This window comes from Chryseobacterium caseinilyticum (assembly GCF_014837145.1).
In the GTDB taxonomy this organism is placed as follows: domain Bacteria; phylum Bacteroidota; class Bacteroidia; order Flavobacteriales; family Weeksellaceae; genus Chryseobacterium; species Chryseobacterium caseinilyticum.
Window position 1 is genome coordinate 634,388 of the sequence record NZ_JACYFS010000001.1, and the last position, 57,671, is coordinate 692,058.

Annotated in this window: 51 protein-coding genes (2 of these 51 running past the window's edge); 25 read left to right on the top strand and 26 right to left on the bottom strand. The window is 36.9% G+C overall.

What is annotated here, in order from left to right; translation table 11 throughout:
* Together galE and IC610_RS03040 are read left to right on the top strand one after the other, a co-directional pair.
* A protein-coding gene (gene galE / locus IC610_RS03035; protein ID WP_191735177.1) for a UDP-glucose 4-epimerase GalE crosses the window boundary here: on the top strand, nt 1-1,004 show its 3' portion. It extends 19 nt beyond the left edge of the window; the window shows 1,004 of its 1,023 coding nt (coding positions 20-1,023); the start codon falls outside the window, past its left edge; the stop codon is at nt 1,002-1,004.
* A 28-nt stretch (nt 1,005-1,032) separates the two neighbouring features.
* Nucleotides 1,033-1,488: an adenylyltransferase/cytidyltransferase family protein gene (locus IC610_RS03040; protein WP_191735178.1), complete on the top strand. Its 456-nt coding sequence runs from the start codon at nt 1,033-1,035 to the stop codon at nt 1,486-1,488.
* A gap of 78 nt (nt 1,489-1,566) precedes the next feature.
* Here the strand turns inward: IC610_RS03040 and IC610_RS03045 are convergent, their stop codons facing one another.
* From IC610_RS03045 to pnuC, 5 genes are all read right to left on the bottom strand, one after another.
* Nucleotides 1,567-4,080, bottom strand: coding sequence for a TonB-dependent receptor (locus IC610_RS03045; RefSeq protein ID WP_191735179.1), 2,514 nt, complete (start codon nt 4,078-4,080; stop codon nt 1,567-1,569).
* Nucleotides 4,081-4,251: 171 nt separating this feature from the next.
* The gene (gene mltG, locus IC610_RS03050) at nt 4,252-5,277 is read right to left on the bottom strand and encodes an endolytic transglycosylase MltG (RefSeq protein WP_191735180.1); all 1,026 of its coding nucleotides are present in this window, start codon (nt 5,275-5,277) and stop codon (nt 4,252-4,254) included.
* 35 nt (nt 5,278-5,312) lie between these two features.
* Nucleotides 5,313-6,080 carry a diaminopimelate epimerase gene (gene dapF, locus IC610_RS03055; RefSeq protein ID WP_191735181.1) on the bottom strand — a complete coding sequence of 256 codons (768 nt, stop codon included), beginning with the start codon at nt 6,078-6,080 and terminating at the stop codon, nt 5,313-5,315.
* Nucleotides 6,081-6,173: 93 nt separating this feature from the next.
* Nucleotides 6,174-6,785 carry a hypothetical protein gene (locus IC610_RS03060; protein WP_191735182.1) on the bottom strand — a complete coding sequence of 204 codons (612 nt, stop codon included), beginning with the start codon at nt 6,783-6,785 and terminating at the stop codon, nt 6,174-6,176.
* Between the two features lie 12 nt (nt 6,786-6,797).
* Nucleotides 6,798-7,457, bottom strand: coding sequence for a nicotinamide riboside transporter PnuC (gene pnuC / locus IC610_RS03065; RefSeq protein ID WP_191736191.1), 660 nt, complete (start codon nt 7,455-7,457; stop codon nt 6,798-6,800).
* 166 nt (nt 7,458-7,623) lie between these two features.
* Here pnuC and IC610_RS03070 point away from each other — a divergent pair, with 166 nt between their 5' ends.
* The 4 genes from IC610_RS03070 to hemN all read left to right on the top strand — a co-directional run bounded on the left by IC610_RS03070 (nt 7,624) and on the right by hemN (nt 12,820).
* Nucleotides 7,624-9,267 carry an APC family permease gene (locus IC610_RS03070; RefSeq protein WP_191735183.1) on the top strand — a complete coding sequence of 548 codons (1,644 nt, stop codon included), beginning with the start codon at nt 7,624-7,626 and terminating at the stop codon, nt 9,265-9,267.
* Nucleotides 9,268-9,318: 51 nt separating this feature from the next.
* The gene (locus tag IC610_RS03075; protein ID WP_191735184.1) at nt 9,319-10,338 is read left to right on the top strand and encodes a WD40/YVTN/BNR-like repeat-containing protein; all 1,020 of its coding nucleotides are present in this window, start codon (nt 9,319-9,321) and stop codon (nt 10,336-10,338) included.
* Between the two features lie 129 nt (nt 10,339-10,467).
* A complete protein-coding gene (locus IC610_RS03080) occupies nt 10,468-11,361 on the top strand; it encodes a sialate O-acetylesterase (protein WP_194698880.1) in 894 nt (297 codons plus the stop codon).
* Between the two features lie 100 nt (nt 11,362-11,461).
* Nucleotides 11,462-12,820, top strand: a complete 1,359-nt coding sequence (gene hemN / locus IC610_RS03085; RefSeq protein WP_191735185.1) for an oxygen-independent coproporphyrinogen III oxidase — start codon at nt 11,462-11,464, stop codon at nt 12,818-12,820.
* Nucleotides 12,821-12,861: 41 nt separating this feature from the next.
* Here hemN and IC610_RS03090 read toward each other — a convergent pair whose 3' ends face one another.
* Complete coding sequence (locus tag IC610_RS03090) at nt 12,862-14,226, bottom strand: PQQ-dependent sugar dehydrogenase (protein WP_191735186.1); 1,365 nt, start codon at nt 14,224-14,226, stop codon at nt 12,862-12,864.
* A gap of 207 nt (nt 14,227-14,433) precedes the next feature.
* Between IC610_RS03090 and secD the strand changes: the two genes are divergently transcribed.
* The 6 genes from secD to IC610_RS03120 all read left to right on the top strand — a co-directional run bounded on the left by secD (nt 14,434) and on the right by IC610_RS03120 (nt 21,100).
* A complete protein-coding gene (gene secD / locus IC610_RS03095) occupies nt 14,434-17,328 on the top strand; it encodes a protein translocase subunit SecD (RefSeq protein WP_191735187.1) in 2,895 nt (964 codons plus the stop codon).
* Between the two features lie 277 nt (nt 17,329-17,605).
* A complete protein-coding gene (locus IC610_RS03100; RefSeq protein ID WP_191735188.1) occupies nt 17,606-18,823 on the top strand; it encodes a TCR/Tet family MFS transporter in 1,218 nt (405 codons plus the stop codon).
* A 61-nt stretch (nt 18,824-18,884) separates the two neighbouring features.
* Entirely contained in the window at nt 18,885-19,226 is a 342-nt protein-coding gene (locus tag IC610_RS03105; RefSeq protein WP_191735189.1) for a Sec-independent protein translocase subunit TatA/TatB, read from the top strand.
* Nucleotides 19,226-19,792, top strand: a complete 567-nt coding sequence (locus IC610_RS03110; protein WP_191735190.1) for a phosphatase PAP2 family protein — start codon at nt 19,226-19,228, stop codon at nt 19,790-19,792. The genes IC610_RS03105 and IC610_RS03110 overlap by 1 nt, the downstream gene beginning before the upstream one ends.
* Nucleotides 19,789-20,610, top strand: a complete 822-nt coding sequence (locus IC610_RS03115; RefSeq protein WP_191735191.1) for a tetratricopeptide repeat protein — start codon at nt 19,789-19,791, stop codon at nt 20,608-20,610. Before IC610_RS03110 ends, IC610_RS03115 begins: the two co-directional genes overlap by 4 nt.
* Nucleotides 20,611-20,644: 34 nt before the next feature.
* Complete coding sequence (locus tag IC610_RS03120) at nt 20,645-21,100, top strand: tRNA (cytidine(34)-2'-O)-methyltransferase (protein ID WP_191735192.1); 456 nt, start codon at nt 20,645-20,647, stop codon at nt 21,098-21,100.
* Between the two features lies 1 nt (nt 21,101).
* On the opposite strand, the gene IC610_RS03125 is transcribed toward IC610_RS03120, so the two are convergent.
* Nucleotides 21,102-21,575, bottom strand: a complete 474-nt coding sequence (locus IC610_RS03125) for a 23S rRNA (pseudouridine(1915)-N(3))-methyltransferase RlmH (protein WP_191735193.1) — start codon at nt 21,573-21,575, stop codon at nt 21,102-21,104.
* Between the two features lie 161 nt (nt 21,576-21,736).
* Here IC610_RS03125 and IC610_RS03130 point away from each other — a divergent pair, with 161 nt between their 5' ends.
* Together IC610_RS03130 and IC610_RS03135 are read left to right on the top strand one after the other, a co-directional pair.
* The gene (locus IC610_RS03130) at nt 21,737-22,774 is read left to right on the top strand and encodes a YihY/virulence factor BrkB family protein (protein ID WP_191735194.1); all 1,038 of its coding nucleotides are present in this window, start codon (nt 21,737-21,739) and stop codon (nt 22,772-22,774) included.
* On the top strand, nt 22,755-23,132 hold the full coding sequence (locus IC610_RS03135) for a hypothetical protein (RefSeq protein WP_191735195.1): 378 nt from the start codon (nt 22,755-22,757) through the stop codon (nt 23,130-23,132). Before IC610_RS03130 ends, IC610_RS03135 begins: the two co-directional genes overlap by 20 nt.
* Here IC610_RS03135 and nhaA read toward each other — a convergent pair.
* The 15 genes from nhaA to IC610_RS03210 all read right to left on the bottom strand — a co-directional run bounded on the left by nhaA (nt 23,129) and on the right by IC610_RS03210 (nt 41,014).
* Nucleotides 23,129-24,307: a Na+/H+ antiporter NhaA gene (gene nhaA / locus IC610_RS03140; protein ID WP_191735196.1), complete on the bottom strand. Its 1,179-nt coding sequence runs from the start codon at nt 24,305-24,307 to the stop codon at nt 23,129-23,131. The two genes, IC610_RS03135 and nhaA, sit on opposite strands and share 4 nt — an antisense overlap.
* Nucleotides 24,308-24,310: 3 nt before the next feature.
* Complete coding sequence (locus IC610_RS03145) at nt 24,311-26,515, bottom strand: RelA/SpoT family protein (RefSeq protein WP_056080175.1); 2,205 nt, start codon at nt 26,513-26,515, stop codon at nt 24,311-24,313.
* A gap of 126 nt (nt 26,516-26,641) precedes the next feature.
* Nucleotides 26,642-27,007 carry a hypothetical protein gene (locus IC610_RS03150; RefSeq protein WP_191735197.1) on the bottom strand — a complete coding sequence of 122 codons (366 nt, stop codon included), beginning with the start codon at nt 27,005-27,007 and terminating at the stop codon, nt 26,642-26,644.
* A 117-nt stretch (nt 27,008-27,124) separates the two neighbouring features.
* Entirely contained in the window at nt 27,125-28,075 is a 951-nt protein-coding gene (locus IC610_RS03155) for a hypothetical protein (RefSeq protein WP_191735198.1), read from the bottom strand.
* Between the two features lie 65 nt (nt 28,076-28,140).
* Entirely contained in the window at nt 28,141-30,048 is a 1,908-nt protein-coding gene (gene acs, locus IC610_RS03160; RefSeq protein ID WP_191735199.1) for an acetate--CoA ligase, read from the bottom strand.
* A 170-nt stretch (nt 30,049-30,218) separates the two neighbouring features.
* The gene (locus tag IC610_RS03165) at nt 30,219-30,674 is read right to left on the bottom strand and encodes a GNAT family N-acetyltransferase (RefSeq protein ID WP_191735200.1); all 456 of its coding nucleotides are present in this window, start codon (nt 30,672-30,674) and stop codon (nt 30,219-30,221) included.
* 11 nt (nt 30,675-30,685) lie between these two features.
* Nucleotides 30,686-32,575: an AMP-binding protein gene (locus tag IC610_RS03170; RefSeq protein ID WP_191735201.1), complete on the bottom strand. Its 1,890-nt coding sequence runs from the start codon at nt 32,573-32,575 to the stop codon at nt 30,686-30,688.
* An 87-nt stretch (nt 32,576-32,662) separates the two neighbouring features.
* Complete coding sequence (locus IC610_RS03175; protein ID WP_191735202.1) at nt 32,663-33,028, bottom strand: response regulator transcription factor; 366 nt, start codon at nt 33,026-33,028, stop codon at nt 32,663-32,665.
* A 137-nt stretch (nt 33,029-33,165) separates the two neighbouring features.
* Complete coding sequence (gene tnpA, locus IC610_RS03180; protein WP_191735203.1) at nt 33,166-33,609, bottom strand: IS200/IS605 family transposase; 444 nt, start codon at nt 33,607-33,609, stop codon at nt 33,166-33,168.
* A gap of 285 nt (nt 33,610-33,894) precedes the next feature.
* A complete protein-coding gene (locus tag IC610_RS03185; RefSeq protein ID WP_191736194.1) occupies nt 33,895-36,615 on the bottom strand; it encodes an ATP-binding protein in 2,721 nt (906 codons plus the stop codon).
* Nucleotides 36,608-36,802: a hypothetical protein gene (locus tag IC610_RS03190; protein WP_047442934.1), complete on the bottom strand. Its 195-nt coding sequence runs from the start codon at nt 36,800-36,802 to the stop codon at nt 36,608-36,610. Before IC610_RS03190 ends, IC610_RS03185 begins: the two co-directional genes overlap by 8 nt.
* A 270-nt stretch (nt 36,803-37,072) precedes the next feature.
* Entirely contained in the window at nt 37,073-37,297 is a 225-nt protein-coding gene (locus IC610_RS03195) for a DUF6814 family protein (protein WP_056080148.1), read from the bottom strand.
* 44 nt (nt 37,298-37,341) lie between these two features.
* A complete protein-coding gene (locus IC610_RS03200) occupies nt 37,342-38,922 on the bottom strand; it encodes an MFS transporter (protein WP_191735204.1) in 1,581 nt (526 codons plus the stop codon).
* 48 nt (nt 38,923-38,970) lie between these two features.
* On the bottom strand, nt 38,971-40,350 hold the full coding sequence (locus IC610_RS03205) for a porin (RefSeq protein WP_191735205.1): 1,380 nt from the start codon (nt 40,348-40,350) through the stop codon (nt 38,971-38,973).
* 247 nt (nt 40,351-40,597) lie between these two features.
* A complete protein-coding gene (locus IC610_RS03210; RefSeq protein WP_191735206.1) occupies nt 40,598-41,014 on the bottom strand; it encodes an IS1/IS1595 family N-terminal zinc-binding domain-containing protein in 417 nt (138 codons plus the stop codon).
* A gap of 158 nt (nt 41,015-41,172) precedes the next feature.
* Here IC610_RS03210 and IC610_RS03215 point away from each other — a divergent pair, with 158 nt between their 5' ends.
* The 8 genes from IC610_RS03215 (at nt 41,173) to argH (ending at nt 50,251) form a co-directional block, all read left to right on the top strand.
* On the top strand, nt 41,173-41,772 hold the full coding sequence (locus tag IC610_RS03215) for a GNAT family N-acetyltransferase (RefSeq protein WP_191735207.1): 600 nt from the start codon (nt 41,173-41,175) through the stop codon (nt 41,770-41,772).
* On the top strand, nt 41,744-42,937 hold the full coding sequence (gene argG / locus IC610_RS03220; RefSeq protein ID WP_191735208.1) for an argininosuccinate synthase: 1,194 nt from the start codon (nt 41,744-41,746) through the stop codon (nt 42,935-42,937). The genes IC610_RS03215 and argG overlap by 29 nt, the downstream gene beginning before the upstream one ends.
* Before the next feature lie 126 nt (nt 42,938-43,063).
* The gene (argC, locus tag IC610_RS03225; protein ID WP_191735209.1) at nt 43,064-44,038 is read left to right on the top strand and encodes an N-acetyl-gamma-glutamyl-phosphate reductase; all 975 of its coding nucleotides are present in this window, start codon (nt 43,064-43,066) and stop codon (nt 44,036-44,038) included.
* Nucleotides 44,039-44,374: 336 nt separating this feature from the next.
* On the top strand, nt 44,375-45,514 hold the full coding sequence (locus IC610_RS03230) for an aspartate aminotransferase family protein (RefSeq protein WP_191735210.1): 1,140 nt from the start codon (nt 44,375-44,377) through the stop codon (nt 45,512-45,514).
* Nucleotides 45,515-45,701: 187 nt separating this feature from the next.
* Nucleotides 45,702-46,661 carry a Rossmann-fold NAD(P)-binding domain-containing protein gene (locus IC610_RS03235; RefSeq protein ID WP_191735211.1) on the top strand — a complete coding sequence of 320 codons (960 nt, stop codon included), beginning with the start codon at nt 45,702-45,704 and terminating at the stop codon, nt 46,659-46,661.
* 124 nt (nt 46,662-46,785) lie between these two features.
* The gene (argB, locus tag IC610_RS03240) at nt 46,786-47,580 is read left to right on the top strand and encodes an acetylglutamate kinase (RefSeq protein WP_191735212.1); all 795 of its coding nucleotides are present in this window, start codon (nt 46,786-46,788) and stop codon (nt 47,578-47,580) included.
* Nucleotides 47,555-48,637 carry a M20 family metallo-hydrolase gene (locus tag IC610_RS03245; RefSeq protein WP_191735213.1) on the top strand — a complete coding sequence of 361 codons (1,083 nt, stop codon included), beginning with the start codon at nt 47,555-47,557 and terminating at the stop codon, nt 48,635-48,637. The genes argB and IC610_RS03245 overlap by 26 nt, the downstream gene beginning before the upstream one ends.
* A gap of 309 nt (nt 48,638-48,946) precedes the next feature.
* Nucleotides 48,947-50,251 (top strand): argininosuccinate lyase, encoded by a 1,305-nt coding sequence (gene argH / locus IC610_RS03250; protein ID WP_191735214.1) that lies wholly within the window; start codon nt 48,947-48,949, stop codon nt 50,249-50,251.
* A 148-nt stretch (nt 50,252-50,399) separates the two neighbouring features.
* Here the strand turns inward: argH and IC610_RS03255 are convergent, their stop codons facing one another.
* On the bottom strand, nt 50,400-50,861 hold the full coding sequence (locus IC610_RS03255) for an Lrp/AsnC family transcriptional regulator (RefSeq protein ID WP_047442942.1): 462 nt from the start codon (nt 50,859-50,861) through the stop codon (nt 50,400-50,402).
* A gap of 242 nt (nt 50,862-51,103) precedes the next feature.
* Here IC610_RS03255 and IC610_RS03260 point away from each other — a divergent pair, with 242 nt between their 5' ends.
* The 3 genes from IC610_RS03260 to carB all read left to right on the top strand — a co-directional run bounded on the left by IC610_RS03260 (nt 51,104) and on the right by carB (nt 56,732).
* Nucleotides 51,104-51,994 carry an aspartate carbamoyltransferase catalytic subunit gene (locus IC610_RS03260; RefSeq protein ID WP_191735215.1) on the top strand — a complete coding sequence of 297 codons (891 nt, stop codon included), beginning with the start codon at nt 51,104-51,106 and terminating at the stop codon, nt 51,992-51,994.
* A 224-nt stretch (nt 51,995-52,218) separates the two neighbouring features.
* The gene (locus tag IC610_RS03265; RefSeq protein WP_191735216.1) at nt 52,219-53,292 is read left to right on the top strand and encodes a carbamoyl phosphate synthase small subunit; all 1,074 of its coding nucleotides are present in this window, start codon (nt 52,219-52,221) and stop codon (nt 53,290-53,292) included.
* Nucleotides 53,293-53,552: 260 nt separating this feature from the next.
* Complete coding sequence (gene carB / locus IC610_RS03270) at nt 53,553-56,732, top strand: carbamoyl-phosphate synthase large subunit (RefSeq protein WP_191735217.1); 3,180 nt, start codon at nt 53,553-53,555, stop codon at nt 56,730-56,732.
* Between the two features lie 50 nt (nt 56,733-56,782).
* Here carB and IC610_RS03275 read toward each other — a convergent pair whose 3' ends face one another.
* From IC610_RS03275 to IC610_RS03285, 3 genes are all read right to left on the bottom strand, one after another.
* Complete coding sequence (locus tag IC610_RS03275) at nt 56,783-57,076, bottom strand: type II toxin-antitoxin system RelE/ParE family toxin (RefSeq protein WP_191735218.1); 294 nt, start codon at nt 57,074-57,076, stop codon at nt 56,783-56,785.
* On the bottom strand, nt 57,066-57,320 hold the full coding sequence (locus IC610_RS03280; RefSeq protein ID WP_191735219.1) for a hypothetical protein: 255 nt from the start codon (nt 57,318-57,320) through the stop codon (nt 57,066-57,068). Before IC610_RS03280 ends, IC610_RS03275 begins: the two co-directional genes overlap by 11 nt.
* A 130-nt stretch (nt 57,321-57,450) precedes the next feature.
* Nucleotides 57,451-57,671, bottom strand: the 3' end of a protein-coding gene (locus IC610_RS03285) for an L-fucose dehydrogenase (RefSeq protein WP_191735220.1). Its footprint extends 562 nt past the window's final position; only the last 221 of its 783 coding nucleotides appear in the window; its start codon lies off the right edge, out of view; it ends in the stop codon at nt 57,451-57,453.

The window sequence follows — 57,671 nt, forward strand, 5'->3', positions numbered from 1 at the left end:
GAGGTCTCGGATACATCGGTTCTCACACCGTTGTAGAACTGATCAATAATAATTACGAAGTCATTATCGTAGATGACCTTTCTCATTCTGAAAAATTTATTCTTCATAATATTGAAGAAATCACGGGCAAAAGACCCATTTTTTATCCTTTTGATTTAAAAAGAAAAGAACTCCTGAATCAGGTTTTTGATGCTCACAGTATCGAAGGATGTATCAATTTTGCTGCATTTAAAGCAGTAGGAGAGAGCCAGGTAAAACCGATTGATTATTATGAGAACAATCTTTTTTCTTTAATCAATATTCTTCAGGAATTTAAAGAAAGAAATATTTCTAACTTTATTTTCAGTTCGTCATGTACGGTTTACGGGCAGGCAGACGAAATGCCAATCAACGAAGACACTCCGCTGAAAATGCCTGAAAGTGTTTACGGAAAAACAAAACAGATGGGTGAGGAAATTCTTGCTGATTTTGCGAAAGGCTACAATAAAAAAATATCGCTTCTGAGATATTTTAATCCAATTGGTGCCCACGACAGCGCTTTATTAGGAGAATTACCAATAGGAATCCCAAATAATCTTGTACCTTACGTGATGCAGACCGCAGCCGGAGTAAGAGAAAAGCTGAGCGTCTGGGGCGATGATTATCCTACTTCAGACGGTACTGCAGTGCGGGATTATATTCACATTACAGATTTGGCAAAAGCGCACGTTGCAGCCTTGAAAAAATTGATGAATAATCAATCTGCTGATTCAGTTATTGATATTTTTAATTTAGGAACTGGCAGAGGATCTTCCGTTTTAGAGCTAGTAAAAGCCTTTGAAACTGCCAACAATGTTGAAGTTCCTTATCAAATCTGCGAGAGAAGAGAAGGTGATATTACAATTGCTTATGCCAACGCAGATAAAGCAGAAAAAGAACTCAGCTGGAAAGCCGAAACTTCTTTGGAACAGTCTTTGAAAACTGTTTGGGAATGGCAGAAATATTTACAATCAAGATCAAATTAATATAAACTAAAATATTTATTGAATACATATGAAAACCGAAAGAATAGGCATTACATTTTCCTCATTTGATTTACTTCACGCAGGACATATCAAGATGCTGGAAGAAGCGAAAACTGTATGCGACTACCTTATTGTTGGGCTTCAGATTGACCCATCGCACGACAGACCGAACAAAAACAAACCTACGCAGACAATTGTAGAAAGGTATATTCAACTCAAAGGCGTTAGTGCTGTGGACGAGATTATTCCTTATTATACAGAAGAAGATTTGGAAGATATTTTGAAATCTTTTGTAATTGATGTAAGAATCATTGGCGACGACTATGCCGACAGAGATTTTACAGGTAAGCAATATTGCAATGATAACGGAATTGAAATTTTCTACAACAAAAGAGATCACAGATTTTCAACGAGTGATTTAAGAAAAAGAATCTACGAAGCTGAAAAAGCCAAAGCGTTAAAAAACGAATTTGAAACAAAATAATCTTCAGATTTCAAACAAAAAAAGAGTTCAGTAACTTGTGTTACTGAACTCTTTTTTATTATTGTCAAAAACCAATTTTTACATTGGTCCCTGCTGGTCATCACCCTGAGCATTGGAGTTGATGTCTTTTTTACGTTTAGGCTGATCAACTTTTTCGTTACCTTGTTTGAATCTATATGTAAGAGAAAGCGCAAACTGCCTTGGCTGCCACTGCATGTAAGAATCTCTTGTGAAATCCGATCCGTATGTTGTAGACTGCATAGCTCTTGTATTGAAAATATCCTGGATATTGAATGAAATGGTTCCGTCACCTTTCCATATTGTTTTTGAGGCTCCGAAATTCAGAGCATACATATCTTTTCTGTCAACACTCTGCGTTTTCTGTCCGCCTCTGTAGAATCCCTGAAACTGGAAACTTAACGTTTTATCTATTTTTACAGTAGATGTAAGCCTTGCTCGTACTGCAAAACCATTACCTTCAAAAGACTGTGCTTTAGTCATAATTGAAGGATCAAAATAATTACCTTTTGTATTATAACCAAATAAATCAACATTTCCCAAGAATTTCAACCATTTTGTGGCATCCCAGTTAAAGTTTAAATCTAAACCAAATCTGTCATCGCTACCAATATTTACAGGTTTTGTATGAAAAACCGTTGTTGGAACTCCATTGATCGGCTCTTGCTTGCTGTAGGTAATCATCTTTACATCATCAGTCTGATGTCTGAAATATAATGTAGGATTGATGGTAAATTTACTTTTCGAGATACTGTAACCCAATTCGTAAGAATCTACATACGAAGGATTTAAATCGATATTTCCGTCAAAGATATTTTGATTATCACTGTAGCTCGGATTTGGAATCAAAAAGAATGATCTTGGTCTGTCAATTCTTCGTGAATAATTAAGTAAAAACTGGTTATCTTTCGAAATCTCGTAGCTTAAAAATACACTTGGGAAAAGATTGTTGTAATTTTTTACAGTCGTCTTACCGTTGTTTGCTAAATTCAGATAATCGATATCAATTCTCGAATTTTCATTTCTTACACCCAACTGATATCCTAATTTGCCAATCTTACTTTTAAATTGCAAATAACCAGCATTAAACATCTCCTCATATTTTGCTGTGTAAGTATAATCATCAAGATATAGCATAAAAGGTAGAGAAGAAGTTCTTTGGGTCACCAAATTCTGATAATTGTTTGCATTGATATCAATTCTGTACCCCGCTTCCAATTTAGAATTTTCACCTATTGGTAGTTCATAATCAGCTTTACCAATTAGAGTCTTATTTCTTGTTTTCTGTCCAATAATGTTCTGCAAATCGAAGTTACTATTTTGCGTCTGAAAAATATCGCTGTCGTTGTTCGATCTGTTACTTTGTAAACTTAAAGACAAAGCCAAATTCTGACCCTTGTCATCAAATTTATGATCTAAACCAAAATCCCCTTGAAAAGCTAAATTATTATTTGTTCCGTTGCTCGTTCTGTTACGCGTTGTAATTGCATTATCAAACCCATAATTTACATAATCAATATTACCAATGTTGGTACCATCAAAAGTTCTTACCGTACCTGATGCATTGATTGAAGTTTTTTCGGTAAGATCAACTGCCAAACCTCCGGTTGCGTTATAATTATCGTTTTTACTTTTTGAAATTGATTCATTATGGGTTTCTCTGAAATCTCCGGTTGTAAGATATGCGTTGTTTCTTTGAGTATTCTTAGACTCTCTGTAACCACCGCCACCATTCAGAAACCATGTGAAATTTCCTTTTCTCCAGCTTAGATTGGTGTTCAGGTTTGTCTGAGGAAGATATCCCAAAGTTCCGATAACGCTTCCGTTGAAACCGGTTTTTTTGGATTTCTTTAAAATAATATTTAAAATACCGGCCGTTCCGCTGGCTTCAAATTTTGAAGAAGGATTGGTAATCACTTCAATTCTTTCAATCTGATCTGCAGGAATACTCTGTAAAGCATTTGCACCATCATCAATTCCGAGAAGGGCAGAAGGTTTTCCGTTAATTAAAAAACGGACGTTGGAGCTTCCTCTCATCGAAACTGTACCGTCTGTATCTACGGAAACCGATGGTACATTGGATAAAACATCCTGTAAACTTCCCCCTTTGCTCACTATATCCTGAGAAGGATCGTAAGTTCTTTTGTCAAGTTCAACTTTATAAGGTTTTGTAGTTGCTGTTATCACAACTCCCTGAATGTCCTGTGTTTTTGCGTTGGTAGATGTTGCTTCAGGCTCGATAGAAAGAGCGCCCACATTTCCTGCTGTAGCAATCTGTTTGTTGAAGGTACCTTTCTTATAATCTATTGCCTCGATGGTAATGTCATAATTACCGGGCGTAATATCCATTACGTATTGTCCTTTTTCGTCGGTTAGTGCTCCTTCGCTCAGCGCCTTATTTGTTTTGTGAACAAATGTGACCGAAGCATAAGGCACAGGTTGATTATCTTTGCTTACAACAGATCCTGTCACGTTTACTTTATCCTGTGCAAAGGCAAGCGCCGCTGCAGACAGCACGAAGGTCAGTCCCAGAGTCTTTTTTGTAAACAGACTGATGATTTCAGTTTGATTCATAAAATTTTAATTGTATACAGAATGCAAAAATTTCAGTCAAAATAAAAATTATTGTCAGAAAAAAAAATTAATGCAGACCTGCTTAGTTAGTTTATTATTGTAGTCTATTAGACGGATTTTAACCCAAATTGTTAAAATTAAAAATTGTTAAAAAAAGGTTAAAAATTTTTCTTATTTGATATTTCTCGAGTTTAGCCAATCCTGATATACCTTCGCATTCGCAGCATGTTCTTCGGCATTGTCGGTGAATTTGTGAAGTCCGGGTCTTGAAGGATCAGCACACATAAAAATAAAATCGTTTTTTTCGGCATTCAGCACAGCGTCCACAGAATTTTTGTCTGTAATACAAATCGGTCCCGGTGGAATTCCTTTATTAGCATAGGTATTAAACGGCGAGGGAGTAGATAGGTGTTTATACAAAACTCTTTTAATAGATTCTTTAAAATTATTCTGCTTGTTCATCGCATAAATAACCGTTGGGTCACTCTGCAGTTTCATGTCTTTCTTATAACGGTTAAGATAAAGACCTGCGATGGTTTTCATCTCATCCGGTTTACCTCCTGATTCTTTAAATACGATTGATGCCAAAGCATAAATCTGATCTCTGCTCAATCCCGACTGAGCCTCTTTTGCTTTTCGTTCGGCATTCCAGAATTCTTTATACTGATCATCAAATTTTTTAAAAAACTCGGCAGGCGTTACCGTCCAATAAAAGTTGTAGGTATCAATAAAAAAATGTTTTTTTAAATCTTCCGCAGATGTATAGCCTTTATCAACCGCAATTTTGTAGAGTTCGTTGACGAATTGTAAAGAATCTGTTTCAGTTTTTTTTGTAACCTTACCAACCATTTGATAAATGTCACCGAAGTCGCCGATTCTGAAAGAGTTTTCACTCTGGTTTCCAGCTTTTATCATATTTACCAAATCTGAATTTCCCATTCCTTTTTTGAAATGATAACGTCCGGGTTTGAAATTTTTCGGAAGATCTTTTTCCGTTGCAACCGATTCAAATGCAGCTTTGTCATCCACATATTTTGCAGCAGAATCTATAATTTGCTTAAATTCTGCTCCGTGAGGAATCAAAACATAGCCATCTTTCTGGATGTTGTTTCCGTAATTTTTTTTGTAAAATTTAAAACCGAAAAATCCACCGACAACAATCAGTAGAAGTACAACGATGATAACTGCTTTTCTCATAATAAATAAAATCGGTAATTGTGTTTTTGATTTTTTTAAAATTTAATTTCTCCGCTGAAAACCTGTTTTGCAGGACCTTCCAGCCAAATATTTTCGAATGATTCTCCGTTTTTCTCTGCGTAAACCTTCAGATCACCACCCAATGTTTTTACTGCAATTTCCTGAGCTGAATTTTTGTCAAGATAAGTCAGGGCTGCTGCTGTAACTCCTGTTCCGCAACTGTAGGTTTCATCTTCAACACCTCTTTCATAAGTACGGACAAAAATCTGTTCATCTGAAATTTCTTCCACAAAATTGACATTGATTCCTTCCTTATTATAATTTTCAGAATATCTGATGGCTTTTCCGTCTTCAAAAACATTCACGTCCGCAATGTCATTTACGTATTTGATGTAGTGGGGTGAACCGGTATTTAAAACCGAATCATTACCGTCTTTTGAAATCGTTTTTACATCGCTCATTTTCAGTTTAACAATATCTTCGGTAATTTCAGCTTCGTGAATACCGTCGATAGCAGTAAAAACAGTTTTAGAATCATTAAATATTCCTAAAAAATGGGCAAATGCAACTGAGCAACGTGCTCCATTTCCACAAAAACTTTTTGATCCGTCAGAGTTGTAATAATCAACTTCAAAATCTATATTTTCTGCAGCATTAATTTTTATTAAACCATCCGCACCAATCCCAAAACGGCGGTCACAGAGTTTTGTAATCGCAGCTGTAGACAGATTATTCCATTCTCCCGAACGGTTGTCGAGCATAATAAAGTCGTTTCCTGTACCCTGATATTTGTAAAATTTCATCGTGATTATTTTAGTCTCAAATAGCCTGCAAAATTACGCATAATAAAACAAAAAGCGAACGGCCAAAGACCGTTCGCTGTTTATTTAGAATTATTATCGTCTGAATCCGTTTCCGTTTGTACTTCCGTTGTTCGGAGTCGAATTCTGTCGGTTACTGTCCGTTCCGTTTCTGAATCCTCCTGAATTCTGATTCGTATTGGTATTCGGAGCAGGAGTTGTCGTGTTGTTTCTGAAACCGCCATTGTTTCTTGGCTGTGTCTGTTGATTCTGCTGCGGTTGTCTGTTGTTTCTGAATCCACCATTATTTCTTGGCTGCGACTGCTGATTCTGCCGATTATTTCTGAAGCCTCCGGTATTCTGTCGTGGATTATTATTTGTATTGGAATTAGGATTGGTGAAACCGTAATTTCCTGATCTCGTCCCGGTATTCGGAGCTGCATTTCTTTCTACATAAACCTTCTGTCTGTTATTTCCGTAGAAATAGTAGGGTCTTCCCTGATCATAATAATAATGAATATCATTTCTGTAATAATATCCGTCATTACCCCAATATCCACCGTCTCCGTAGTAATTTCCCGGTGCATAATAAGCTCCTTTATTCATATAAGGATCACCATATCCGGCACCCTGGTCGCTGTACACTGTACATGAACTCAAACTTATAAAAGCGAAGACGCTTAGCGAAATTTTTATTAAATTTTTCATCGTATCTAAATTTTACTGTTTTAAACTTTTATTCCAGGCAATCAGTCCGTTGATTGCCATGAAGGTAAATACCAAATATTGCACCGAAGTAATTCCCAGCTCCTTGTAGAGCATCATCGGAATGCAGATGATATCTCCGAGAATCCAGAAATACCAGCTTTCGACGCGTCTTTTTGCCATCAGCCACATTCCGATAAGGAATACTGAAGTTGTGATAACGTCAAGCCAGTTGCCCCAGTCAAGATGGTAAAGACCAAAACGTATTCCGTCAGAAGAGAAATTATTATCTATTAAAGGTTTGTAATAATAAACAGCTGTAACCAGCAACATACTCACAACAAACAGAATAACGCTATACAACCAATCTCTTTTTGTAGCCTTCTGAACATCTACGTGGATATGGTCATCCGAATTTTTAGACCATAAAATCCACCCGTAAACACTCATTACCGTATAATAAACATTGATCATGCAGTCGCCCAAGAGACCAAAATTAAAAAGAATGTAGACGTAAATGACTGTGGAGATAATTCCCGTAGGGTAGAGCCATATATTTTTTTTAACCGATAGGTAGACACTCACAATTCCTAAAATACAGGCAATAGATTCCAATACAATCTGTCCGTAAGTGTAGGTCTCATAAGGTTTTAGAAAGAGATCGTAGAAATTCATCGCTTCAAAAATACGCAAAAAAATTATCCGTTGAAATAATTTTAAAACGTGTGAAAATCAATTTTTTATGGTTGATAATTAAAGTTTTTGTTCTAAAAATTAGCAACAAACGTTAATTTCTCTAAATTTTTTATACTTTCGTAAATCTTTAATTAAATTAAATTATATGTCTAAAATTTGGGCTAAAAAGCCAATGAGTGCTTATGAAGCTGATATTCAGAAGAGCGAGCTCAAGCGTGTCTTGGGGAAATGGAGCCTTACTGCAATCGGAATCGGAGCTATTATCGGAGGAGGTATTTTCGTACTTACAGGTACCGGTGCTTACTACAATGCCGGACCAGCCTTAGCACTATCGTTCGTTATTGCAGGTATTGCCTGCGTTTTTGCTGCTTTATGTTACGCGGAATTCGCATCTATTCTTCCTGTTGAAGGTTCTGCTTACGCTTATGCTTACGGAACTGTAGGAGAAATTTTTGCATGGATCATCGGCTGGGGACTGATCCTCGAATATGCCATGGGATCTATGACAGTAGCAGTATCATGGTCAGGATATTTCGGAAAATTACTGAAAATGTTTGGCCTTCATTTGCCATACTGGATGACTACCGATCCCGGAACTGCTCACAAAGCATTTGGTGAAGCTACAAAACAGATTGCGGAAGGAAAACTGCCTGCAGACAAGTTATTAGGGTTTAAGGAAACGATAGCTAATTTCAACGCTGCACCAGAGATTGCAAATTTTAAACTTTTCTTAAATCTTCCGGCTTTAGCAATCGTTCTGTTTGTAATCTGGATTCTATTGAGAGGAACAAAAGGAGCTGCAAAAGCAAACAACTTTATTGTAATTCTAAAGGTTTCTGCAATCATCTTTGTAATAATAGCCGGATTGTTTTTCATTAATGTTGAAAACTGGACACCATTTATTCCTGATGCTACGACCATCACTGAAAACGGAGTTACCCATAATGCCTACGGCGTTGCCGGAATTGTGGCGGGAGCATCTGCAATTTTCTTTGCATACGTTGGATTTGATGCAGTTTCTACGCAGGCCGGGGAAGCGATTAATCCTAAAAAAGATGTACCGTTTGCGATTATCACTTCACTGATTATCTGTACTGTTTTATATATTTTGGTATCACTTGTTCTTACGGGAATGATGCATTACTCAGATTTCAATCCTTTAGGTAAATATCCTGATGCGATTAAAGCACCTGTGGCTTATGCATTCGATATTGCTGGGCAGGCATGGGCTGGTTACATCATCACCATCGCTGCTACGGTAGGTTTGATTTCTGTATTGATGGTAATGATCATGGGACAGTCAAGAATTTTTCTTGGAATGTCTAAGGACGGTCTTATCCCGGCTACTTTTTCTAAAGTAAATCCGACATCAGGAGTGCCTAGAAAAAATTTAATGATTTTGGGAACTGTGATTGCAATTGTTGCATCACTTACTCCAATCAACGATTTGGCGCACATGACGAGCTTCGGAACTTTATTCGCTTTCACAATGGTTTGTGTAGCGGTATGGGTTTTGAGAGTGAAAGAACCGAATATGGTAAGAAGTTTCAAGGTTCCTGCTTTGCCAGTAATTGCATGTTTGGGAATAGCCATCAATGTTTACCTGATTTTTAACCTGAGCAAAGAAGCTCAGATGTATTCTTTCGGATGGTTGATTATTGGTTTTATTATTTACTTCCTTTACAGTAAAAGAAATTCAAAACTGCAGAACGGCGGTTATGGTGAAACTTTCAAGGCAGAACAGAAGCCTTTGGAAGATGTTGATATCAACATAGACAATAAAGAATAAATTTTAAATTCCGCCTCGTGCGGAATTTTTTTTTGACTAAATTTGAGTATTATGAAAAAATTAATTACCACCACGTTCCTCACGGTTTCTCTGTTCTCATTTGCTCAGAAAATCGAAAGTTTTGAAAACATATTAACCGATCAGATTAGCATCAGAGCGCTGGAACTCCACGACGGAAAAGTCTGGTACAGCGGAACTGAGTCTAAATTTGGTTTTGTAGATCTGAAAAATCCTGCGAATAAAAAGCAGATTACCCTTTCAGAAAAAAAGCTTCAGTTCCGGACTTTAGCACAAGACCAGAATTCGTTTTACACGATTAATATTGAAAGTCCGGCTCAGTTTTTTAAAGTAGATAAAAAATCGCTGAAGTATCAGGTTGTTTATAAAGACACAGCTAAAACTGCATTTTACGATGCTTTGTATTTTCATAAAAATAAATTTTTTGCATTCTCAGATCCTTCGGAAGATTTAAATTTAAAGCTGATGGATTTCAAAATGATAAAAGGAAAATTTATGACTAAAAAATATCCGCATTTAAAAATGAAGACTGGCGAAGCGGCTTTTGCATCGAGCAATACCAATATTTCGGGTGGGGAAAATTTTATTTGGGTAGCCACAGGCGGAAATTCATCAAGAATTTTAAGATTAAATCTGAAAAATGATAAACTGGAAGCCTTTGAAACACCTTTTGTTCAGGGGATTTCTTCTCAGGGGATTTACTCAATAGATTTTGCAGGAGATAAATTTGGCATCGCTGTCGGAGGAGATTACACAAAACAAAATGAAAACATCAACAACATTGCGACCTCCACAGATGCAGGGAAAACCTGGCAGATTCAGGCTTCAGGAAACAACGTAGGCTACACCACCTGTGTGAAAATTAAACCCAATTCAAAAGGAAAAGAAATTATTTCCGTTGGTGATCAGCATATTTCATATTCATCAGACTTCGGAAAAACATGGAAGAAGATTTCAGATGAAAAAGGTTTTTTTGTCTGCAAATGGGTAGATCAAAATACAGTTGTTTTCGCAGGAAAAGATAAAATTTCTGTGATGAAGCTTAAATTTTAAATATTTAAAAAGATATTATTGTGAACGGGAGAATTTTGTTTTTTCACAAAAATCCGATCCAAAAGAAACAATCATTTCAGATTTTCGCAAAGTGATATCAATGCTAAACTTTTCATTCAATTAAATTCAATGGGCAAACTCAAAATATTTCTTCTTTTAATAATTCCCACTGTTTTTCAGGCTCAAAAAATCAGGGTTTTTGTTTTGGCAGGCCAATCTAATATGAACGGTTTCGGTTACAATAAAGATTTACCGAAAGATTTAAAAACTTTCAAAGACGTTTATATTTTTCATGGAAATTCGGTTCCCGATGGTGAAATAAATGGAGGTCTGGGAAAATGGGAAGTCCTGAAACCCGGTCACGGAACGGGATTTAAATCTGACGGCAAATACAATACACTTTCATACCGCTTTGGTTTGGAGCTGACTTTCGCCAGACAAATAAAAGAACTTTTTCCTAATGATAAAATCGCACTGATAAAGTATGCCAGGGAAGGGACTTCCATCGACAGTCTTGCAGCAGGAAATTTTGGGTGTTGGGACGCAGATTTCAACGGTAAGAAAGGAATCAATCAGTACGATCATTTTCTAAAAACGCTGAGTTTAGCTTTGGAAGAATCGGATATTGATAAAGATGGTAAAAAAGATGAGATCGTTCCTTCAGGAATTTTGTGGATGCAAGGCGAAAGTGACGGAGGTTTTTCCAGAGAGATTGCAGAAAAATATTACGGCCACCTTCACAATCTTATGAATTTGATGCGCGCTTCGTTGCGAAAAGATGACATTCCTGTTGTGATTGGAAAAATTTCAGACTCTGGGAAAAATGAAAATGGCAAAGTTTGGGCTTTTGGTGAAATCATTCAGGAAGCTCAAGAAAAATTTGTAAAAACTGATAAAAAAGCAGCCATTGTTCGTTCCACAAAAAAATATCTATACAGCGATACCTGGCATTATAACAGCGCAGGATATCTGGATTTGGGAGAAAAATTCGCCGAAGAAGTATTTAGACTGATTACAAAATAAGATTTCGGTGAAAGGCTAACAACTGTCATTCTTTGTATATCGGCATTAATGAGTAATTTTGCATATCTGTGTTGATGACAGGTGTGCAAATTTTTTTTACATGAATTCTTTAGTCGATAAATATAATATTCCCGGACCCCGTTATACTTCTTATCCTACCGTTCCTTATTGGGATGAGAGCAGTTTTTCGCCGGAAACGTATAAGGAAACGGTGATCAGATCTTTTAACGAATCCAATTCTGAAGAGGGGATTTCCATTTACATTCACCTTCCTTTTTGTGAGGCTTTATGTACATTTTGTGCCTGTCACAAAAGAATTACCAAGCAACACAGCGTAGAAATTCCTTATCTGGAATCGGTTTTAAAAGAATGGAATTTGTATTTAAAACTTTTCAGTGAAAAACCAAAGCTTAAAGAACTTCACCTGGGTGGCGGAACTCCTACATTTTTTTCTCCGGCAAATCTGAAAACGATGCTTCAGGGTATATTTGAAACTGTAGAGATTGCCGAAGATCCTGAGTTTTCTTTTGAAGGTCATCCGAATAATACAACACGCGAGCATCTGCAGACTTTGTACGATCTCGGTTTCAGAAGAGTGAGCTTTGGTGTTCAGGATTATGATCCGAAGGTACAAAAAGCCATCAATAGAATTCAGTCCTACGAAAAAGTAAAAGAAGTAACAGAATTTGCAAGGGAAATTGGTTATCGTGGAATAAGTCATGATTTGGTGTTCGGTCTTCCGCATCAAAACTGGGAAGTGATGGAAAATACCATCCGTAAAACAATGGAACTGAAACCGGACAGACTTGCTTTTTATTCCTACGCACATGTGCCGTGGATAAAAGGTGTGGGCCAGAGAGGTTTTGACGAAAATGACCTTCCGAGCGGTGATGAGAAAAGACGTCTGTATGAAAATGGGAAAAAATTACTTGAAGATTTAGGCTATATCGAAGTTGGAATGGATCATTTTGCTCTGGAACACGACGATCTCTATCAGTCGATGAAACAGGGTAAGCTTCACAGAAACTTCATGGGTTATACTTCAAGCAAAACCCTTTTGATGGTTGGTTTGGGGATGTCTGCTATTTCAGATTCGTGGTATGCCTTTGCCCAGAATGTAAAGACAGTGGAAGAGTATCAGAAAATGGTCGAAGAAGGTGAAATTCCGGTGGTAAAAGGTCATATTCTGAATCAGGAGGATCTTTCGGTGAGGCGTCATATTTTAAATTTAATGTGTCAGCTCGAAACTGAATTTACCTACACGAATTCTTTCCCAGAACTAAAAAATTCTCTTCATATGCTTTCCGAAATGCAAAATGACGGTTTGGTTGAAGTATACGACACCAGAGTCAAAATAACTGAGAAAGGCCGTGCTTTCACAAGAAATGTTGCGATGGTTTTTGATCTCAGAATGATGAGAAACAAACCTGAAACAAGAATTTTTTCAATGACGATATAAATAAAAAGCGATTCCCGAAAGAATCGCTTTTTACATTGATTTTATTTAATGATGATTCTTTGACTGTGAGATTTCAAATCCCCATTTTTCAAGATTAAATAATAAACTCCCGCAGGAATTCCTGAAATGTCGATCCCATTTTCGTGGTCGATAACTTTCTGTTCCAAAACTTTTATTCCTTCGCTGCTCATTAGTTCGGCACTCATATTCTGAAGGTTATAGGCGTTTACAAATATCCTTTCTGATGCAGGATTCGGATAAACTTTAATTCCTTCATTATATAAAATACTTTCATCCGTTGCTAAAGTTCCCGACTGTATTTTAAAAATTTTTCCGCTGGTTACCGCAGCTACGTAAAGCTCTTTTTGTGAATCCTGCCCGAATGTTGAAAAATTATTTCCTGTAAAAGCTGGCGTCCATGTGATAGAATTATCAGAATTCAGCATTCCGATTTGTGTAGAGCAGTAATCTGCAAAAAAGTATTTCCCTTGTAATGCGGGATAGGCTGCTCCTCTGTAAACATATCCACCGGTTATTGAGCATTTTCCGCCTGAATGATCATAGACTGCAACCGGAAATGTCATTGAGCTCATCGGGTCGCATCCCCCGGTATTGTAGGTGTTATTTCCTTCGTAACATCTCCACCCGTAATTGATTCCGGCCTGTGTAATCGGCATCGAATTGATCTCTTCAATTACGCCTTGTCCAACATCGGCAATCATTGCCTTTCCGGTGGTTAAATCAAATGAAAACTTCCAGGCATTTCTTAATCCATAAGACCAGATTTCGTCTGATCCGTCAATTCCAATGAAGGGATTTCCTGCAGGAATGTTGTAAGGTCCAGTGGAATTTATATCTAATCTCAACATTTTCCCCAAAAGAGAATTTTTGTTTTGAGCATTGTTGTTGGGGTCTCCGCCACTTCCGCCATCGCCGGTTATTACCCAAAGATTACCGTCCGGAGCGAAATGGATGCTTCCTCCATTGTGATTATCAAAAGGTTTCGGAATACTGATGATGATTTTTTCTGTGGTAGCGTCGGCAACATCAGCATTTGAACTTACCGTGTATCTGGCAACAGTAAGATTTCCTGCAGTATTATTGTAAAAAACAAAAAAGTAGCCATTGGTAGCATATTGAGGGTGAAAAGCAAGTCCTAAAAGACCACGCTCTCCGCCATACAAGACTTTGGAACTGATATTAATGAAATTGGTTGAATTGGTGGTTCCGTTGGGTTGAAGAATTTTGATTATTCCGTTTTGCTGAACGACGAAAAGTCGGCTGTCGTTGGCATTTACAATCTCAACAGGTGCTGTAAAACCTGTGGCAAACTCCTGCAAGCTAATGCTTTGTGCAGATAGAAGAGACGAACAAATAATGCCCGCCGCAAAAAGTAGATTTTTCATAATAATTTGGATTTTAGTGTGTTAAATGATTGATGAAAAATCTGTACCAATTGAATTATATATAGCAAAGATTATAGAAAGTATTTTGAAAACTCTCATTTCACCTCGGTTTTATCTGAAAATAAACGATTTCTATTGTTAAAAAGTCAAAAAAAATACAATTAAATTGTTATATTTGCCGACTTAATTTAACGTAGTTACAATAAAATGCAAGGAAAAGGACTTATTACAATTATTGCTATTGTCCTCGGGTTGATTTGCTTAAATGAGCTAATACCAACCTGGTACGCCAGTAAAATTGAATCGCAGATCGAAGCTGCGAATGGGAACGAGAAGGAAATCAAGAGGATCAAAGAGCAGACTCTGAATCTTGGTTACACAGAGCTTACGTATGCTAAAGCAAAAGACAAGGAAATGAAACTGGGTCTCGACCTTAAAGGTGGGATCAACGTTCTTTTGGAAATCAACCAGAGAGATTTGGTAAATGATTTAACCAATTATTCCACAAATCCTGTGCTTATCGAAGCTTTAAACAAGACAGATGAAGCACAGAAAAACTCTACTAAGTCTTACATCGATAACTTTTTTGATCAGTTTGATGCAGTAAACAAAGCTAAAGGTGCAAATCTTAAATTAGCAGATTCTGAAATTTTCGGAAATACCAATCTTCAGGAAATCAAACACAATACTACTGACGATCAGGTAAAAAGCATTATTAAAAAGAGAATAGATCTATCTGTAGATGCAGCTTTTGAAGTAATCAGAACAAGAATTGACAAAGTAGGAGCTATTCAGCCAAACGTTCAGAGAGTGCCTGGTACAGCCAGAATTTCTGTTGAAATGCCAGGTATGAAAGACAGAGATAAGGTGAAGAAGATGCTTCAGACTTCTGCAAAGCTTCAGTTTTGGGAAGTGCAGCAGGCTCAGGAAGTTGTTCCTTATTTCCAGTCATTAAGCACAATGATCTCTGCTAAAGGTGATTCTATCGGAATTTCTAAGAAGACCGATTTAATGAAACTTTTACAGTTCGAAAAACTTCAGTCTAACGGAGTAGGAAACATCAAAATTTCTGATACTGCGACTGTTAACAAAATTTTAAGAAGCAAAGTGGCGCAGTCTTTAAGACCTGCCAACCTTAAATATACTCAGTTCCTTTGGGGTTATAAGCCTGAAGCTACATCTCCGGATGATCTTGTGCTGTACGCTATCAGAGGAAATATCAACCAGAAAGCACCGGTAGACGGAGCAGTGGAAACAGCAAAAATCAGCTACGATGATCTTGGAAGAGTAGTAGTAGATATGCAGATGGATTCTAAAGGTGCTAAAGAATGGAAAACTTTAACCGAGAAAAACGTTGGAAGACCGGTAGCAGTAACGCTTGACGGAAATGTGTATACAGCACCAAATGTTGTAAATGCTATTCCAAACGGTAGAACTCAGATCTCAGGAAACTTCTCTCAGGAAGAAGCCAAAGAATTGGTTGACGTTTTGGGAGCAGGTAAACTTCCTGCAGGTGCGAAAGTGGTTCAGGATACGGTAGTTGGTCCTTCATTGGGTCAGGAATCTATTGATGCGGGGATGATGTCTTTTGGAATTGCATTCCTTATTATCATCGTTTATATTATTTTCTATTACGGTGGAGCTGGTGTTTATGCGGTTATCGCGATGATCATCAACTTGTTCTACATCTTTGGAATTATGGATTCCGGTGACTTCACGTTAACGCTTCCAGGTATCGCAGGTATGGTACTTACTATGGCGATGGCTGTAGATACAAACGTAATTATTTATGAAAGAACGAAAGAAGAGCTTTTCGCAGGAAAAGGTATTCTTCAGGCTTATAAAGACGGATTTAAACATGCATTAAACGCAATTATTGATGGTCACCTTACCACTTTACTTACGGCAGCTGTTTTATTCTTCTTCGGAACAGGTCCTATCAAAGGATTTGCGATCACTTTAGGTATTGGTATCATCATGACTTTGTTTACTTCGGTAGCATTATCAAGAGTAATGATTTTCTCAAGACTTGAAAAAGGAAAAGGACTTTCAGTTTGGACGGCTCCTACAAAAAATCTATTCAGAAATACGTGGATTGACTTTATTGGAAAGAGAAAAATTGCTTATTCAGTTTCAGTTATTTTAACAATTGTCAGCTTAGTTTCAATCTTTACCAACGGTTTTAAATACGGAATCGACTTTACTGGAGGTAGAAATTATGTGGTAAGATTTGATAAAAATGTAAGCGCAGAAGATGCAGAAGAAAGTTTAGTGAAACTTTTCAAAACTGAAGACGGAAAAAATTCTTCTGTTGAAGCAAAAACTTTCGGTAACGACAGACAGTTGAAAATTTCTACAGATTATCTTTTCGAAGACGAATCTCTGAAAGCAGACCAGACTGTGGAAAACAAATTATATGAAGGTTTAAAAGCAAATCTTCCTGCTAACCTTACTTTAGAAGAATTCAAATCTGCAGATAAAGATCACGCCGGAATTGTTTCATCAGAAAAAGTAGGTCCTACAGTAGCTGACGATATCAAAACACATGGTATTTTAGCAGTAGTTGCTGCATTGGCAGGTATCTTTATTTATATTCTAATCAGATTCAGAAAGTGGCAGTTCTCTTTGGGAGCAGTTGTTGCCCTTTTCCACGATGCGGTAATTATTTTGGGAGCGTATTCATTGCTTCACAATATTATGCCTTTCAACATGGAAATCAATCAGGATTTTGTTGCAGCGATTCTTACAGTATTGGGTTATTCAATCAACGATACGGTAATTATCTTCGACAGAATCAGGGAATATTTAAGAGAGAAAAAATCAGTTACATTGGCAGGTTTGTTTGATGACTCTATCTCAAGTACTTTAGGTAGAACGTTCAACACAACTTTCACTGTATTATTGGTAATTCTTGCGATCTTCATCTTTGGTGGAGATAACCTTAAAGGATTCATGTTTGCCTTGTTGATCGGTATCGGTTTCGGTGCTTACTCATCAGTATTCATTGCATCAGCAATCGCTTACGACTTCCTGAAAACAGGTAAGGAAGAAGATGTAAAAGGAAAATCTACTTCTGATAAAGAAGTATTGACTTCAAAATAAATTTAACTACAATTAAGTTATTTGGACTGTCTTTTTAAGGCAGTCCTTTTTTTTTGAATAGTATCTTCATTAAAAACTTTGTGGAATTATTAAGTTTTAACGCCATTGTGAAACTTAAAAACGGAAGCGAAACAGTCGGTAGTTTTTAAATCTTTGTGCTCTCTGTGTTAAAATTCCGCAGTGTAACACTGAGCATCTAATCAGTTTTTTATTTAAATTAAATCTAAATGAAAAATAAAAACTCTACACCTTTTCAGTTTTCATTAATTTTGCACCTATGGAAAAATCAAGGAAAAGCGCAGCCATCGGCTTTATCTTTATCACACTTCTGATAGATGTTATCGGTCTCGGAATTATTATCCCTGTGATACCGAAACTCATTGAAGAACTCATCCACGGAAGTGTAAATGAAGCTGCAAAATATGGCGGTTGGCTTGGCTTCGCGTATGCATTTACACAATTCATCTTTTCACCGGTGATCGGAAACCTCAGTGATAAATACGGACGCAGACCAATAATTCTGATTTCTTTGTTTGGTTTTGCCGTCGATTATATTTTCCTTGCATTAGCACCCAATATCTGGCTTCTGTTTGTCGGAAGGGTGATTGCCGGAATTACAGGAGCAAGTTTTACCACAGCCAGTGCTTATATTGCCGATATTTCCACAGATGAAGACCGTGCAAAAAACTTCGGGATGATTGGTGCTGCCTTTGGTCTTGGTTTTATTATCGGACCGCTGTTAGGTGGTGTGTTAGGTTATTTCGGACCGAGAGTTCCGTTTTACGCAGCTGCCGTTTTATGTCTCATCAATTTTCTTTACGGATATTTTATTCTTCCTGAAAGTCTTCCAAAAGGCCAGAGACGCGCATTTGACTGGAAGCGGGCAAATCCCATTGGCTCATTCAGATTTTTGTTTAAACATCCTGAACTCTCCGGTTTGGTAGTAAGTCTTTTTTTGATTTATATCGCAGGTCACGCGGTACAGACCAACTGGAATTATTTTACGATGAGCGAGTTTAAATGGGATGAGCTGACTGTAGGAATTTCTCTGGGAGTTGTAGGAATTCTGATTGCTCTGGTGCAGGGCGTTTTAATACGGTACACCACCCCAAAATTAGGCGAATACAAAAGTATTTACATCGGTCTCGCGCTGTATGCTTTCGGAATGCTTCTTTTTTCTTTCGCAACCGAGGGTTGGATGATGTTTGTTATTTTAGTTCCTTACTGTCTCGGTGGAATTTGCGGTCCGGCCTTACAGTCTGTCATTTCAAAAAATGTTGCAGCCAATGAACAGGGCGAACTTCAGGGTGCTTTAACAGGTTTGATGAGCGTTACAGCAGCGATCGGTCCGCCGTTGATGACCAATCTTTTCTATCATTTCAGCGAAAAAAATGCGGCATTCAGATTTCCGGGAGCTCCGTTTTTTCTGGCGTTTATCATGATGACTGTGAGCGTGGTCATTACCTGGTATGCATTCGAAAAGAAGAAATCTTAAAAAATATTTAAATTTAAATCTAAACTGAAGATTTATATTGAATCTTTTGTATTTTTACAGAATGGAATTAAGTTTTGGAGAAATGGCTCTCATCGTTCTGGCCATCGTGGTTTTATTCGGACCGGATAAGCTTCCGTCTATCGCCCGTGATCTGGGTGCAGGCGTAAGAAAAATGCGTGGTGCAGTAGATGACATCAAAACAGAAATTATGAAAGAGGCTGATAATCCTGTTTCAGACATCAAGAAAGAAATTGATAAAATTAAAGATGCCGCCAAAGAATATAATCCTCTGAACAATATGGATGATGATTTCAACAGCACATCACCGAAAGAGCTCACTGACGATAAACCTGTAATAAAACCTTCTGAAGATGATACTTACGAAGGGCCTGTAAGCAGATAATGGAAGAGATTGTTTTAGAAGACAAAGAGATATTTCTATATCTGAATACGCTCGGAAGTCAGCCTTTTGACCAGTTCTGGATTTTGATTTCCAAAACCTTTATCTGGATACCGCTTTACGCGATTTTCTGTTATTTTCTTTACAAAAATTTCAAACTTAAATCTTTCATATTCATACTCATTTTTGTAGCCTTGGGAACTACGGTTTCAGATCAGATGGCTGGTGTTTTCAAACACGGCATTCAAAGACTGAGACCTTGTCATGACCCATCTTTACAGGGCTTAATGAGAATTGTAAAATGTGGCGGAGAGCACGGATTTTATTCTGCACATGCATCCAACACCTTCTTTTTAGCATCTTATCTGAGTGTTTTATTAGGAAAAAAAATCAAATGGCTGCCCTATTTCGTTTTCTTTTGGGCAGCAGTCGTATCATACAGCAGAATTTATTTAGGCGTACATTTCCCGGGAGATATTTTGGTTGGGGCGTTTGCAGGATCTTTGGTGGGAGTGATATTTGCTTTACTCGCAAAAAAAGTGATCAACAGACAAACCATATCTCAATGAAGACAAAACTATTTTTTTTAGGTGCAGCATTATTTTCAATGACCTGCATCGATGCTCAGGATAAAAAACTGGCAGAAGAATGTATGCGCAAAAATGATTATGTATGTGCAGAAAAACAATATCAGATTCTTGCAGATAAAGAACTGATACAGAAATTTAAATCAGATTATTACGTTCAGCTGGGGACGGCACAGCGAAGATTAGGGAAAACATCCGCAGCATTCAAATCTTTCGAATCTGCTTTAATTACCAATCCTCTTTCAGTCTCTGTGTATGAAAACCTTGCCGCACTTCACAACACCAAAGGCAGCCGACCGAAAGCGTTGGAGTACATCAATTCCGGACTTAAAGTGGAGGAGCAGAATGCCAATCTTTACCTTTTGAGGTCAAAAGTGTATGACAATATGGGCAAAAAAGATCTTGCCCTGAAAGACCTCAATTACATTCTTACTTTTGCACCGGACAATTTATTTGCAAAGACAGGCTTAGCCACTTTAAAAAGACGGTCGGGAGATCTTGAAGGTTCGCTTGCCGACTACAATAAACTTCTTGCTGAACGACCGGAATCTCTTTTATACAACGGAAGGGCAGAGGTCTATGTTCAGATGAAAAAATACAAAGAAGCTTTGACAGACGTCAACAAATCGATTTCAATAGATTCAAAATTTTCTCAGTCCTACGTCACAAAAGCTGCGATTTTATTTGAAACAGCAAAACCAAAAGAAGCCTGCGACAATTTAGACAAAGCCATAGCACTGGGGCACGAGAAATCTCTTCTGCCTGACTACGCAGTAAAATGCATCAAAAAAACTCAGTAAAACTCTGATTTATTTTCAAAAATTTTATCCATTCATGTTAAATATCGTTCTCGTAGAACCTGAAATACCCAACAATACAGGAAATATCGGAAGACTTTGCGTAGGAACCGAAAGCAGATTACACCTTATTCATCCGTTGGGATTTCTGATCGATGATAAAAATCTCAAACGTTCGGGCCTCGATTACTGGGTGCATCTTGACGTTGCCGAATACGAAAATGTTGATGAGTGGATGAAAAATATCCCGGATCTGTCCAGAGTATTTCTGATGAGTTCCCATGCTGAAAAATCTTATCTTGAAATAGATTTTCAGGATGGTGACTGGCTTGTTTTCGGGAAAGAAAGTAAGGGTTTGGACAAAGATGTTTTAGACCGTTTTGAAAATCATTTAACCATTCCGATGTCTAAGCTTATACGAAGTTTTAATATTGCCAATTCTGTTGCATTCGTGGTGGGAGAAGCTAAAAGACAGATCAACCTGAAAGTTTAATTCAATCGTTGTGATAAGGTTTCCCCTGAAGAATCTGATCTGCACGGTAAATCTGTTCCACAATGAAAAGACGGATCATTTGATGAGTAAAAGTCATTTTAGATAGTGACATTTTTTCGTTGGCTCTGCTGTAGATTTCATCTGAGAAACCATAAGCTCCGCCGATCAGAATATGTATTTTTTTTACCGAAGAATTCATCCAGACATCTATTTTCTGAGCAAACTCACGGCTGGTAAACTGCTTACCTTTTTCGTCTAAAAGTATAACCAGATCAGTTTTATCGATTTGATTTAAAAATAATTTAGATTCCTCCTTTTTTAAAAGTTCCGGCGTTAAATTTTTTGCGTTTCTCACGTCGGGAATTTCATTTATTTCAAAATTCCAGTGTCTCGGAAACCGGGTTAGGTAATACTGAATAAGAGAGTTGATTTCTTTATCATCCGTTTTACCGATGCAGAGGAGTGAAATACGCATTTTTAAATTTTTAGACTGCAAAGATATTTATTTTGAATCAGACTTTGCAAAGGCTTGATTTTTGAAAATCATTTTAATTGTTTACTTTTACAAGATTTGAAAATATTTTGCAATTTGAAATTCTGACTGACGGAATTTCAGTTTTAAAAGATTAGACTAAAATGGCTATCAAAACTCCCAAAGTTTTCCTGAAGATTCAGAAATTTTTCGAAGATATTCACCTTCCTGTTCTGGGAATTTCTCTTTGGGAAATGTTTCAGATCTATTTTGCAGGGGTTTTCAAAGACAGAATCGGCAGAAAAGCCGCCGGAATTTCCTGGAACTTTACCTTAAGTCTCTTTCCGTTTATACTTTTCCTGCTTTCGGTTTTACCATACATGCCTCATTACGACAAACTCCAGTTTTATATTTTTGAGGTGTTGATGCACAATATTTTCCCGAGCAATATTGAAGGAGATGTAAGATCCTATATTGAAGATAATATTATCCCCAATATGAAGGGAATAAGCAATTTAACCATTCTCATAGCCCTGATTTTTGCCACCAACGGAACTTTTGCCCTTATCAGCGGCTTCAACGAGAAGTCTGATGAAAAACTGACCGATGTTAAGGAGTTTATCCTTTCATTTTTTATCACAATTGGTTTTGTAACCATCGTTTTCCTTGCTCTTTTCGGCGTTTATTATGTGGAAGTTGTAATGAAACTTTTTACGCCCAGCGATAATATTACATGGCTGACAAAAAACCTTTCCGCAATTATCGGTTTTGTTTCATTTCCGGTATTTTTCTTTTTGCTTTTAACATTATTTTATTGGTTGGGAACGGTGAAGATTGTACGTTTCAGACAGGCTGTTCCTGGAGCTATCCTAACAACCGTTTTATTTATCATTACCACTTATTTCTTTACGCTCTACGTTAAAAATATTGCCAGATATAATGTTTTATACGGTTCCATCGGAAGCATGATCCTTTTAATGGTATGGATTAACGTTAATGTATATCTACTGCTTTTTGGAAACGAACTGAATATGGCATTGAGAAAACTCAGGGTAGAAAAATTACTTGCTGATGAATTGAAAAACGAAAACAGCCCGGTTATTTCAACAACTTTCGAAGCCGTTTCTGACAGTGATGAAAAGGAGGCAGCTAAAGAAGAATTAAAACCAAAGAAAAACGTTGATGAAAAAACCGGCAATTAAATTATTTATAATCTGCGCATTAATAATTCTGCAGTCTTGTGAGCACATTCTCGATCAGGCTGAAGAAAAGAGAGCTCAGGAAAATTTCACTTCAGAATTTATGGGAAAATGGACGGGAACTTATTCCGGCGATCTCAGCGGTAGCCTTACAGTGAATGTTGCCAAAGATGCTTCCGCGGGAGTGACAAGAAGTGCAAATGGTGGAACGGATTCTTACTGGACCAGTCTTATCGGGTCTTCTTTCAATACAACAGTAAAATCGCCTCAGGGCTTTATTATTTATGGAAATCTGCAGAACAAAAGCGGAACGTGGGAAATGGGAAGTGCAAAAGGAACGTGGAGTGTTACTAAAAACTAATCCTTAAAATCTTCTTTAATTTTTGCAGGACTTATTCTTAAGACCAACGCACCTGAAACTGCAGCAATGACAGAAGCAATCAGGACGGCAAACTTGGCTTCATTCTGAATCTGCACATCATTTTTAAATGATAGCAATGCAATAAATATCGACATTGTAAATCCTATTCCTGCAAGTAAACCGACACCTGTCATCTGACTCCATGAGGAATTTTGAGGAAGCGAGCTGATTTTCAGTTTAATCGCAATCAGAGAAAACAAATTAATTCCAAATAATTTTCCCAGAACAAGTCCACCGATAATTCCTGCACCTAAACCACTGGTTAAAACATCTGTCATTCCGCTTTTAAATTCAATATTGGTGTTGGTTAAAGCAAAGAGAGGCATGATGAAAAAACCTACCGGAATGTGAAGCGAATGTTCCAGCTTTTCTAAAGGTGAAATTTTTGTTTCAGATGTATTGGTCGGAATACTTAATGCTACAATCACTCCTGCAATGGTTGCGTGAATTCCGGAATGATGTAGAAAATACCATAGGAATATTCCGGGAATGAGATAGAAAATAAGTTTTTTAATTTTCAGAAAATTTAAAATAAATAAAACTGCAGTAATCCCGAATGACAGTAGAAGATAAATCCAGTGAATTTGTTCTGTGTAAAAGATGGCAATCACCAGAATAGCTCCCAAATCATCAACAATTGCCAGTGCTGCAAGAAAAATTTTGAGAGACGCGGGTACTCTTTTACCTAAAAGAGCAATTACGGCTAAAGAAAATGCAATATCAGTAGCCATCGGGATTCCCCAGCCGCTGCTGTATTTGTTGCCATAATTTATAGCGGTAAATATTAATGCAGGAATCAACATTCCTCCAATCGCTGCAAAGACAGGTAGTGATGCGTTTTTGAAAGACGAAAGTTCACCTTCCATCAACTCTCTTTTAATTTCTAGTCCGACCAAAAGGAAAAAAATGGCCATCAATCCATCATTGATCCAGCTGCTTACAGAATATTTCAAATGTATTTTGTCAAAACCCATTTCAAGATCCAGAAAATCCTGAAAACCTTTTCCCAGCGGCGAATTTGCAATGGTCAATGCCACAGCGACACAGAAAATCAATAAAATTCCCGAGGATTGACTGCTTTGAAAAAATTTCTTAAAATAAACACTTAACTTCATCTTTTACAGTCGTCTCACCCTCGAAACCCCGTTAATATTTTTGAGTTTTTTAAAGGTTTCTTCGAGCTGTCCTGTGTGTTTCACCTCAAGATTGATGTTTCCTGTAAAAATTCCGTCGTTGGATTCTATCGACATGCTTTTCATGTCCATGCCCATTGCGCCGCTGATTACGGTGGTAATATCGTTGATCATTCCCATTCTGTCGAGACCTTCGATCTCAATTTTCACTCTGTTTTTAAAGCTTTCTTCATTAACCCACTTGGCAGGAATCACTCGGTAATCGTACTGTGCCCTGAGGTTGATGGCATTCGGACAGGTGTCGCTGTGAACTTTTATTCCTTCAGAAATGGTAATAAAACCAAAAATTTTATCTCCCGGAATTACGGTACAGCATTTAGCATAGGAGTAATTTAATTTCTCTTCATCTTTACCAAAGACGATCATATCGAGATTCTGCTCTTTCGGCTCTTCGTAATGAACGTTCTTGGTCGGCGATTTTCTGAATCTTGAAAGCAGGTTGTTGAAAACATTTTTACTTTCAATATACTTTCTTAAGCTGCTGACATCGAGTTCGTTGCTTTGAAATTTTAAAAATAATTCCTGAGAAGTTTTAAGATTAAAGAATTTCTGAAGTTTGTTGACTTCTTCATCATTAAAATTGATTTTAGCATGACGGAGTTTTCTCTGCAGTATTTCTTTACCTTCTTCTACCAACGAGTTTTTCTGCGAATTCAGGAAGCCTTTGATTTTAGACTTGGCTTTAGATGTAACTACAAATTCGAGCCAGTCGGATTTTGGTTTTTGATTTTGCGAAGAAAGAATATCAATCTGATCTCCGTTTTGAAGTTTGTATGAAATCGGAACCAGTTTACCGTTAATTTTCGCTCCCAAACATTTCATTCCCAAATCTGAATGCACCGAAAACGCAAAATCCAGAGCAGAAGCATTGGTTGGGAGAATTTTAATTTCACCCTTTGGAGTAAATACAAAGACTTCTTTTGAATAAAGATTAAGTTTAATATTATCTAAAAGTTCAGATGTGGAAAGGTTTTGCTGCTGTTCCAGAACGTCCCTGATCTCTGTAACCCATTTTTCAAAATTACGGTCTTCAGTGCTTTGTTTGTAGCCTTCTTTGTATTTATAATGAGCTGCAACGCCCTTTTCAGCAATGTCATCCATTCTTTCAGAACGGATCTGTACTTCAATCCACTTTCTGTCTGGTCCCAAAACGGTTAGGTGCAAACTTTCGTACCCTGTGGAACGGGGCTGCGTAATCCAGTCTCTCATCCTTGATGGATTGGAATGGTAAACATCCGTTACAATGGAATAGATTTTCCACGCAAGAAATTTCTCGTTTTTTGCATCGGATTTGTAGGTAATTCTGATGGCATAATTATCATAAACTTCCTCGAAGGAAACGCCTTGTTTAAGCATTTTCCTGTAAATTGAGGAAATTGCTTTTGCTCTTCCTTTGATGCTGAAATTCAGACCTTCATCCTGCAGACGGTCTGAAACTTCATTTTTAAACTCTTCAATATATTTTTCCCTCGATTCTTTGGCGAGTTCGAGTTTGGAAGTGATTTCATTATAAACTTCTGGATTATTGTACTTTAATGAGAGATCTTCAAGCTCAGATTTAATGTAGTATAATCCTAATCGGTGCGCCATCGGAGCATAAATGTAGACCGTTTCGGAAGCAATTTTCTTCTGCTTGTCGGGTGCCATACTTTCAAGAGTCCGCATGTTGTGAAGACGGTCTGCAATTTTGATCAGAATCACCCTGAAGTCTTCGGAAAGTGTGAGTAAAAGTTTTCTGTAATTTTCAGACTGAACCGAAATATTCTGATGGTTCATGATCGAAATTTTGGTAAGACCATTTACGATCTCGGCAATTTTCGACCCGAATATTTTCTGCAGATCTTCAAAAGTGTAATCTGAATCTTCAATCACATCGTGCAACAAAGCGCAGGCAATGGAGGTAGCTCCAAGACCGATTTCTGTGGCAACAATCTTGGCCACAGCGATAGGATGATAAATATAGGGTTCTCCGGATTTTCTTCTTTGGTCTTTGTGAGCGTCCAAAGCGATATCAAAAGCCTTTCTTATCAGTTTGTTGTGTTCTTCATCTAAAGTACGGTACGTATTAGAAATCAGATCTTTATATCTTGCGAGAATTTCTTTATTCTCCTGTTCCAGGTCATAACTCATTTGCGAAGGCTTTACGTAGACGAAAATACGAAAAATAAATGCAGTTATCAATTTATACATGCAAAAAAAATCCGCAGTTTTTGGCTGCGGATTCCGGTTATCAGTTTTATTTCAGGATTAGTTTTTTTAAAATTTCACCTCAGAGTCCATGCCATTAGTGGCACCTTTGAACTTTAAATCTGGAGTAGCGTGAATCTCGGTTTTGTTTTTAGCATCTATATACTTTTTTATGGTGGAATAGGATGCCTCACTGATGCTCATGTTTTCAAAGTGGTAAGTCTTCAGCACAGAGTTTTCAGCAAAAACCTTCCTTACAGTGCTCTCCTGAATCTGATCTGAGATCTGAACGCTCGTCATGTAGGGAGATTGGTGATGCTCGTCTGTGATATATACGATGTAGTCTGCATTATCAAAACCTGCCATTTCCAGCTCGATTTCGAGTCTTTTATAGTCGCTGTGTCTTTGGAAGACGCCGGTAATAATTGTGGACATAATAATTGGTTTTGGATTTGACTTAAAGGTACAAAATATTTCAACATCATTGTGAAAAATTTAAATAAATATTAAATATTTTATTTTATCGATAATAATTTAAAAAATATTAAGACTTTATCTATTATTTCGTATGGACGAATGTTTTATTTCAGTCCATTTTTGCTTACTCATGAGGGTATCTAATTTTTCATAGAAATTCATTAGAAACAAATATCTCTTTCCATTATAATCATAAATTTTTTTTGATTTTCCATTATCGAAAATAATTTCGGTTGACTCTGAAAAATCATCGTTTGAAAATGGATATCTTTCATTTATTTTTATGAAATTAACTTGATTAAGACCGTTCACCATCTTCTCGAAACTATAGTAGCCGTCACCTGAAAAATTTCCTTTTAAATTTTTATAATGGTAAGAATGTAGAATTAAAGAATCTTTTGTTAATGTTAACTGGTATAATCTTACGGGTGGAAAATGTTCATTTTTGGTGAAAATTATTTTTTCGACTGTATGTTTTTTACTGTCAGAATAATATTCCATCAATTCATTGTTTTTAATCATCAAAGTATCAATATCAAATAAATGAAAAGAATTATCAAAACCTTGATGATAAGAGATCAGTTTAATTAAAGGTTGGTTGTTAAACTGGATTATTTTCGACGCAATAACTTCATAGATTCTTCCTTTTCCCAGATTTAAAAGTCGATAACTTTTATTACCACTAATTAACAGTGCAGAATTATAATTGTGTTCGCTTATGTGAGGTTTGACAACGTTATTGTTATCTAAAACCCTTGGATCAGCAAGATTTAACAGATAGTCTTTCTTACCGTCATTGTTAAAATCAGCTTCATAGATAGGTTTAAAATTTTCTTGATTAAGAATTTTTCTAAATGCTGTTGTTGAATCTATAAATTCGTTACCCGTTAAAAAATCCTTTTTAAGATTCATATTTTCATAACTTTCATTTGAATGTATGATTTCTAAAATTTCATCTTCATTAAGTTCTTTTTTCCCGCAGGATTGCAAAAGAAAAATTCCGATTAATAAATAGATTAGTTTCATCAAGCAATTTTTAAATTAAAAAGCCTGTCTAAAAAATTAAACAGGCTCTAAAATATTTAAATAAATTAAATTCTCTCGTTTTTAATTTCCTCCACAATTTCAGGATTTAATAGAGTAGAAGTATCTCCGAAATTCGAGAAGTCACCTTCCGCAATCTTTCTCAGAATTCTTCGCATAATCTTTCCTGAACGTGTTTTCGGCAGCCCGGAAACAAACTGAATTTTATCAAGCTTTGCAATCGGACCGATCTGATCTGAAATCAACTGATTGATTTCTTTTTTCAGGTTTTCTTTCTGACGGCCGGCGCCAGTGTCTTTTAAAATCACAAAACCGTACAAAGCACTTCCTTTGATGTCGTGCGGGAAGCCTACAATCGCAGATTCTGCCACCGCAGGATGTTCGTTGATGCTGTCTTCAATCGGAGCAGTTCCTAAATTGTGCCCGGAAACAATTACCACATCATCCACACGACCTGTAATTCTGTAATAACCCACTTCGTCTCTCAAAGCACCGTCGCCAGTGAAATATTTCCCCGGAAATGCTGAGAAATAAGTTTCCTTATATCTTTGATGGTCGCCCCAAATCGTTCTCGCAATTCCCGGCCATGGAAAACGGATGCATAGATTTCCTGTCACCTGATTTCCTGTGATTTCATTGCGTTTGTCATCCATCAGAACCGGTTGAATTCCCGGTAACGGAAGTGTTGCATAAGTCGGTTTCGTCGGCGTGACAAATGGGATAGGAGAGATCATAATTCCGCCGGTTTCTGTTTGCCACCACGTATCGACAATCGGACATTTTTTTCTTCCTACGTGATCGTTAAACCAATGCCATGCTTCATCGTTAATAGGTTCTCCCACAGATCCGATCACTCTCAATGAGCTTAAATCATGTTTATCAACCCACTCAGCGCTTTCTTTAGCCAAAGAACGGATGGCGGTTGGTGCAGTGTAAAATTGAGTGACTTTATGCTTTTCAATAACTTCCCAGAATCTGTCAGGCTCAGGATAGGTGGGTACTCCTTCAAAAATAACTGTGGTTGCCCCATTTAAAAGTGGTCCGTACAAAATGTAAGAGTGTCCCGTAATCCAGCCGATATCTGCAGTGCACCAGTAAATGTCGTTTTCCTGATAATTGAAAACATTTTTAAATGTGTACGCCGAATAAACCATGTAGCCGGCAGAAGTGTGAAGCATTCCTTTGGGTTTTCCGGTAGAACCTGATGTGTACAGAATAAACAGAGGATCTTCGGCATCCATAATGATCGTAACGAAATCGGCAGAAGCTTTTTCGTACAGGTCAGCCATCCAGAAATCTCTGCCTTCCTTCATTTTAACTTCATTGTTGGTTCTTTTGACCACCAAAGCTTTTTCTACAGTAGGACATTTTTCCAAAGCTTCGTCGATTATTGATTTTAAATCTAAAACTTTATTGCCTCTGTAACTTCCGTCTGAAGTGATCAGCATTTTTGCGCCGCAGTCATTCACTCTCGAAACTACTGCCGAAGCTGAAAATCCGGCGAAAATAACTGAATGTACAGCTCCGATTTTCGCACAGGCCAACATCGTAACCGCCAGCTCAGGAATCATCGGAAGGTAGATGCAGACTCTGTCGCCCTTCTCGATGCCCATGTCTTTTAGAACATTGGCTGTTTTGTTGACTCTTTCATACAGTTCGTTGTAGGAAATATGCTGAGCTTCTTCTTTCGGATCGTTCGGCTCCCAGATGATGGCTGTTTTTTCGCCACGTACCGATAAATGTCTGTCGAGGCAGTTTTTAGTGATATTTAATTTAGCATCTTTAAACCATGTGATTTTTGCCTCATTCATATCATATTTTACCACTTTGCTCCATCTTTGGTACCATACAAAATTTTGGTCAGCTACTTTATCCCAGAATTTTTTCGGGTTTTTGATTGATTTTTTGTACTCTTCAAAGTAGTGCGGTAAATCTTCTATCACGTAATTTCTCATACTTTTTCTTTTTAGAATTATTTATTTTTAATGTTTAAATTAATTTCTCGTGCTTAATATTTAAACACAGAGTTCACAAAGCTTTTTATAAATACTCTGCTGAAAGTCCCACGAAGCCGTTTCACTTACATAAGCAAAATGGTGTCTATTTCAAATGAATTTTCAAAAATTTAATCCAATTTGAGTTCCATAATTGGTAAAAATCTGTCTATTATGGATGTTTCAATTTGTCCAATTTTTGTAAACCCGAAACTTTCATAAAATTTCTGTGCGTTTGGGTCGGCATCAAGAATTATTCTTGATCTTTGACTCTGTTTTATTTTTAAAATGAAATCATTCATTAATAATTTACCATAACCTTTACCGATATTTTCTGGTGAAACAAAAAGATTATCCAGCCTCACGCTGTTATTTTCAATTTCGAAATAAGAATAATAAGCAGCAGTCGATTTGTTGATAACTAATTTATAAACTTCATTGCTTTGGATATATTCTGAAGTGATGGTTAGCAAATCTGACCATTCATTCATTTGTTCCTCAGAATAACCCCAGTAAGCCTTTGATCTTTTTGTGATCTCGGTTAAAATCTTAGCGTCGTCGGAATTTGCTTTGATAATTTCTGTCATCACACTTAAGTTTATGAATTTCTGTATTGCAGAATCTTCTCCTTTAATTCGTCAATAATCATTTCATCATCAATCGTCGATGGAATCTGAAATTCTTTACCATCAATAATCGTTCTGATCAGTTTTCTTAAAATTTTTCCTGAACGGGTTTTGGGAAGTCTTTTTACAACCATTACAGACTTTAGAAAAGCCACTGCTCCGATTTTTTCTCTTACATTTTTAATGATTTCTTTTTCAATATCAGTTTCAGAAATCTCAGATCCGTTTTTTAAAACAACTGCCGCAAAAGGAACCTGTCCGCGCAAGTCATCATCTATTCCGACAACAGCGCATTCGGCAACATCAGGATGCGCGGAGACAATTTCTTCCATTTCTGAAGTTGAAAGTCGGTGGCCGGCTACGTTGATTACATCATCCACTCTTCCTGTTATGAAAATATAGCCATCTTCATCTTTAATGGCACCGTCTCCTGAAAAATAATAACCTTTGTACTGAGATAAATAACTTTTCTCGAAACGTTCGTAATCATTCCAAATTCCCAGCATTGCACCGGGTGGAAGCGGAAGTTTGATAACTAAATATCCTTCTTTATGCTCATCCACTTCATATCCATTTTCATCAAAAATTTTAATATCATATCCTGGAATCGGTTTCCCTGCGGAAGCTCTTTTAATTTTATAATTATCATCAAAAGTGAGTAAGCCTAACATCGGCGAGCCGGATTCTGTCTGCCACCAATGGTCGATGGCGGGAACACCGATGTGCTTTTCAAACCAATCCAAAGTTGCAACATCGCATCTTTCGCCTGCCAAAAACTGTTTTTTAAAATGGCTTAAATCATATTTCTTTACTAATTCGCCATTTGGATCTTCTTTTTTAATCGCTCTGATAGCTGTAGGAGCGGTAAACATTGCGAAAACTTTGTACTCAGAAATAATTCTCCAAAAAGTTCCTGCGTCGGGAGTCATAATTGGCTTTCCTTCAAAAATGATCGTTGTGTTTCTGTTGATTAAAGGTCCGTAAACGCTGTAACTGTGACCGACTGCCCAACCAAAATCGGAAGCCGCCCAAAATGTTTCGCCCTGTTCAATTCCATAGATGTATTTCATGGAAAATTTCAAAGCAGTTGCATAACCGCCGGTGTCTCTAGTGATGCCTTTTGGTTTTCCGGTAGTTCCGGAAGTGTATAAAAGATAAAGCGGATGATTCGATTCCACAGAAATACAATCTGCAGGCTCAGACTTTTCAACCAGTTCTTCATAATCGATGATTCCTTCAAACATTTCATGCTGATTGTCGACCAATTTTCTGTTAAAAACAATGATGTTTTCGACTTTATCCTGCGCCAGTTCTATTGCTTTTTCAACCAATGGCAGATAAGGAATTCTCTTGGCAATTTCAATTCCGGCAGTGGCGGTAATTAATGCATTTGGCTTGCAGTCATCGATTCTCACAACCAGTTCATGAGGTGCAAAACCTCCGAAAACCACATTGTGAATCACGCCGATTCGCGCACAGGCCAACATCGCAAAAAGCGTCTGAGGAATCATCGGCATATAAATGACTGCGGTATCGTCTTTTTTTAAACCTAAAGAAACCAATCCGCCAGCTAATTTTGAAATTTCTTTTTTAGCCTGATTAAAGGTGTATTTTAATTTCTGATTGGTAACGGGAGAATCGTAGATAATCGCTGTTTCTTCTCCAAAACCGTCTTCAATATGTTTGTCGATGCAGAGATAAGACATGTTGAGTTTTCCGTCCGCAAACCATTGGGTGTAATCATTTCCGTCCTTGGAAATAATCTGATTTGGAAATTTAAACCACGAAATTTCCTGAGCCTGTTCTTTCCAGAACTGCTCTTTGTTTTCTATGCTTTGTTTAAATAAATTATCTGTCTTCATAATTTGTTGTTTTTAAAACACGAATTGCACGACTTTTTTCACGAATTGCACTAAATCATTAGCGCAATTCTATTATGATATTCGTGTTTAAGCAGTAAGCAATTCCTCAATCTGAGAAATCAGTTTTTTAATCGAGTACGGTTTTGTTACGTACGCGTCAGCTCCCATTTCCAAGCCTTTCTCAATATCTTTCGGATTGTTTTTGGCACTGAGGAAGAGAACTTTTGTATTGTCTAAATTTTCATTCTTTTTAATTTCTTCCAGAGTGCTGTAGCCGTCAAGATTGGGCATCATAATATCGAGTAAAATAACGTCTGGAACGATGGTTTTTAAAAACTCCAAAACCTCGGTTCCGTCTCTGGCGATAAAAACTTCGTACCCGATTTTCCGGAAACTGTATTCCAGAGACATTAATATCTTGTGTTCGTCGTCGGCGATTAAGATCTTTTTCATTGTGTATTTTCTTTATGATTCAACTTCATTGTTTTTTTATGTTGGGGAACCCGAAGGGTTCAATTTTAATAGCCATAGGTGAAACCTATGGAATATGAATCATCATTCGCATCAAAACAACCCGGCAGGGTTGAATTTTAAATAATTTCACCTTCAAATTTAATCCCGTTCTCATTCAATAACCTTTTAAATTCTTCCATGAACGTCTCTTTTTTGTGATGTTCTTTTTGATTCTTAATATAATTTATAAGAGTTTCCTTTTCTCTCACCGATATTGTAAATGCTCCATAGCCTTCCTGCCATCCTTCGAACTCATCAAATAATCCAGATTCTTTCATCCACAGGTTTGATGCTACTTTAATATCCTTAACCAAACTGCTGAGATTTAAATTTGGATGTAAATCACATAAAATATGAATATGGTCAGGCATGCCATTAATTCTGTATAATTTACATTTTTTATTGTTTAAAATACCCCAAATATATTTGTAAAGTTCGGTTTCATTTTTCTCATCAATCGTTTGTTTTCTATGTTTTGTTCCGAAAACAATATGATAGATTATTTGCTTGTATGTTCCCATTTGTGTGTTTTTTTTGTTGAACCCTATCGGGTTCGTTATTTGTGTTTTTCAATTTCCATGGGTTTCCACCCACGGCTATTGTTGTTGAACCCTTCGGGTTCGTTATTTGTGTTTTTCAATATTCATGGGTTTCACCCACGGCTATTGTTGTTGAACTCTCGGGTTCGTTATTTGTGTTTTCAATATCCATCGGTTTCACCCACGGCTATTGATATTAAACCCTTCGGGTTCTTATCCACTGCTTCCAATATCAGCTTTGGTTTCGCCGAATCACATGCCTCGATTTCATTCAGGGCTACTTTTGTTAAACCCTTCGGGTTCCGCGTCATTATTTGTCATTCTTATGACTGGTAACGTGATGGTAAACGTCACACCCAATCCGCTGTTTTCTGCTTTTATGGTTCCATTGTGGGCTTCGATGATTCTTTTTGAAATTGCCAGTCCAAGGCCGCTTCCGGTAGGTTTGATAATGTTTTGATTTTTAGACTGATAAAATTTATCGAAAATCATTTCCAGATCTTCTTCAGGAATATTTTTTCCCGTATTAAAAATTTTAATAATTAAATCATCGTCTTTTTCTGAAAGTTTCGTCTGAATAATTCCCTGTTCATCAGTAAATTTCAATGCATTTCCCAAAATATTCTGGAATAACTGGATAAATCTCGCTTCATCGTATTCAAATTGGTATTTCTCTAATAAATCAACTTCGCTGACATGGATAAATTTCTGCTGAATCAAATGCAGGATAGGATTTAAAGCTTTTTTATAGGTTTCAATAATCTTATTTTCCTGAATGTTTAATGCAATTTCTCCGTGTTGAAGCTTGTCCAGATAAAGAATGTCATTAATAATTTCGCTCAAACGGTCAGATTCTGTGATGATGTTATTTAAAAATTCTTTTTTAATATCTAGAGGAATATCGTCGTCATCTGCTAAAATTTCTCCTGCCGAACGAATTGCTGTGATTGGTGTTCTCAATTCATGCGCAACAGAATCCAGAAAATCGTCCTTCTGACGGTCTTTCACGATGAGATTTTCATTGGCGGCACTGAGGTCGTTCGAGAGCTGTTTCAGCTCTTCAGATTTCTCGGTCAGTTTTTTATTCAGCGTGATATTTTCTTTTGATTCTTCCAAAATATTTAAAACTTCCTTCAATGAAATTTTATCTTCCTTGGTTACGCCTTCGATTAGAATTTTTGCCGAAGCTGTCCCTATTCTTCCCGCCAAAAGGTTTTCAGAAAATTTAATAAATCTTGAATCGGCCGTTTCTGTTTGGGAATCGATATTGTATTTAATATTGAAAATCCGCATTGCCTGCTCGGTTTTTTTCTTGCCTAAAAAACGTTCCAGAATATTTTGAATATCAGAAACATAAGCAGTGCCGCGCCAAATAAATGCGTTTTCGTGATTTTGAATATATTTATCGATATCAACATACAATTCGGCAAAATTTCTTTCACGGTAATTTCCTTTCATACTCACGGAAAGTATGGTAAATAGGGCAGTGTTTACCAAAATCGACCAAAAGAAAATTTCAGGAATTCGGGTTAAAAACGAAATGTCAAAAAACTGAAAAGCATTATACAAATCTCTTAAAACTCCCTTCAGTTCAGAATTATAAGAAAAATAATACTGTGGAATAATCAATCCGAAATAACAGATAATTAATCCAGCAAAAAGTCCAGCCACCGCGCCGTGATAACTACCTCTTCGCCAGAATATTGCTCCAAAAAATGCAGGTGCCAACTGAGCAATAATGACAAATGAAATCAATCCGACAGAATCTAAAGAAGTTTTTAAAATGAAATATTTATAAAAGGCAAACGCCACAATAATCAACCCGAAAATCGAAAATTTACGGATGTTGGTAATGTTTCGTGTATTTTGAACTTCATTTTCAGCTTTAAATTTTCCAAGTAAACCATAAGGAATAATCAGATTGTTTGAAAGCATGATCGACAAAGTAATCGCCGAGATAATAATCATTGAAATGCAAGAACTCAAACCTCCCAGAAACACCAAAACCGTAATCAAAGTATTGTCAAAATGTTGCGGAATGAGAATAGAGTAGAACTCGGGATTTACATTCTGTTCATTAAAAATCAATCTTCCGCCCCAGGCAATCGGGAAGATGAAAATAGTAAATATCAAAAGATAAAGAGGGAAAAACCAAATGGCTGTTTTAATATGTTTTTCCTGTCTGTTTTCAACGATTGCGGTGTGAAACTGTCTAGGTAAAATACAGATTGCTGTTCCGGAAATCACGCAGAGAACCATCCAGTTCATCGCACCTTCAATTCCGTTAAATGTATTTTTTGCTTTAAAATCAGGAAATTTACTCGCCTTCTGATACAGGTCTGAAAATCCGTCGAATGCATAATAAATGACGAATAATCCTAAAATTATAATGAAAAATAATTTCAGAAAACTTTCCAAAGCAATGGCTGAGATAATGCCCAAACGTTTTTCTGAGGCATCAACATATTTTGTTCCGTAATATGATGAGAAGACAGCAATCAAAATCACTACAAAAGTTCCGCTGTCCGTTAATATATTTTGTGAAGATTTAGTTTCTGTTACCAAATGAAAAGTCTCGGAAATTGCTTTGATCTGCAATCCAATGTATGGAATAATCGCAAACAGACAAACCAGAGTTATGATTGCGCTGAAACTCCGGCTGTTTCCATATCGTAATGAAATGAAATCGGCCAAACTGCTGATTTTGTTGACTCTCGAAATGCGGACAATCCGGGTATTAATGTAAATCCAAGCCGGAATTACCATGATCGGACCAATGTAAATAGGTAAATAATTGAGTCCGCTGGTCGCTGCCACGCCGATACTTCCATAATACGTCCAAGCGGTGCAGTACACAGCAAGCGACAGTGCATAGATGTAAGGGTTATTAATCCAGATCTTACTCTTTTTCTTCTCTGCCAAATGGGCAACTAAGAATAAAAGTGCGAGGTAAATAAGGACAACGATAAATAATGCGAAACTACTCATCATATTTTTTTACGATTACAAAAGAAATAATGATGGAAATCATCCAGACTGCAAAAAAATAAACAAGAATCATCGGGTAACCAAAAACCTCCCGCTCACTGTTGAAAAGCAATGAAATCGGAATGCTGAACGCAATTAAAAGACCTACGCTCAGAATAATCAGTTTTTGCTCGTGACGCTTTTTCATAAGTGATTATTGATGAATGATAATTGATTGATTCGAATGTTTAAAGTTTTTTTAAATTCAATTTTAATGAAAAATTTAAAATAATTCTGCTTTTCTCCAACATTAGAAGAGAGAAAAACTTCTATCTAAATTAACTAAAATTACTACCATGTCATCCTGAGCTTGTCGAAGGAAGGGTTGGGGAAATAATGTTTAATAGATTCTTTATTAAAAACGATAATTGATGAACAGACCGAAATCATTCATCAATTATCATCTATCATTTATAAATTATTTCTCGTCAGAATATTCTCCAGTTAATGAATAATATCCGAAGATGGCCAATCCGCCTGTGACAATCGGTACCAATACAAAAAGTATAATGATGCCGAACACAAGGTCTTCTTGTTTTCCTGATGTGATTTTAGGGATGCCCATCACCGTTATTCCAAAATAGGCGACGATCAGGGCGGCTAAAATCCATACAATGCCTAATATTTTTTTTAATCCGTTCATTTTAGTAGATTTAAAATTAATAAATTTTTAAGTGATTATCCCTATTAATCGTGGATATTGTTGTTCTTATTTTTCAGATAAATCAATCCGATGACTAAACAGACTGCGGCAACTCCGATCGGATACCAAAGTCCTTCGAGATACCATGTCGCATGTCCTGCATCTTTTCCGGAAGTTACGAGATAAGTGGCCACTGCGGGAAGCAATCCTCCAAAAACCCCATTTCCAATATGATACGGCAACGACATCGACGTATAACGGATTCTCACTGGGAACATTTCCACTAAAAATGCGGCAATCGGACCGTAAACCATCGTCACAAAAATCACCTGAATAAATACGAGGAAGACCAAATACCATCTTGTGTCGTCGTTCAAAGTGATCGATGTTGAAACTTTTGGCTCTTCCGCTTTTCCGTCTTTCATCACAGGACCGGCGGCTGACCAGTGAACGATACTGTCCTTTTTAATTAAAGTTCCGTCTGTGTACGTCGTTTCTTTATGGAATGTCACTAAACTGTCTGTTGCAATCGTTTTGTGAATGGCTGCAACTCTCGTTTCCTTAACACCTTCATTTGCAACTGTTTTCGCTTCTACATTCACACTTTTGTACATCGCGTCGTAGATCGGTCTGTATGCTAAAATTGCGACCAGCATTCCGGTCATCATAATCGCTTTTCGGCCAATTTTGTCTGAAAGCCAACCGAAAAATACGAAGAAAGGCGTTCCCATTAACAATGCCGTAGCCATTAGATAATCAACCTGCATCGAATTGATGTTCATTACTTTTTGAAGGAAACTCATCGCATAAAACTGTCCGGTGTACCAGATGACCCCTTGTCCCATCGCAGCTCCGAATAATGCCAACAAGACAAATTTGAAATTAAATTTATTCCCGAAACTTTCTTTTAAGGGATTTTTTGAAGTTTTCCCTTCACTTTTAGCCTTTGCAAAAAGAGGAGATTCCTTCATGTTTTTTCTGATGAAATATGAAACCCCAACCATCAAAATCGAAATCCAGAACGGAACTCTCCATCCCCATGAGTCAAAGTCTTCTGCTGAAAGTGTATTTTTAGTAATTAGAATTACGATCAGTGAAATGAAAAGTCCTGCTGTAGCGGTAGTCTGAATCCATGAAGTCCAGTAACCTCTTCTGTGTGGCTGCGAATATTCCGCAACATATGTCGCTGCGCCTCCGTATTCTCCACCTAAAGCCAATCCCTGTAAAAGTCTTAAGATCAAAACTAAAACCGGTGCCATAAATCCGATGGTTTCATATCCCGGAATACATCCAATCAGGAAGGTCGAAAATCCCATGATCAATAAAGTCACTAAGAAAGTATATTTTCTTCCGATGATGTCTCCCAGTCTTCCGAAAAACAGGGCTCCGAAAGGTCTCACTACAAATCCAGCCGCAAAAGTGGCGAGCGTAGATAAAAATGCTGCAGTAGGATTGTCTGCCGGGAAGAATTTGGTCGCCAAAACGACTGCCAGACTTCCGAAAATATAGAAATCATACCATTCTATCAAAGTTCCGAGAGACGATGCGGTGATGACGCTCCAGATGGTGCGGTTCTTCTGCTTATCTGTCATATTCTCGTAAACATCGTGGTGTTGTTCGCTCATATCAATAGATTTTTTTTTGTTAATAATTAAATTAAATGGAATTAGTTTTTATAAATAAATTTGAAGTTGTACAATAAATTCCCCTTTAGATTTCGGATTTTCCGTTGGACTTGTGTAAACTGGTCTTGTAGAATATTGCGTCGTGATTTTTGCATGATGACCGTCTAAAAACCAGTTAGCTCCCACATCAAACTGCGAAGAAGGTTTATCAAACGCTTCGAAATCTTTGTAAGTGTAAGCCGCAAAAGGCTGAATTCTGATTTTCGGTTTTTCAGCCTGGCTCGGCAATAATAGACCAGCCTGAGCATAGACCACATTTCCGGTTCCGATCATCGGTTGTAGATTTCCGGGACCAGCTAAAGCTCTTTGTCCGACAAAATTCGGGTCGTTAGCTGCGATGTTCATTGTGCCTAAATTTCTCACGTAATTCGGTCCGAAATTATAGTTGAAATATCCAGCATAAGCCGAAACAGCCATTTTATTTTTTGCTTCACCCAAAGGAATGTCAGCAAAAGCATCTACAGAAAGTAGGGTAATATCGTGTTTTTCGATGTTTGAATTGACTGAAGTTCTCGTACCTTCCGCCTGATGGTAAAACCCTGCACCCACGTTGAAAACTTTTTTAGTTCCCAAGTAAGAACCTACTTTGAAAGGAAGAAGATTAGATTCTGTGTCTAAAAACTGATATTCAAAATAACCTGCCTTAGACCAGTTAGGATTTCCGTTGTTGTCAACAGCGACTTCATTTCCGGGAATCAGCGTATTTGCCGGAACTAAATCTGTAGCGAAAGGTTTGTTTAAACTCATCCGGTATTCAAATTTTCCGTATTTACCTTTGGCAAAAAGACCCATCTGTCTCGCAAACTGATCTGAATTGTCAATTAAAGGCCAACTGAAAACCGGAGAATCCAAAGTTAGAAAGTTCAGTGTGGAAGCCATCGTCATACGCGAAAGTCCCATGTAATAATGAAGTCCGCCACCTAATGTTAAGCTGAATTTTCCTGCTTCACCAGGCATTACGACTGCATATTCATTCCATGCATCATGAAAGAAAAGCTGAGGTTTTTTACCGTTTCCATAGCCGCCGGTTCCTGTTGTTCCTGTTGCGCCACCGTTGATAAAGGTCTGATTGTTAATCCCGAAATGCGTAAGAATCATGTAACGCTTCGTGATTTGAGCGTAGGCTAAAATACGTGCCCGTCGGTTTCCTAAATTCCACGTATTGTCAGTGGGTTCTCCGCCAACCATACTTCCGGGGTTCATTTCGGTGTTCCTGATCCAGAACTGATCCCAGAGAATAAATCTGACATATTTATCTCCTTCAGGATTTAAATTTATTTTTAAACCATTTCCATAATCAGGTGAACCCTGACCGTATACAGAACTGCTGATTAAAGCTAATCCAATAAAACTTAATATTTTCTTCATAAATTATTAATTTTTTGGCTGTTATTTTGTGAAAGCCAAATTGGAATTAATAATTTAGTTATAAAAATTCAGTATATATTAGTGGTGATGGTATAGTTGATTAATAATAATGATGATTGATGGGTCGGAAAATTTAAAGATTTAAGAAAAATTTTAGTTACAATAATCTAATATAATGCTTATTAAATAAATAAATTCATATTCTTGAAATTTAATTTTAGCAGAAATATGCTAAAAATATTTGAATTTATTTTTTAAATCTTTCCCATTTAATCAACATATACTTGTCAGCAAATTGAGTGATAATTAAACCTGAATCTTTAATGTTTTCTTCTTTGGAAATATATTCGATCAACTCATTTTGTTTTAAAATTTTATAAACCGGATGAAAATCAGAGTGAGGTGGTCTCGTAATATTATATTTCTTGATCCAGGAACTGACAGTTACATGAGAAACGCCGATAATCCTTTCTATTTCACGGAAACTTAAGCCTTCAAGATATAATTGTAGTGCTTTGGTCACATAATAATCATCAATTTTTTTACCTAATTTTTTAACGGTAAAATAATAATTACAATCCTTACAGTGGAATCTTTGTTTCTCATTAATAATTCCGCTTTTTACGACTTTTTCACTCTTGCATTTCGGACAGATACTCTCCATATATAGTATTTTAGCAAATATATAACAATTTAGCAATATTAAATTTTAACAATAAGATAATTATACCTGCTAATATTAATTAAACAATAAAATTATCTTTTTAATTTGTTTTTTAAAGATAATATGTTTTAAATTTGCCAAAAAATTCAGATAAATAAATGGAAATACAAATTTCCTCATGCGAACATTTAATGTATGTGAGTGAAATACAGCAGGAAATGTATGATTCTGCACAGCGACGGGGAACGGGCATCGCAAAACGTTCCATAGAATATTTAAGCAAAAAAATTTCGGAAGGTAACGCTGTAGTCGCTACTGAAAATGGTGAATGGGTAGGTTTCTGCTATATCGAAACCTGGTCGCACGGTCAGTTTGTAGCCAATTCGGGGTTAATTGTTTCTCCAAAATTCAGGCATGGAGGTATTGCAACTTTAATCAAAGACAGAGTATTTGCTTTGTCACGAGAAAAATTTCCCAATGCAAAAATATTTGGTTTAACTACAGGTTTGGCGGTGATGAAAATCAACAGTGACTTGGGATATAAACCAGTGATTTATTCTGAATTAACGCAGGATGATGAGTTTTGGAGCGGATGCAAAAGCTGCGTTAATTATGAAATTTTAATGAAAAAAGAACGGAAAAACTGCCTTTGTACAGCAATGCTTTTCGTTCCTGAAAATAGTAAAGTAAATGGAGTTGACGATAATCAACCCGAAAATAAATATAAAAATGAGCAAGAAAGTAATCTTAGCGTTTAGCGGAGGTCTCGATACCTCTTACTGTGCCAAATATCTGAGCGAAACACTTGGGTATGAAGTATATGCAGTGACTGTAAATACCGGAGGCTTTTCTAAAGAAGAGGAAAAAGAACTGGAGAAAAAAGCCTTTCAACTTGGGGTGAAAGAATACAGGTGCGTTGATGCTCAGGAAGATTATTATAATTCTTGTGTAAAGTATCTGATCTTTGGTAATGTATTGAAAAACAACACCTATCCGTTGTCTGTAAGTGCTGAACGTACGATCCAGGCGCAGGAAATTGCGAAATATGCCATTGAAATCGGTGCTGATGCAATTGCTCACGGAAGTACAGGAGCAGGAAATGACCAGGTTCGTTTCGACTTGATTTTTCAGGTAATGTGTCCGAATGTAGAAATTATTACGCCGATTCGTGATCTGTCTTTGTCCCGTGAAGAAGAAATTGAATTTTTGAAAAGCCATGGCTACGAAATGGGGTTCGAAAAGTCTCAATATTCCGTCAACAAAGGACTTTGGGGAACTTCAGTCGGAGGAAAAGAGACGTTAGCTTCAAGAAATTATCTTCCTGAAGAAGCTTTTCCATCTCAGGTTAAAAAAACTCAGCCTTCAGAACTGGAAATTGACTTCAAGAATGGTGAAGTTGTAGCTGTTAACGGCGAAAACTTTGAACATTCGGTTTATGCCATTCAAAAAATTGAAAAATTAGCTTCTGCGTATGGAATCGGTCGCGATATCCACGTTGGCGATACGATTGTCGGAATTAAAGGAAGAGTGGGATTCGAAGCAGCGGCGGCCTCTGTTATTATAAAAGCGCACCATTTGTTGGAAAAACATACGCTCTCAAAATATCAGCAAATGATGAAATCCCAATTGTCTGATTGGTACGGAAACTGGCTTCACGAGGCACTTTTTTTAGATCCTGTGATGAGAAATATCGAGTCTTTTTTAGATGATTCTCAAAAAACAGTAAGTGGAAAAGTATTTATAACCCTGCATCCTTACAGGTTTATCTTAAGCGGAATTGAGTCTAAACATGATCTGATGTCCGATAAATTCGGATGTTACGGTGAAGCAAACAGAGCTTGGACGGGCGAAGATGTGAAAGGTTACACGAAAATTGTAAGCAATTCTTTAAATATATATCATCAGATTAATTCTGCGTTATAAGGACGAACCCGAAGGGTTCAATACGAATAGCCATAGGTGGAACCTATGGATTATTAAATCAACAAGCAATCACAACCCGATAGGGTTCAATAATATTTGCGGTCGAAATCCGTGAAAACCAATAAAATGATTAATATCAAAAAGACGGCAGGAATTATCGGTGCCAACGGCTACACAGGAAGCGAATTAGTTCGTCTGTTGGCTTTTCATCCCCATATGACTTTGAATTTTTTATATAGCCGTTCGAATTCGGGACTAAAGATTTCAGATTTGTACCCGGATTTAACGACGGTGTGTGAAATGATTTTAACGGATCAGCCTGAAGAGGTAGATATTTTATTTTTATGTCTTCCGCACAAAGAAAGTCAGAATTGGCTGGCTCAAAATAATATAAAAGATGAAACATTAGTAATCGATTTAGGAAATGATTTTCGTTTAGATAGAAATTTTGGAAACAGAAATTTTATCTACGGATTACCCGAAATCAACAAAAAACAACTATTGGGAGCAAAAAGTATTGCAAATCCCGGATGTTTTGCAACGGCAATTCAACTGGCCTTGCTTCCATTATCTCAAAAAGGTTTGTTGAATGAGGTGTACACAACGGGAATTACAGGTTCAACAGGTGCCGGTCAATCTTTACAATCGACGACGCATTTTACGTGGAGAAACGATAATATTTCAGCATATAAAACTTTGACACATCAGCATGTGGATGAGATTTTACAGCAGTTAGTTTCTTTTAATACGAATCAAATCAGTCTGAATTTTGTTCCATGGAGAGGGGATTTTGCGAGAGGAATTTTTACGAGTTCCACGGTGAAAACAGATGTAGAACTTTCGGATATCAATCAGTTGTATCAGGATTTTTATGCAGATGCGCCTTTTGTAAAGGTAAGTGAGAAAGCAATTGATTTAAAACAGGTTGTCAACACCAATCGTTGTGTGATTCATATAGAAAAGAGTGGAAATGTTGCCGTTATTCACTCAGCGATTGACAATTTGTTGAAAGGAGCTTCCGGACAGGCAGTTCAAAACATGAATATAGCCATGGGCTGGGAAGAGAATTTAGGATTGAACTTGAAGCCTGTGGTTTTTTAATGTCAATGGTCAATAAGTCAATCGTGAATTTTTAAACCCGAATCAAAACCGACCTAGGAAACGGAGGCGTTAAAAATTTTTAAAGAATTTCCGTCAAAAAATTTCTACTGTTTGAGTGGCGGCCAAAAACATCTTTGAGAAACAAGTTTTGCCTTCCGCCCGAGTTTAGAAATTTTAGGAAATTATTTAAAATTTTAGCCGGAGTTTCCAGTCTTGTCCCGAAGCTTCGGGATTGTTTCTTTTGTTTGACTGCGTCGAATCTTCGATTTCAAGGCAAAAGAAAAATATAAGCAGATGAATCATTCATCAAACATCAATTATCATTTATAAATAGACATGAATTTATTCAACGTATATCCACTATTCAATATAAATCCGGTAAAAGCTCAGGGATCATTTCTTTGGGACGATAAAGGAGAAAAATATCTTGATTTTTACGGAGGTCACGCGGTAATTTCGATCGGGCACAACCATCCGCATTATCAAACTCAATTAAAAAATCAACTAGATAAAATATCTTTCTATTCAAACTCGGTTCAGAATGAATTGCAGACTGAACTGGCTGAAAAATTAGGAAAACTTTCAGGTTTGGAAGATTACAATCTGTTTTTATGTAATTCAGGAGCTGAAGCAAATGAAAATGCTTTAAAACTGGCTTCTTTCCATAACGGAAAAAGCAAAGTGTTATATTTTTCAGGCTCTTTTCATGGCAGAACCTCGGCAGCAGTTTCTGTGACCGACAATCCAAAAATTGTAGCTCCGGTAAATTATGACGAAAGATTCATAAAATCTGAATGGAATAATATCGAACAGCTTGAAGCCGTTTTTGAAAATCAGGGAAATGAAATTTCATCTGTAATTATTGAAGGAATACAGGGAGTTGGTGGAATTATGATTCCAACGGTTGAATTTTTAACTAAAATCAAAGAACTGTGCGAAAAATATAATGCTGTTTTGATTTTAGATGAAGTTCAGTCAGGATACGGAAGAAGCGGATATTTTTTTGCTCATCAGGAATTCGGAATTAAAGCAGATATTATCACGACAGCAAAAGGAATGGGCAATGGCTTCCCGATCGGTGGAGTATTGATTCATCCGAAATTTCAGGCAAGCAACGGTTTGCTGGGAACAACTTTCGGAGGAAATCACTTAGCTTGTGTCGCTGCGATTGCGGTTTTGGACGTTATAAAAGAGGAAAATCTCATCGAAAATGCTCAGAAAATGGGCGAATATATTGAAAACGAAATTAAAGATTTTCCACATATCAAAGTAATCCGAAGGAAAGGCCTGATGATTGGAATTGAACTCGACAGGGATTGCTCAGAAGTGAGGAACAGGCTGTTGTACAATCATCACATTTTTACAGGAAACTCCAATGATAAGGCTGTGTTGAGGATTCTTCCTGCGTTGAACATTAAAAAAGAAGAAACTGATTTATTTATCAGTGCTTTAAAAACTGTTTTAGAAAATCTATAATTTTTAATTAACCACAAAGTCACAAAAGCTTTATCATTTTAAGAATCTATCAGGCTTTTTAAAGAGCATTAAAGCTTAATGAAAATCTCTGATTTTCATCTTATGTGAACTTATATTTTCAAACTATTAAACTTTAAAATTTTGGAATAATCTTTTGTGACTTTTGTGGTAAAACAACCAATTCAAAATGAAAAAATTCACCTCAGTAAGCGACGTTGAAAACTTACAGAAAATTATAAAAAAAGCGTTACAAATAAAAGAAAATCCTCTTTTGGAAACCGAGAAAGGAAAAGGAAAAACAATCGGACTGGTATTTTTAAATTCAAGTTTGAGAACCCGTTTAAGCAGCCAGATAGCAGCACAAAATTTAGGTTTAAATGTTCTGACATTAAATGCCGCTCAGGAAGCATGGAATCTGGAATTCGGGGACGGAGCGATCATGAACGGCGATACTGTTGAACATATCAAAGATGCCATTGAAGTGTTAAATCAATATTGTGACATTATCGCAGTTCGTTGTTTTGCAGGAATGAAAAGTAAGGAAGATGATGTTAACGAAAGCATTTTAAGCCAGTTCGAACAACATGCAAAAGTTCCGGTTATTTCATTGGAATCTGCAACTCGTCACCCTCTGCAGAGTTTGGCGGATTGCATTACAATTACTGAAAACTGGAAAAAAGAACATAAACCAAAAGTAGTGCTCACTTGGGCGCCTCACATCAAACCGATTGCTCATGCGGTAGGAAATTCTTTTGCAGAATGGATGCAGGAAATGGATGTTGAGTTGGTAATCGCAAATCCTGAAGGCTATGATTTAGATATAAACTTCACGAAAGATGTAAAAGTGGTTCATAATCAATACGAAGCGTTAAAAGATGCTGATTTTATTTATGTGAAAAACTGGTCGTCTTTTGATGATTACGCGGCAATGCCTGAAGTCAAAGAAAACTGGATGCTGACGAATAAAAAATTAGCCAATACCAATCGGGGAAAAGTGATGCACTGTCTTCCGGTTCGTCGTAATGTAGAATTGAGCGACGAAGTAATGGATGGTAAAAATTCCATCATTTACCAACAGGCGAAAAACCGAATTTTCTCTGCACAGGCTGTGTTCTCTGAAATTTTGGATGGATTGAATTCTAAGTAAAATAAAACCTAACGGGTTTTCGAAACCCGTTAGGTTTTAAATCATCTTAATTAAGTTCAATCAAAGTCCCAAAGGGACGACATAATCCAGAATAGGATGCAATCCTATGTAAATGAATTTAATAATGAAAGAAAAACTATACATCATAAAAATCGGCGGAGCATTAATCGATGATGAAGAATTATTGAACAAATTTCTGGAACAGTTCTCTGAAATTAAAGCAAAGAAAATTTTAGTTCACGGTGGCGGAAAATTAGCAACCACATTGGCTGATAAACTTGGTGTTGAACAGAAAATGATCAATGGACGAAGAATCACAGATAAAGAAACTTTAGATATTGTGGCGATGGTGTATGCGGGTGGAATCAATAAAAATATTGTGGCAAAACTTCAGCAGAAAAAATGTAAGGCGATAGGATTTTCAGGCGCTGATGCCAATTTAATTAAAGCTAAAAAAAGAGAACATGCAGAAATAGATTTCGGATTTGTAGGTGATATTGAGAAGAAAAGTGTAAACAGGAAATTAATCTCAAAATTGATTAAGCTTAAACTAATTCCGGTATTTTCAGCAATCACTCACGATAAAAAAGGAAATCTTTTCAATACCAATGCAGATACGATTGCCTCGGTAATTGCTCAGGCGTTGTCTTCAAAATATGATGTTGAATTGTTGTATTGTTTTGATAAATCAGGGGTTTTGGAAGATGTCGAAAATCCTGAATCTGTCATTAAAAATATTTCAGAAGGAGAATTTACTGTTTTAAAAAATGAAGGAAGACTTCACAAAGGAATTCTACCGAAACTGGAAAATGCTCTCGGAGCGATAAAAAATAATGTAAATAAGGTATTCTTAATTAAGGAAACCGAACTAAAAAACCACATAGAAAACCATCATGCAGGAACTGAAATCTGTTTATAGTAAAAAAGAATTACTGAATAACGCAGTGGATTTGTTGAAAAAACTGATTGAAATTCCGTCATTCAGCAAAGATGAATATAATACGTCGGTGGAAATTGAAAACTTTTTTAAAAAGAACAATATTCCTACAAAACGTTTTAAAAACAACATTTGGGCGGTGAATAAAAATTTCGATGTTTTCAAGCCGTCAATTTTGCTGAATACCCATCATGACACGGTAAAACCAAATAAAGCTTACACTTTGGATCCTTTTTTAGCGGTTGAAAAGGAAGGAAAACTGTATGGATTGGGAAGCAATGATGCCGGTGCTTCCTTGGTTTCGATGGCGCAGGTATTTCTACATTTTTTCGATAAAGAGAATTTAAAATATAATTTAGTGATTGCTCTGACAGCGGAGGAGGAGATTTCGGGATTTGACGGAATTGAGGCTTTATTTCCGCAGCTTCCGAGTATCGAACTTGCCATTGTAGGAGAACCCACGCAGATGAATCTTGCCATTGCGGAAAAAGGATTGTTGGTGATTGATGGTGAAATGAAAGGAACTCCTTCTCACGCCGCTCATCCGAACGATGATAACTCGATTGTGAAATGTATGGAGGATGTACAGCAGATTTTAAATTTCAAATTTCCAAAAGTTTCAGATTATTTGGGTGAAGTTAAAGTGACTTTGTCGGGAATTCATGCCGGCGTGCAGCATAACGTAGTTCCGGAATCATGTCAATTCACATTAGATGTGAGAGTTACTGATGAATATTCTAATCAGGAAACGTTTGAAATCATACAGTCACAGATGAAATCAACTTTAACGGCAAGATCTTTCAGGCTCAATTCCTCAAAAATCGATAAGGATCATCCATTTGTAAAAGCAGGTCTGGAAATCGGGAGGACAACTTACGGTTCACCTACGTCATCCGATCAGGCAATTATTCCGTGTACATCGGTGAAGCTCGGTCCCGGTGACAGCAGGCGCTCTCATACTGCAGATGAATTTATTTTTATCGAAGAAATTGCGGAGGGAATTGAGATTTATATTAAGATACTTGAAAAAGTTTTATAGACTGGAAGCTGGAAGAGGGAAGATTGAAGTCAATGAAGTCTGCAAATAACGACTTTGGAAACGGAGGCGTTAAGAAATTTTATATTATTTCCGTTAAAAAATTTCCACTGTCTGAGTAGCGGCAAAAAATAAGCTAATTATTTCAAATAATACTTCCCGCCCGAGTTTTGGAAATTTTAGGAAATAATTTAAAATTTTAGCCGGAGTTTCCAAGTCTTGTCCCGAAGCTTCGGGATTGTTTCTTTTGTTTGACTACGTCGAATCTTCGATTTCAAGACAAAAGAAAATTAATGTTTTAAAGAAAAAATTATGAAAAAAATATGGCAAAAAGACGATAACGCCACCAACATATTAGTCAATAAATTTACAGTCGGGAAAGATCTTGACTTTGATGAACGCTTAGCAAAATACGATGTCAAAGGCTCAATGGCGCATTGCAAAATGTTGGCAGAAGTTGGAATTATTTCCAATGAAGAATCAAAGCAGATGTTGACTGTTCTGGAGGAAATTTTAAAAGACATCGAAAACGGAACTTTTGAAATTGATAAAAATGCGGAAGATATTCATTCGCAGGTAGAATCTATCTTAATTGAAAAATTAGGCGATACAGGAAAGAAAATTCACACGGCAAGATCTAGAAATGACCAGGTTTTATTAGATATAAAATTATATTTATTAGATGAAATTCGTGAAATTACAACATTGACAGATGAATTATTTCAAATCTTAATTAAACTCGCAGATCAGCATAAAGATGTTCTGCTTCCAGGCTACACCCATTTACAGATTGCAATGCCTTCCTCTTTCGGATTGTGGTTTGGAGCTTATGCAGAATCGTTATTAGATGATGTAGAAATGCTTTTCTCAGTTAAAAATATCATTAATAAAAATCCATTGGGTTCGGCAGCCGGTTATGGCTCGTCTTTCCCGATCGACCGTGAGAGTACAACGTATAATTTAGGCTTTCAGTCGATGAATTATAATTCCGTGTATGCTCAAATGACGCGCGGAAAATCAGAGAAAATGTTGTCGATGGCAATGGCGACTTTGGCGGGAACGTTGGGGAAATTTGCCTATGATGTTTGCCTGTATTTGAGTCAGAATTTTGATTTTATAAGTTTTCCAAAAGAATTTACAACGGGAAGCAGTATTATGCCACACAAGAAAAATCCGGATATTTTTGAATTGGTTCGTGCGCGCTGCAACAGAATTCAGTCGTTGCCGAGTGAATTTATATTATTGACGAATAATCTTCCGTCAGGCTACCACAGAGATATGCAGTTGACGAAAGAAATTCTTTTCCCGGCCATTGATTCTTTGAAAGAATGTCTGGAAATTTTAAATTATACCTTACCGAATATTCAGGTGAAAGATGGGATTTTGGAAGATGAAAAGTATCAATATCTTTTCAGCGTAGAGAAAATCAATGAAGAAGTGAAGAAAGGAAGTTCATTCCGTGATGCGTATGTAAAAGTAGGGCAGGATATTGAAAATAACGGGTTTGATTTTGAAATTAAAAATTTAAATCATACTCATCAGGGAAGTATTGGAAATTTGTGCTTAGATAAGATTGAATATCAGTTTAATAAGTTGAAAAATAAATTATTGGGTTGATAGTTTGATTAAGCCATTAAGGTAATTTAAGGGGTAAAGAATAGTTAAGATTCGCAGGCGAATAATGAAAGCAGTGCTTAAAAAATCGTTAGATTTTCTTAATTAAACTTAACTTCTTCAATAATCTTAATGGTTCAATTTTAAATATTTAGCCCAAATCAATCTTAAACTTAGTCGACTTTTTCACCTCATGGAGCACGATAGAACTGTGATATTGCCCAATACTGGGAATATTTGAAATCACATTAACTGTAAAATCGTTATAAGAATTAATATCTTTTGCAATGATTTTCAGCATATAATCATATTCGCCGGAAAGACTGATGATCTCCTGAACTTCATCATGTTGCATTATGTTTTTCTCGAAAGTTTCCAGAACTTTTTTAGATTGTTCTTTCAGACGGACATTGCAGTAAACGACAATATTTAAACCGAGTTTTTCACGGTTCAGAAGACCTACATATTTCTCAATAATCCCCTGTTTCTCCAACTGTTTGATGCGTTCGTAAGTTGGGGTAAAGGTTAAACCTATTTTCTCTGAAATTTCTTTCACCGAGAAGGTAGAGTCTTCCTGAATTATGCTGAGAATCATCCTGTCTTTTGCGTCCATAAACTGTATTTGAATTCTAACAAAAATATTAAGAATAAATGAGAATAACCAACGATTGAAGTTTTTTAATTTTTTTGAGGTTTCACTTTGTCATGTTACCCAAATGTTATATCTTTGCACCTAATGAATAACACAGTATTTATATCATTAGAATTACCGGGCGTAGACGCCCTTTACGATATTTATTTATTTTAAGCGAAGATATTTTCTTCGCTTTTTTTATGTTCAAAAATTAAGATTTTATGTTTACGATTACCGAACTAAGTACAGAGAAAATCAATAAGATACTGACGGAAGCTTTAGCTTTTGCCAACGGAAAAACTGCCAAAATTGAAGGCGAAGTGTTCTGCTCAAATCTGTTTTTTGAAGACAGCACAAGAACGAAAACGAGCTTCGATGTTGCCGAAAGAAAACTGGGTTTGCAGGTCGTTCCTTTTGATGCATCCAACAGTTCTGTCAACAAAGGTGAAAGTTTTTATGATACAGTGAAGACCATTGAAAGTATTGGGGTAAATCTTGTCGTGATCAGAGATAAGAAAGACCGTTATTTTGATGAATTAAAAAATATTAGCATTCCTGTAATCAACGGTGGCGACGGAACGGGAAATCATCCTTCACAGTGCATGCTCGATTTGCTGACTATTTATCAGGAATTCGGAACTTTTGAAGGATTGAAAATAGGAATCGTTGGTGATGTAAAACACAGCCGTGTTGCGAACTCCAATGCAGAAGCTTTGAGAAGATTAGGCGCTAAAGTTTATTTTTCAGGGCCTGAACAGTGGTTTGACGAAGGAGCTTTAATTAACGGTACGTATCTTTCTGTAGATGAGATGATTCACGATGTGGATGTTTTGATGTTACTGAGAATCCAGCACGAAAGACACGATTCAAAAATGAGTTTCTCAGCTTCGGAATATCATAAAAAATATGGTCTGACGAAAGCAAGAGAAAAAACGATGAAAAAGGAAGCAATCATCATGCATCCCGCACCGATCAATAGAGGCGTAGAAATCGATACCGATCTGGTGGAATGTGAACGCTCAAGAATTTTCAAACAAATGCAGAACGGTGTTTTCGCAAGAATGGCGATTCTGAAAAATGCTTTGGAGGAGAAAGGTTTCTCTTTTAAGTAAAAAGGTAAAAGTAAAAAGAGCCAAGTGATTTACTTTTTGAAATTTTATGATAAATTAACTCATTAAGGCGAATTTTAAAAAGAATTATCATTGAGAAAAGCCCTGAAAGGGCGACCTGTCAATAGCCATGGGTGAAACCCATGGGAAATCAGAAGAAATGTAAATCCAGCCCTGTAAGGGTGACCTGATAATTTAAATAAATAGAAATAAAGATAAAAGTTAAAATGAAGAAAAAATTAATACTGGAGTCCGGTGAAGTATTTCATGGAGAAGGTTTCGGAGCAGATTTGGAGACAGCAGGAGAGGTGGTTTTCAATACCGGAATGACAGGATATCAGGAATTGATTTCTGACCCGTCATACTGCAGTCAGATTGTTTGCATGACGTATCCGCTGATCGGAAATTACGGGATCAACCGTGATGACTACGAAAGCATCGAGCCTGCAATTAAAGGTCTTATTGTAAAGGAAATTTGCGATTTGCCTTCTAATTTCAGAACTCAGATTACTTTACAGGAGCTGTTTAAAAAGAAAAATCTTTCAGGAATTTCAGGAATTGATACCAGAAGACTGACTAGAATTCTCCGTAATTCAGGTGTGGTAAAAGGAAAAATCGTGAATGCTGATGCAGACGAAAACACGACCGTTGAAGAATTAAAATCAACTACTTTCCCAACAAATCAAGTAGAGCAGGTTTCAACAAAAACTTCTTATGCCAATCCAGGAAGAGGACTTAAAGTAGTGCTTGTAGATTTTGGGTCTAAATTAGGAATAATCAGAGAATTATCTCAAAGAAACTGCGATATCATTGTTGTTTCTCATGATACTACAGCTGAAGAAATTTTGCTGATGGATCCGGATGGAATTATGTTATCCAACGGTCCCGGAGATCCTGAAGACAACCAAAAAGCTTTAGAAATGATCCGCGGATTGCTTGGTAAAGTTCCAATTTTCGGGATTTGCCTTGGACATCAGTTGATTGGCCTGGCTTGCGGTGCAAAAACATTCAAATTAAAATTCGGACACAGAGGTGGAAATCACCCTGTTTTGGATTTAGAAAAAAATAAAGTAGCGATCACTTCTCAGAATCACGGTTACGCAGTTGATCAGGAGAGCCTTAAAGAAACAGATTTAATAGAGACTCATATCGCATTGAATGACAGAACAAACGAAGGTTTGAGACATAAGATTCATCCATGCTTCTCAGTTCAGTATCACCCTGAAGCGAGTCCGGGTCCTGAAGATGCAAATTATTTATTTGATGACTTCATCACGATGATGGAGGATTTTAAAAAGTAGGAGATTAATTATTTGGGCAGCTTATCCGCCTTCCGTTCCCGCTTTTTTGTAAGCATGTCCTGAGCTTGTCGAAGGATCTCCTCCTCACAAAAAGAGCTCCACTCAAGTCGGGCTGCGGGCAATTCGCTGCAAATTAAAGTTGGAAATAAAGAATCCGAAGGATTCAATATGAATAGCCGTAGGTGAAACCTATGGAAACGATGAAATAATCATCATCCGAACCCGAAAGGGTTCAACAACGACAAAAGGAAAATTTAAAAATGAAAAGAAACGACATAAAAACAATTTTAGTAATCGGTTCCGGCCCAATTATCATCGGTCAGGCGGCGGAATTTGATTACGCAGGAACGCAGGCTTGTCTTTCATTGAGAGAAGAAGGGTACAAGGTGATTTTGATCAATTCAAACCCTGCAACGATTATGACGGATGTTGAAATTGCTGATAAGGTTTACATAGAGCCGATTTCACTTCAGTTTGTAAGTCACATCATCAGAAAAGAGCGTCCGGATGCACTTTTACCGACTCTTGGTGGACAAACAGGTTTGAATATGGCCGTAGAACTGGAGAAATCAGGAATTCTTGAAGAATGCAAAGTGGAAGTTTTGGGAACTACACTTTCTGCTATCAACAGAGCGGAAGACAGAGATCTGTTCCGTGAATTGATGAGAGAATTAAACGAACCGGTTCCGGAATCTGACATTGTAACAACAGTTGAAGGAGCGCTCCGTTTTGCTGACGAGATCGGTTATCCGGTGATCGTTCGTCCCGCCTTTACAATGGGTGGAACCGGTGGTGGAATCGCTGCCAACGAAGCTGAATTGAAAGAAATTGCCGAATTGGGATTGAAATACAGTCCGGTGACGCAGTGTCTGATTGAAAGATCAATCGCAGGTTTCAAAGAAATTGAATACGAAGTAATGCGTGATGCAAACGACAACGCGATTGTGGTTTGTAACATGGAAAACATAGATCCGGTGGGAGTTCACACAGGAGATTCGATTGTTGTGGCGCCTTCCCAGACGCTTTCAGACAGAGAGTATCAGCTTCTGAGAAACGCTTCACTGAAAATCATCAGAGCTTTAGGAATTGAAGGTGGATGTAACGTGCAGTTGGCTTTAGACCCACATTCTTTCGATTACTACATTATCGAAGTAAACCCAAGAGTTTCCCGTTCATCAGCATTAGCATCAAAAGCAACTGGTTATCCGATTGCTAAGATCGCTGCTAAAATTGCTGTGGGATTGACTTTAGATGAAATCATGAATCCAGTTACAGGAAAAACTTACGCTTGTTTCGAGCCTGCTTTGGATTATGTGGTAACTAAATTCCCAAGATTCCCTTTCGATAAATTTGAAACTGCGGACAGAAGACTGTCAACTCAAATGAAAGCAACTGGAGAAGTAATGGCGATCGGAAGAAATTTCGAAGAGTCTTTACAGAAAGCGGTACGTTCTCTGGAAACAGGTTTGAGACATTTAGGTTTAAAAACAAAACAGGCTGCAGCTTTAACTGACGAAGATATCGAAAGAAGAATCAGAGTTTGTGATGACGAAAGACTGTTCATCATTTGTGACGCTTTAAGAAGAGGGTACGACTGGGAGCAAATTGTAGAGTGGAGCAAAATTGATAAATTCTTTATCTGGAAATTAAAGAAATTAGTTGATTTCGAAAAGACAATTGCAGCTAACAGATTCGATAAAGAAATTTTAATTGAATCTAAAAAATTAGGTTTCTCAGATCAGAATATCGCTCACTTATGGGAATCTACGCAAAGAGAAGTTTATAATTTCAGAAAAGAAAACGGAATTGTGCCGGTTTACAAAATGGTAGACACCTGTGCTGCTGAATTTGAATCTGAAACTCCATATTTCTACGGAACTTATGAAGAGGAAAACGAATCTGTAGTTACTGATAAAGAAAAAATCATCGTTTTAGGTTCCGGACCAATCAGAATCGGGCAGGGTGTTGAGTTTGATTACGCAACCGTTCACTCGGTTTGGGCGATCAAAGAAATGGGTTACGAAGCGATTATCATCAACAATAATCCCGAAACCGTTTCTACAGACTTCTCGATTTCAGATAAATTATATTTCGAACCTTTAACGGAAGAGGATGTGATGAGCATTATCGACCTTGAAAAACCAAAAGGTGTTGTCGTACAGTTCGGTGGACAGACTGCCATCAACTTAGCAGATAAATTAGCCGCTTACGGCGTTCAGATTTTAGGAACTTCTCTGGAAGATCTGGATAGAGCTGAAAACAGAGATAAGTTCGAAAAAGCCCTTCAGGAAATGGGAATTCCACAGCCTTTAGGAAAAACTTCAACTTCAAAAGAAGAAGCGATTGTGATTGCCAACGAAATTGGTTATCCGGTATTGGTTCGTCCGAGCTACGTTTTGGGAGGTAGAGCGATGGAAATTGTTTATACGGAAGCAGAATTGGCACATTATATGGAATTTGCGGTAGATGCAAGTCCGGATCAGCCGGTTTTGGTAGACCGTTATATCACAGGAAGAGAAGTGGAAGTTGATGCAATTTGCGACGGCGAAACGGTAATTATTCCTGGAATTATGGAACACATCGAAAGAGCGGGAGTTCATTCCGGAGACTCTATTGCAGTGTATCCGCCACAAAATGTTTCTCAGGCAGAAATTGATACTTTGGTTGATTATACTCAAAGATTAGCTAAAGGATTGAATGTGATTGGTTTAATGAATATCCAGTACGTTCTTTTTGAAGGAAATGTGTATGTGATTGAAGTGAATCCACGTTCGTCAAGAACAGTTCCTTTCTTATCTAAAATTACGGATGTTCCGATGGCAAATCTTGCTACGAAAGCGATTTTAGGTCAGAAACTGAAAGATTTAGGCTACAAAAACGGATTGGTTCCGAATAAAGAAGGCGTTTTCGTAAAAGTTCCTGTGTTCTCATTCTCAAAACTAACGAAGGTTGATATCTCTTTAGGACCAGAAATGAAGTCTACAGGAGAAGTGATGGGGAAAGACACGACCCTGGAAAAAGCTTTGTACAAAGGACTGGTTGCAGCAGGAAGAAAAGTTCCGATGCACGGTTCAATATTGTTCACAGTGGCTGACAAGCACAAGCAGGAAGCTGCTGATCTGGCTTCAAGATTCCACGAAGTTGGTTTCAGAATCTGGGCAACAGAGGGTACAGCAAAATTCTTCGAAGAAAAAGGCATTCCTTGCAAAATCGGATACAAAATAGGAGAGGAAAGTGTAAACCTAATCGATTTGATTCAGAAAGGAAAAGTTCAGTACGTTGTCAACACGATGACGAAAGGAAAACAGTCTGAAAGAGACGGTTTCCAGATCAGAAGAATGAGCGTGGAAAACGGTGTTCCTTGTTTAACATCAATGGATACAGTTGAAGCGATTCTGAAAGTGATTGAAAGTATGAGCTTTAAGATGGAGACGATGTAGTTTTCGGATTGAGATAAAGTAAAAGCGGAAGATTTTTTCTTCCGCTTTTTTTATGGATATTTTTCAGGATTTTGTGAAGTATGAAAAACTCTGAAAATTCTGATGATTTGTTTTTCTTTTTCAATCTTATAAATAATGATGAACGGAAAAATTTTAAATGGTAACCGATGGAAATCATTATGGATTTTCTGATAGTAAGAAACTTTTTTTAGCTTGCCCACTGTAAATTTAAAATCCTTGAAAAAACTATCTGCCACTTTTTTACCGGCGACATTTTTGTAATATTCGAAAGAATTTACAATGTCTCTATTAGCTTCGGAAGTAGTGATTATTTTAAACACCATACTTTGCCTTCATTTCAGCAAATAAATCTTCAATAGGCATAAAATCTTCATCCGTTAAATTTTCCATTGCATCCAATTCGCGTTTCTGCTGATCAGTTAATTGGTAATTTATATTATGTTCAAACCAATTTTTTTCAGATTTATTTTCAATAATTCCATCCAAATATCCTAAAACCTGTTTGAGAATTTCCTCCGGTTCATCTTTTAGTTTTTGGTTGATTATATGTAACGTATTAGAACTCATTGGTCATATTTTTATCAAAGTTAATAAAAAATTTTATTGAAGATTATAATTCTTACTTTCAAATTTTTGTTTAGATAAATTGTAAATTTTTAAACTAATGATTAAAATCGACCAAAAAAAGGTATCGATTTTACCCCAGACTCCTGTCCAAATGTACATAACCACCATCCACATGAATCAATTGACCGGTAGTATGCGAAGATTTTTCCGATAAAAGAAATGCCGCCACATTTGCAATTTCTTCTGAGGTTGTCATGCGGTTTTCCAAAGGGATTTTTGATGTAATACTTTTCAGTTTTTCATCAGGATTTTCAAAAGTAGAAATCCACGATTCGTAAAGTGGAGTCCATG

Bases quoted from the DNA above. Each gene is read 5' to 3' on its own strand.
- IC610_RS03040 (WP_191735178.1), top strand. From the start codon at position 1,033: ATGAAAACCGAAAGAATAGGCATTACATTTTCCTCATTTGATTTACTT.
- IC610_RS03045 (WP_191735179.1), bottom strand. From the start codon at position 4,080: ATGAATCAAACTGAAATCATCAGTCTGTTTACAAAAAAGACTCTGGGA.
- mltG (WP_191735180.1), bottom strand. From the start codon at position 5,277: ATGAGAAAAGCAGTTATCATCGTTGTACTTCTACTGATTGTTGTCGGT.
- dapF (WP_191735181.1), bottom strand. From the start codon at position 6,080: ATGAAATTTTACAAATATCAGGGTACAGGAAACGACTTTATTATGCTC.
- IC610_RS03060 (WP_191735182.1), bottom strand. From the start codon at position 6,785: ATGAAAAATTTAATAAAAATTTCGCTAAGCGTCTTCGCTTTTATAAGT.
- pnuC (WP_191736191.1), bottom strand. From the start codon at position 7,457: ATGAATTTCTACGATCTCTTTCTAAAACCTTATGAGACCTACACTTAC.
- IC610_RS03070 (WP_191735183.1), top strand. From the start codon at position 7,624: ATGTCTAAAATTTGGGCTAAAAAGCCAATGAGTGCTTATGAAGCTGAT.
- IC610_RS03075 (WP_191735184.1), top strand. From the start codon at position 9,319: ATGAAAAAATTAATTACCACCACGTTCCTCACGGTTTCTCTGTTCTCA.
- IC610_RS03080 (WP_194698880.1), top strand. From the start codon at position 10,468: ATGGGCAAACTCAAAATATTTCTTCTTTTAATAATTCCCACTGTTTTT.
- hemN (WP_191735185.1), top strand. From the start codon at position 11,462: ATGAATTCTTTAGTCGATAAATATAATATTCCCGGACCCCGTTATACT.
- IC610_RS03090 (WP_191735186.1), bottom strand. From the start codon at position 14,226: ATGAAAAATCTACTTTTTGCGGCGGGCATTATTTGTTCGTCTCTTCTA.
- secD (WP_191735187.1), top strand. From the start codon at position 14,434: ATGCAAGGAAAAGGACTTATTACAATTATTGCTATTGTCCTCGGGTTG.
- IC610_RS03100 (WP_191735188.1), top strand. From the start codon at position 17,606: ATGGAAAAATCAAGGAAAAGCGCAGCCATCGGCTTTATCTTTATCACA.
- IC610_RS03105 (WP_191735189.1), top strand. From the start codon at position 18,885: ATGGAATTAAGTTTTGGAGAAATGGCTCTCATCGTTCTGGCCATCGTG.
- IC610_RS03110 (WP_191735190.1), top strand. From the start codon at position 19,226: ATGGAAGAGATTGTTTTAGAAGACAAAGAGATATTTCTATATCTGAAT.
- IC610_RS03115 (WP_191735191.1), top strand. From the start codon at position 19,789: ATGAAGACAAAACTATTTTTTTTAGGTGCAGCATTATTTTCAATGACC.
- IC610_RS03120 (WP_191735192.1), top strand. From the start codon at position 20,645: ATGTTAAATATCGTTCTCGTAGAACCTGAAATACCCAACAATACAGGA.
- IC610_RS03125 (WP_191735193.1), bottom strand. From the start codon at position 21,575: ATGCGTATTTCACTCCTCTGCATCGGTAAAACGGATGATAAAGAAATC.
- IC610_RS03130 (WP_191735194.1), top strand. From the start codon at position 21,737: ATGGCTATCAAAACTCCCAAAGTTTTCCTGAAGATTCAGAAATTTTTC.
- IC610_RS03135 (WP_191735195.1), top strand. From the start codon at position 22,755: ATGAAAAAACCGGCAATTAAATTATTTATAATCTGCGCATTAATAATT.
- nhaA (WP_191735196.1), bottom strand. From the start codon at position 24,307: ATGAAGTTAAGTGTTTATTTTAAGAAATTTTTTCAAAGCAGTCAATCC.
- IC610_RS03145 (WP_056080175.1), bottom strand. From the start codon at position 26,515: ATGAGTTATGACCTGGAACAGGAGAATAAAGAAATTCTCGCAAGATAT.
- IC610_RS03150 (WP_191735197.1), bottom strand. From the start codon at position 27,007: ATGTCCACAATTATTACCGGCGTCTTCCAAAGACACAGCGACTATAAA.
- IC610_RS03155 (WP_191735198.1), bottom strand. From the start codon at position 28,075: ATGAAACTAATCTATTTATTAATCGGAATTTTTCTTTTGCAATCCTGC.
- acs (WP_191735199.1), bottom strand. From the start codon at position 30,048: ATGAGAAATTACGTGATAGAAGATTTACCGCACTACTTTGAAGAGTAC.
- IC610_RS03165 (WP_191735200.1), bottom strand. From the start codon at position 30,674: ATGACAGAAATTATCAAAGCAAATTCCGACGACGCTAAGATTTTAACC.
- IC610_RS03170 (WP_191735201.1), bottom strand. From the start codon at position 32,575: ATGAAGACAGATAATTTATTTAAACAAAGCATAGAAAACAAAGAGCAG.
- IC610_RS03175 (WP_191735202.1), bottom strand. From the start codon at position 33,028: ATGAAAAAGATCTTAATCGCCGACGACGAACACAAGATATTAATGTCT.
- tnpA (WP_191735203.1), bottom strand. From the start codon at position 33,609: ATGGGAACATACAAGCAAATAATCTATCATATTGTTTTCGGAACAAAA.
- IC610_RS03185 (WP_191736194.1), bottom strand. From the start codon at position 36,615: ATGAGTAGTTTCGCATTATTTATCGTTGTCCTTATTTACCTCGCACTT.
- IC610_RS03190 (WP_047442934.1), bottom strand. From the start codon at position 36,802: ATGAAAAAGCGTCACGAGCAAAAACTGATTATTCTGAGCGTAGGTCTT.
- IC610_RS03195 (WP_056080148.1), bottom strand. From the start codon at position 37,297: ATGAACGGATTAAAAAAAATATTAGGCATTGTATGGATTTTAGCCGCC.
- IC610_RS03200 (WP_191735204.1), bottom strand. From the start codon at position 38,922: ATGAGCGAACAACACCACGATGTTTACGAGAATATGACAGATAAGCAG.
- IC610_RS03205 (WP_191735205.1), bottom strand. From the start codon at position 40,350: ATGAAGAAAATATTAAGTTTTATTGGATTAGCTTTAATCAGCAGTTCT.
- IC610_RS03210 (WP_191735206.1), bottom strand. From the start codon at position 41,014: ATGGAGAGTATCTGTCCGAAATGCAAGAGTGAAAAAGTCGTAAAAAGC.
- IC610_RS03215 (WP_191735207.1), top strand. From the start codon at position 41,173: ATGGAAATACAAATTTCCTCATGCGAACATTTAATGTATGTGAGTGAA.
- argG (WP_191735208.1), top strand. From the start codon at position 41,744: ATGAGCAAGAAAGTAATCTTAGCGTTTAGCGGAGGTCTCGATACCTCT.
- argC (WP_191735209.1), top strand. From the start codon at position 43,064: ATGATTAATATCAAAAAGACGGCAGGAATTATCGGTGCCAACGGCTAC.
- IC610_RS03230 (WP_191735210.1), top strand. From the start codon at position 44,375: ATGAATTTATTCAACGTATATCCACTATTCAATATAAATCCGGTAAAA.
- IC610_RS03235 (WP_191735211.1), top strand. From the start codon at position 45,702: ATGAAAAAATTCACCTCAGTAAGCGACGTTGAAAACTTACAGAAAATT.
- argB (WP_191735212.1), top strand. From the start codon at position 46,786: ATGAAAGAAAAACTATACATCATAAAAATCGGCGGAGCATTAATCGAT.
- IC610_RS03245 (WP_191735213.1), top strand. From the start codon at position 47,555: ATGCAGGAACTGAAATCTGTTTATAGTAAAAAAGAATTACTGAATAAC.
- argH (WP_191735214.1), top strand. From the start codon at position 48,947: ATGAAAAAAATATGGCAAAAAGACGATAACGCCACCAACATATTAGTC.
- IC610_RS03255 (WP_047442942.1), bottom strand. From the start codon at position 50,861: ATGGACGCAAAAGACAGGATGATTCTCAGCATAATTCAGGAAGACTCT.
- IC610_RS03260 (WP_191735215.1), top strand. From the start codon at position 51,104: ATGTTTACGATTACCGAACTAAGTACAGAGAAAATCAATAAGATACTG.
- IC610_RS03265 (WP_191735216.1), top strand. From the start codon at position 52,219: ATGAAGAAAAAATTAATACTGGAGTCCGGTGAAGTATTTCATGGAGAA.
- carB (WP_191735217.1), top strand. From the start codon at position 53,553: ATGAAAAGAAACGACATAAAAACAATTTTAGTAATCGGTTCCGGCCCA.
- IC610_RS03275 (WP_191735218.1), bottom strand. From the start codon at position 57,076: ATGGTGTTTAAAATAATCACTACTTCCGAAGCTAATAGAGACATTGTA.
- IC610_RS03280 (WP_191735219.1), bottom strand. From the start codon at position 57,320: ATGAGTTCTAATACGTTACATATAATCAACCAAAAACTAAAAGATGAA.